At 55.4% G+C, this 43649-nt stretch carries 38 protein-coding genes (1 of these 38 running past the window's edge); 20 read left to right on the plus strand and 18 right to left on the minus strand.

Going from position 1 to position 43649, the window contains the following annotated elements; genetic code table 11:
• Together NP603_RS05780 and NP603_RS05785 are read left to right on the plus strand one after the other, a co-directional pair.
• Window positions 1-3111, plus strand: the 3' portion of a protein-coding gene (locus NP603_RS05780) for a hybrid sensor histidine kinase/response regulator (RefSeq protein ID WP_256609968.1). The gene continues 267 nt to the left of window position 1, outside the view; only the last 3111 of its 3378 coding nucleotides appear in the window; its start codon lies off the left edge, out of view; it ends in the stop codon at window positions 3109-3111.
• On the plus strand, window positions 3108-4037 hold the full coding sequence (locus NP603_RS05785; RefSeq protein ID WP_256609969.1) for a response regulator transcription factor: 930 nt from the start codon (window positions 3108-3110) through the stop codon (window positions 4035-4037). The genes NP603_RS05780 and NP603_RS05785 overlap by 4 nt, the downstream gene beginning before the upstream one ends.
• An 81-nt stretch (window positions 4038-4118) precedes the next feature.
• Here NP603_RS05785 and fabG read toward each other — a convergent pair whose 3' ends face one another.
• The 6 genes from fabG to NP603_RS05815 all read right to left on the minus strand — a co-directional run bounded on the left by fabG (window position 4119) and on the right by NP603_RS05815 (window position 8695).
• Window positions 4119-4847 carry a 3-oxoacyl-ACP reductase FabG gene (fabG, locus tag NP603_RS05790; RefSeq protein WP_443192642.1) on the minus strand — a complete coding sequence of 243 codons (729 nt, stop codon included), beginning with the start codon at window positions 4845-4847 and terminating at the stop codon, window positions 4119-4121.
• Window positions 4840-5790 carry an ACP S-malonyltransferase gene (gene fabD, locus NP603_RS05795; protein WP_371928774.1) on the minus strand — a complete coding sequence of 317 codons (951 nt, stop codon included), beginning with the start codon at window positions 5788-5790 and terminating at the stop codon, window positions 4840-4842. The genes fabG and fabD overlap by 8 nt, the downstream gene beginning before the upstream one ends.
• Before the next feature lie 8 nt (window positions 5791-5798).
• Window positions 5799-6767 (minus strand): beta-ketoacyl-ACP synthase III, encoded by a 969-nt coding sequence (locus tag NP603_RS05800; protein ID WP_256609972.1) that lies wholly within the window; start codon window positions 6765-6767, stop codon window positions 5799-5801.
• Window positions 6764-7792 carry a phosphate acyltransferase PlsX gene (gene plsX / locus NP603_RS05805; protein ID WP_256609973.1) on the minus strand — a complete coding sequence of 343 codons (1029 nt, stop codon included), beginning with the start codon at window positions 7790-7792 and terminating at the stop codon, window positions 6764-6766. Before plsX ends, NP603_RS05800 begins: the two co-directional genes overlap by 4 nt.
• Before the next feature lie 200 nt (window positions 7793-7992).
• On the minus strand, window positions 7993-8175 hold the full coding sequence (rpmF, locus tag NP603_RS05810; protein ID WP_054763470.1) for a 50S ribosomal protein L32: 183 nt from the start codon (window positions 8173-8175) through the stop codon (window positions 7993-7995).
• 1 nt (window position 8176) lies between these two features.
• Window positions 8177-8695, minus strand: a complete 519-nt coding sequence (locus tag NP603_RS05815) for a YceD family protein (protein WP_256609974.1) — start codon at window positions 8693-8695, stop codon at window positions 8177-8179.
• A 56-nt stretch (window positions 8696-8751) separates the two neighbouring features.
• Here NP603_RS05815 and NP603_RS05820 point away from each other — a divergent pair, with 56 nt between their 5' ends.
• Entirely contained in the window at window positions 8752-9354 is a 603-nt protein-coding gene (locus NP603_RS05820) for a Maf family protein (protein WP_256609975.1), read from the plus strand.
• Here NP603_RS05820 and NP603_RS05825 read toward each other — a convergent pair.
• The 7 genes from NP603_RS05825 to dusA are packed head-to-tail and all read right to left on the minus strand — an operon-like array spanning window position 9351 to window position 16178.
• A complete protein-coding gene (locus NP603_RS05825; protein ID WP_256609977.1) occupies window positions 9351-10199 on the minus strand; it encodes an HDOD domain-containing protein in 849 nt (282 codons plus the stop codon). The two genes, NP603_RS05820 and NP603_RS05825, sit on opposite strands and share 4 nt — an antisense overlap.
• On the minus strand, window positions 10200-10775 hold the full coding sequence (locus NP603_RS05830) for a lytic transglycosylase domain-containing protein (RefSeq protein WP_256609978.1): 576 nt from the start codon (window positions 10773-10775) through the stop codon (window positions 10200-10202). It abuts the gene before it with no gap.
• Window positions 10776-10800: 25 nt separating this feature from the next.
• Window positions 10801-11997, minus strand: a complete 1197-nt coding sequence (gene purT / locus NP603_RS05835; protein ID WP_256609979.1) for a formate-dependent phosphoribosylglycinamide formyltransferase — start codon at window positions 11995-11997, stop codon at window positions 10801-10803.
• Complete coding sequence (locus NP603_RS05840) at window positions 11994-13586, minus strand: MutS-related protein (protein WP_256609980.1); 1593 nt, start codon at window positions 13584-13586, stop codon at window positions 11994-11996. Before NP603_RS05840 ends, purT begins: the two co-directional genes overlap by 4 nt.
• A 32-nt stretch (window positions 13587-13618) precedes the next feature.
• A complete protein-coding gene (gene hemH, locus NP603_RS05845) occupies window positions 13619-14596 on the minus strand; it encodes a ferrochelatase (protein WP_256609981.1) in 978 nt (325 codons plus the stop codon).
• A 4-nt stretch (window positions 14597-14600) separates the two neighbouring features.
• Window positions 14601-15146 carry a GTP cyclohydrolase I FolE gene (gene folE, locus NP603_RS05850; RefSeq protein ID WP_140912158.1) on the minus strand — a complete coding sequence of 182 codons (546 nt, stop codon included), beginning with the start codon at window positions 15144-15146 and terminating at the stop codon, window positions 14601-14603.
• 39 nt (window positions 15147-15185) lie between these two features.
• Window positions 15186-16178 (minus strand): tRNA dihydrouridine(20/20a) synthase DusA, encoded by a 993-nt coding sequence (gene dusA, locus NP603_RS05855; RefSeq protein WP_256609982.1) that lies wholly within the window; start codon window positions 16176-16178, stop codon window positions 15186-15188.
• A gap of 458 nt (window positions 16179-16636) precedes the next feature.
• Between dusA and NP603_RS05860 the strand changes: the two genes are divergently transcribed.
• The gene (locus NP603_RS05860) at window positions 16637-20485 is read left to right on the plus strand and encodes a DUF1631 family protein (RefSeq protein WP_256609983.1); all 3849 of its coding nucleotides are present in this window, start codon (window positions 16637-16639) and stop codon (window positions 20483-20485) included.
• A gap of 62 nt (window positions 20486-20547) precedes the next feature.
• On the opposite strand, the gene NP603_RS05865 is transcribed toward NP603_RS05860, so the two are convergent.
• The 3 genes from NP603_RS05865 to ylqF all read right to left on the minus strand — a co-directional run bounded on the left by NP603_RS05865 (window position 20548) and on the right by ylqF (window position 24489).
• Entirely contained in the window at window positions 20548-22539 is a 1992-nt protein-coding gene (locus tag NP603_RS05865; protein ID WP_256609984.1) for a HAMP domain-containing methyl-accepting chemotaxis protein, read from the minus strand.
• A gap of 239 nt (window positions 22540-22778) precedes the next feature.
• Window positions 22779-23429: a DUF2076 domain-containing protein gene (locus NP603_RS05870; RefSeq protein ID WP_256609985.1), complete on the minus strand. Its 651-nt coding sequence runs from the start codon at window positions 23427-23429 to the stop codon at window positions 22779-22781.
• Between the two features lie 151 nt (window positions 23430-23580).
• A complete protein-coding gene (gene ylqF, locus NP603_RS05875; RefSeq protein WP_256609986.1) occupies window positions 23581-24489 on the minus strand; it encodes a ribosome biogenesis GTPase YlqF in 909 nt (302 codons plus the stop codon).
• Between the two features lie 190 nt (window positions 24490-24679).
• On the opposite strand from ylqF, the gene gap reads away from it, so the two are divergent.
• Both gap and pyk read left to right on the plus strand, forming a co-directional pair.
• Window positions 24680-25693, plus strand: a complete 1014-nt coding sequence (gene gap / locus NP603_RS05880) for a type I glyceraldehyde-3-phosphate dehydrogenase (protein WP_256609987.1) — start codon at window positions 24680-24682, stop codon at window positions 25691-25693.
• A 9-nt stretch (window positions 25694-25702) separates the two neighbouring features.
• Window positions 25703-27136, plus strand: coding sequence for a pyruvate kinase (gene pyk, locus NP603_RS05885; protein WP_256609988.1), 1434 nt, complete (start codon window positions 25703-25705; stop codon window positions 27134-27136).
• A gap of 413 nt (window positions 27137-27549) precedes the next feature.
• Here the strand turns inward: pyk and uvrD are convergent, their stop codons facing one another.
• Window positions 27550-29712, minus strand: coding sequence for a DNA helicase II (uvrD, locus tag NP603_RS05890; protein ID WP_256609989.1), 2163 nt, complete (start codon window positions 29710-29712; stop codon window positions 27550-27552).
• A 103-nt stretch (window positions 29713-29815) separates the two neighbouring features.
• Between uvrD and NP603_RS05895 the strand changes: the two genes are divergently transcribed.
• Window positions 29816-30070, plus strand: coding sequence for a YgaP family membrane protein (locus tag NP603_RS05895; protein WP_256609990.1), 255 nt, complete (start codon window positions 29816-29818; stop codon window positions 30068-30070).
• 52 nt (window positions 30071-30122) lie between these two features.
• On the opposite strand, the gene NP603_RS05900 is transcribed toward NP603_RS05895, so the two are convergent.
• Window positions 30123-30560: an FxsA family protein gene (locus NP603_RS05900; RefSeq protein ID WP_256609991.1), complete on the minus strand. Its 438-nt coding sequence runs from the start codon at window positions 30558-30560 to the stop codon at window positions 30123-30125.
• A 67-nt stretch (window positions 30561-30627) separates the two neighbouring features.
• Here NP603_RS05900 and cutA point away from each other — a divergent pair, with 67 nt between their 5' ends.
• From cutA to fcl, 13 genes are all read left to right on the plus strand, one after another.
• Entirely contained in the window at window positions 30628-30945 is a 318-nt protein-coding gene (gene cutA, locus NP603_RS05905; RefSeq protein ID WP_256609992.1) for a divalent-cation tolerance protein CutA, read from the plus strand.
• On the plus strand, window positions 30927-33152 hold the full coding sequence (locus NP603_RS05910; protein ID WP_256609993.1) for a protein-disulfide reductase DsbD: 2226 nt from the start codon (window positions 30927-30929) through the stop codon (window positions 33150-33152). The genes cutA and NP603_RS05910 overlap by 19 nt, the downstream gene beginning before the upstream one ends.
• Complete coding sequence (locus NP603_RS05915) at window positions 33149-33679, plus strand: TlpA family protein disulfide reductase (protein ID WP_256609994.1); 531 nt, start codon at window positions 33149-33151, stop codon at window positions 33677-33679. Before NP603_RS05910 ends, NP603_RS05915 begins: the two co-directional genes overlap by 4 nt.
• A gap of 114 nt (window positions 33680-33793) precedes the next feature.
• Window positions 33794-34255: a type II 3-dehydroquinate dehydratase gene (aroQ, locus tag NP603_RS05920; RefSeq protein WP_256609995.1), complete on the plus strand. Its 462-nt coding sequence runs from the start codon at window positions 33794-33796 to the stop codon at window positions 34253-34255.
• A complete protein-coding gene (gene accB / locus NP603_RS05925; protein WP_256609996.1) occupies window positions 34245-34688 on the plus strand; it encodes an acetyl-CoA carboxylase biotin carboxyl carrier protein in 444 nt (147 codons plus the stop codon). Before aroQ ends, accB begins: the two co-directional genes overlap by 11 nt.
• 20 nt (window positions 34689-34708) lie before the next feature.
• Complete coding sequence (accC, locus tag NP603_RS05930) at window positions 34709-36052, plus strand: acetyl-CoA carboxylase biotin carboxylase subunit (protein WP_256609997.1); 1344 nt, start codon at window positions 34709-34711, stop codon at window positions 36050-36052.
• Window positions 36053-36108: 56 nt separating this feature from the next.
• Window positions 36109-36993 carry a 50S ribosomal protein L11 methyltransferase gene (gene prmA, locus NP603_RS05935; RefSeq protein ID WP_256609998.1) on the plus strand — a complete coding sequence of 295 codons (885 nt, stop codon included), beginning with the start codon at window positions 36109-36111 and terminating at the stop codon, window positions 36991-36993.
• 3 nt (window positions 36994-36996) lie between these two features.
• Window positions 36997-37635, plus strand: coding sequence for a zinc-ribbon and DUF3426 domain-containing protein (locus NP603_RS05940; protein ID WP_256609999.1), 639 nt, complete (start codon window positions 36997-36999; stop codon window positions 37633-37635).
• Window positions 37636-37641: 6 nt separating this feature from the next.
• Entirely contained in the window at window positions 37642-38838 is a 1197-nt protein-coding gene (locus NP603_RS05945; RefSeq protein WP_256610000.1) for a class I SAM-dependent rRNA methyltransferase, read from the plus strand.
• Window positions 38839-39015: 177 nt separating this feature from the next.
• Window positions 39016-39561, plus strand: coding sequence for a hypothetical protein (locus NP603_RS05950; RefSeq protein ID WP_256610001.1), 546 nt, complete (start codon window positions 39016-39018; stop codon window positions 39559-39561).
• 269 nt (window positions 39562-39830) lie between these two features.
• The gene (gene xrtD / locus NP603_RS05955; RefSeq protein WP_504137698.1) at window positions 39831-41342 is read left to right on the plus strand and encodes a VPLPA-CTERM-specific exosortase XrtD; all 1512 of its coding nucleotides are present in this window, start codon (window positions 39831-39833) and stop codon (window positions 41340-41342) included.
• 86 nt (window positions 41343-41428) lie between these two features.
• Window positions 41429-42550 carry a GDP-mannose 4,6-dehydratase gene (gene gmd, locus NP603_RS05960; protein ID WP_256610003.1) on the plus strand — a complete coding sequence of 374 codons (1122 nt, stop codon included), beginning with the start codon at window positions 41429-41431 and terminating at the stop codon, window positions 42548-42550.
• 4 nt (window positions 42551-42554) lie between these two features.
• The gene (fcl, locus tag NP603_RS05965; protein WP_256610004.1) at window positions 42555-43529 is read left to right on the plus strand and encodes a GDP-L-fucose synthase; all 975 of its coding nucleotides are present in this window, start codon (window positions 42555-42557) and stop codon (window positions 43527-43529) included.
• The last annotated feature ends 120 nt before the right edge of the window (window positions 43530-43649 follow it).

Genomic DNA, 43649 nt, shown 5'->3' on the forward strand with positions numbered 1-43649 from the left:
CCGATCAGCTATTACGCCGCCCGCTTTCATATCGACATCGATCTGCTGACCCGCGCCGCCGGCTTCGGCTACATCGGCTCGACCGTTACCTCGCTGATTTACGCTTCGTTCACCTTCACGCTGTTTGCGTTGGAAGCTTCGATCATGTCGCTGGCGCTGGAATTGTATTTTCAGATTCCGTTGGCGTACGCCCATGTGGTCAGCGCGGTCATCGTGGTGCCGCTGGTGACCTTCGGCATCACCACCATCAGCCGGATGCAGCTTTGGACCCAGCCGGTCTGGCTGTTGTTGTTGATCGCGCCGTATATCGCGGTGGCGCGGGCCGAGCCGGAAGCGTTGATGACGTTGGAAACCTATTTCTGGATTGCCGGCAGCGGCCAGGGTTTCGATTGGCTGCTGTTCGGCAGCGCGGCGACGGTGGCCTGTTCGATGGTGGCGCAGATCGGCGAGCAGGTCGACTTTCTGCGCTTCTTGCCGGATAAAACCGAGCAAAACAAATGGCGCTGGTGGGGGGCGATGTTGGCGGCCGGACCGGGTTGGGTGGTATTCGGCGTGGTGCGGCAGTTGTTGGGGGCGTTGTTGGCGCACTTGGCGATCCGCCACGGCATTCCCGCCGAGCATGCCCACGAGCCGACCCAGATGTATCTGGTGGCGTACAACGAATTATTCGACAATCCGCAATGGGCGTTGGCTGCCACCACCTTGTTTGTGGTGTTGAGCCAGCTCAAGATCAATGTCACCAACGCCTATGCCGGCTCGCTGGCCTGGTCCAATTTCTTCTCGCGTCTGACCCACAGTCATCCGGGGCGGGTAGTGTGGTTATTGTTCAACGTGCTGATCGCGCTGCTGTTGATGGAATTCGGCGTGTTCGGCGCGCTGGAGAAGGTGCTGGGCTTGTTTTCGAATATGTCGATCGCCTGGATCAGCACCGTCGCCGCCGAATTGATGATCAACAAGCCCTTGGGCTTGAGCCCGAAGGAAGTCGAGTTCAAGCGGGCTTATCTGTCCGATTTGAATCCGGTCGGTATGGTCTCGACTTTCGTCGCATCGCTGGTGTCGATTCTGGCTTACGTCGGTTTGTTCGGCGAGTGGCCCAAAGCCTTCTCGGCCTTGATCGCGTTGGGCTTGGCCTTTGCGCTGGTGCCGGCGCTGGCCTGGTTCAGCCAGGGCAAACATTATCTGGCACGCGACCGCGACGAGCGCAACCGCTACGCCCGCAACACCTGTTCGATTTGCGAAAACGAGTTCGAACACGACGACGTGGCTTATTGCCCGGCTTACGGCGGCAGTATCTGTTCGCTGTGCTGTACGCTGGATGCCCGCTGCCTGGATAGCTGCAAGGTCGGATTTCGCTTCGACGACTATTTGGAGCGGATGGCCAAATACGGCCTGCCCGAATTTCTGAGTCTGCATGCGCGGATGCGTTTATTGCGCTTCGGTTTGCTGTTCGGCTTTCTGGCGGTGCTTACCGGTATTTTCATCAGCATCATCTATTACCAGGATTTGCTCAGCATTCGCCGCGATACTGCGGCCTTCCAGTTGTTGTTGAATAATTTTTTGAAAATCTATGCCTCGTTGCTGGTCTTCATCGGCCTATGCACCTGGTGGTTGATTCTGAACGCGGAAAGCCGCCGCGTCGCCCATGAGGAGACTGCCAAGCAGACCCAACTGCTGCTGCAGGAAATCGATGAGCACAAGAAGACCGACAGCAAACTGCAACAAGCGATGAAACTGGCCGACAGCGCGAATCAGGCCAAAAGCCGCTTCCTGAGCAGCATGAGTCACGAGATTCGCTCGCCGTTGAACAGCATCATCGGCTACGCCCATATCCTGCATCAGGACCCGGAGATTCCGCCGCATCGCAAGCAGGCCGTGGAAACCTTGAAGCGTAGCGGCGAACATTTGTGCGCGCTGGTCGAGGATATTCTGGACATCGCCCGGATCGAGGCGCGCAAATTCGAATTGAAATATCAAACCTTCAATTTCCCGGAGTTTATCGAGCATTTGGTGCATACCTACCGGGTCCAGGCCGAGGATAAGGGCTTGAGTTTCAACTGCCAGATCGGCAACCAGTTGCCGCAACGGGTGCGCGGTGACGAGAAGCGGGTAGGGCAGATTCTGATCAATCTGCTGGGCAATGCGGTCAAGTTTACCGAGCAAGGCGAGATCGTGTTTCGCATCGGTTACAGCGGCGGTGTCGCCAGTTTTCAGGTTATCGATAGCGGTGCCGGGATCGACGAGGAACATTTGCAGAATATTTTTCAACCGTTCACCCGCGTCAATCAACCGACCGGCAATGCGGTGGCTGGCGCCGGGCTGGGTTTGACCATCAGTAAAATTCTGACCGAGGTGATGGGCGGGGAGTTGACTGTGAAAAGCCAGGTAGGGCAGGGCTCGACCTTTACCGTGCGCTTGCTGTTGCCCAGCCAGGGAGCCGATGCCGAGCCGGATCAAGCCGCCGCGATCGCCGGCTACCGCGGCGCCAGACGCAGAATTATGGTGGTCGACGACCAGCGCGAGCACCGCGAGCTGTTGCTGGACATGCTGGAGCCGTTGGGTTTTTATCTGAGCGAAGCCGATTCCGGCGAGCAATGTCTGGAAAAAGTGGCCGAGGAGCGGCCGGATTTGATCTTGCTGGATATTTCGATGCGCGGCATGAACGGCATCGAAACCGCGATGCTGTTGCGCGAGCGCGGCTGCAGCGTACCGATCGTGATCCTGAGCGCGAATGCCTATGCTAGCGACCGAATGGCGGCGCTGAATGCCGGCTGCAACGACTTCCTGGCCAAGCCGATCCAGGTGCGGGAGTTGATGCACAAACTGAAACTGTATCTGGCACTGGATTGGTTGTATTGCGACGACCCCGTTGCGGCTGCCGCTGCCGCCGCTGCACAAGAGATGCTGATTCCTCCGGCGGAATTGCTGGCCGACTGCGTCGACTACGTGCGGATCGGCGATTTGATGGGCTTGAAGAAGGTCTTGCAACGCCTGTCGGTGCAACAGCCGCAGTATGCGCTGTTTTTTGCCAAGTTGCAGACGTTGGCCAACGAATTCAAGTTGGGCCAAATCCGGCAATTATTGAATATGACCAAACAGGAGGCAGGACGATGACGGAAGCGGCTTTCAGCAACGGCACGGTATTGATCGTCGACGATACCCCGGGCAATTTGGCTTTGCTGTCCGATACGCTGTCGGAAGCCAATTACCGCGTATTGGTAGCCACCGACGGCAGTTCGGCGCTGGAACAAATCCAATACATCAAGCCCGACATCATTTTGCTGGACGTGATGATGCCGGGGATCGACGGTTTCGAAACCTGTAGCCGGTTGAAGGCGGATCCGGCCACGGCGGCGATTCCGGTATTGTTCATGACCGGCCTCAGCGAATTGGAAAACTTGCTGCGCGGCTTCGGCGAAGGCGCGCTGGATTACATCGTCAAGCCGATCCGGCCGGCCGAAGTGTTGGCGCGGATCGAAGTGCACCTGACTCAGACCCGCAATCTGCTCCGAGCCGAGCAGTTACTGAACCATGGCGAGTTTGCCGCGCTGGCGGTCGACGCCGGCGGCCAAATCCATTGGCGGACGCCGGCCGGGGCGCGATGGCTGGCTGATTTCAAGGCATTCCAGGGGGTGGACGTAGCGCTTGATAGCGACAGTGTGTTACCGGAGGGCATGCTGGGCTGGTTTCAACGCTGGTTGCGCCAATCCGGCCGAACCGAGGCCGATTCGGAACCGCACCGGCTGGTGCCGGGATTCGCGGTCACGGTTAACGCCTGCGAGCAACCCGGCGAGTACCTGCTGCTGTTGCAGCGCGACGATGCCCAGTGGAGTCCGCAGACGCTTCGCGAAAGGCTGAAACTGACTTTTCGCGAAGCCGAAATTCTGATGTGGATCGCCCGCGGCAAGACCAACAAGGAGATCGGCATTATCCTCAGTACCAGCCCCAGAACCGTGAACAAACACCTGGAACATATATTCGAAAAACTTGGTGTTTCGACCCGGGCGGCGGCGGTAGCGCTGGCGATGCAGCGCGGTTGAGATGTTCGCTCTACGGGCAATAAAAAGGCCCGTAGCTTTTTCGGCTACAGGCCTTTTTTGTCCAGCTTGTCCGGATGCCGGTTAGGGCATGTACATGCCGCCGTTGACGTGCAGGGTTTCGCCGGTGATATAGGAAGCTTGTTCGGAGGCGAGGAAAGATACCGCGTGGGCGATTTCTTCCGGTTGGCCGAGGCGGCCCAGCGCAATAGAACCGAGCAGGGCGGTCTTGATCTCTTCGGACAATTCTTTGGTCATGTCGGTATCGATGAAACCTGGCGCGACGGTGTTGACGGTGATGCCGCGCGAACCGACTTCTTTGGCCATCGACTTGGCGAAACCGACCATGCCGGCCTTGGCTGCGGCATAGTTGGTCTGGCCGGCGTTACCGGTCGAACCGACCACCGACGAGATATTGATGATCCGGCCGTAGCGGGCTTTCATCATGCTGCGCAACACGGCTTTGCTCATCCGGAAGATCGAGGTCAGGTTGGTGTTGATGATATCGTCCCATTCCTCGTCCTTCATCCGCATCAACAGGTTGTCGCGGGTGATGCCGGCGTTGTTGATCAGAACCGCTGGCGTGCCGTATTCGTCGCCGGCGGTTTTGATGAAGTTTTCGATGTCGGCGGCGTCGGCCACGTTCAATTTGTAGCCTTTGCCGTTGTCGCCCAGGTAGGCGGAAATAGCCTCGGCGCCGCTATCGGATGTGGCGGTGCCCAGTACGTAAAAGCCGTCTGCGGCCAGTCTTTCGGCGATGGCCCGGCCGATGCCGCGGCTGGCGCCGGTAACGATGGCGGTTTTCTTATCCACGGAGTTGCTCCACAACGTTGTTGATGGTTTCGATGTCGTACAAGGTGAAGTGGGCGGCATCGGGGGCGATGCGCTTGTTCAAGCCCATCAGCACTTTGCCGGGGCCGCATTCGACGAAGGCGGTGACGCCTTGCTCGTGCATGAATTTGATACTTTCCACCCAGCGTACCGGCTTGAACAATTGCTCTTTCAGCGCGTAGCGGATCACTTCCGGCGAGCCGTGCGATTTGACGTCGGCATTATGGATCAAGGTGGTATTTGGCATGTCGACATTCAGGCTTTGCAGAATCTCGTTCAGCCGGTCGGAGGCTGCTTCCATCAGGGCGCAATGCGACGGCACGCTGACCGGCAGCTTCAAGGCGCGTTTGGCGCCCAGCGCCTTCAACGCGTCGATGGCGCGGTCGACCGCGGCGGTCTGGCCGGCGATGACGACTTGGCCCGGCGCGTTGAAATTGGCGGCGGCGACGATTTCGCCGTTGGCGACTTCGGCACAGGTATTGACGACCTGGTGGTCTTCCAAGCCCAAAATGGCGGCCATCGCGCCTTCGCCGGCCGGTACCGCTTCCTGCATCAGTCGGCCGCGGGCTGCGACCAGCTTCACCGCGTCTTCGAAGCCCATCGCTCCGGAACAGACCAAGGCGGTATATTCGCCCAAACTATGGCCCGCCATCCAGGCAGGGCGGATGGGAGTTATTTCACACCAGGCCCGCCATACCGCCACACCGGCGGCCAGCATGGCCGGCTGGGTGTTGTGGGTTTGGTTCAGATCGGCTTCCGGGCCGTTGGCGACCAGATTCCACAGATCGAAGCCCAGCGCGTCGGAGGCTTGGGCGAAGGTCTGTTTGACTATGGGACTAGCTTCCGCCAGCGAGCCGAGCATTCCTACCGCTTGCGAGCCTTGGCCGGGAAACACGAAGGCCAGATTGTAACTTTGTTCGTTAATTGTCATTGTTAATACCTCAGTAATACGGAACCCCAGGTGAACCCGGCGCCGAACGCTTCCATCAGCACGGTCTGGCCGCCTTGAATGCGGCCGTCGCGCACGCCTTCGTTAAAGGCGAGTAGTACCGATGCCGACGAGGTATTGCCTTGGTTCTCCAAGGTCAGAATCACTTGATCCATCGACATGCCGAGTTTTTTTGCGGTGGCGGCAATGATGCGGGTGTTGGCTTGGTGAGGTACCAGCCAGTCGATATCGCTTTGCTGCAAGCCGTTGGCGGCCAGGGTTTCGTCGACGATCCGGCCCAGCGTGTTGACCGCGACTTTGAATACTTCGTTGCCGCGCATGCTGATGAAGGCCAACTCGTGCTGTTTGGCCTCGGCTGCGACTTGCGGATTCGGGCAATACAACAGGTCTTCGTAGCCGCCGTCGGAATGGATATGGGTGGACAAAATGCCCGGCTCCGTGCCGGCAGTCAGCAGGATTGCGCCGGCACCGTCGCCGAACAGAATGCAGGTGCTACGGTCGCTCCAGTCGACGATCCGCGAGCAGATTTCGCTGCCGACCACCAGCACGTTGTTGGCGAACCCGGTTTTGATGTATTGGTCGGCAATGCTGAGACCGTAAACCGAACCGGAACAAGCCGCCTGAATATCGAAGCCGACGGCGTGTTTGATGCCCAGCCGCTCTTGCAACAGGCAGGCGGTGCTCGGGTAGACTCGCTCAGGCGTGCCGGTGGCGACGATGATCATGTCGATGTCGGTCGCGGCGATGCCAGCCATGTCGATGGCCTGCCGAGCGGCGATTTCGGCCATACTTGAGGCGGTTTCCTCCGGGCCGGCGATGCGTCGGCTTTTGATCCCGGTGCGTTCGTAAATCCAGCTGTCGGAGGTGTCGACCATGCTGGAAATATCGTCGTTGGTACGGATTATCGGCGGCAAATAGCCGCCGGTGCCGATTACCTTGGTCCAGCGGTTCATGGTGCGGCCTTCTGTGCCAGTGCGACTTCCAGTTTTTCGCTGATTTTACGGATAACGCCTTGCTCGACTTCCAGTTCGGCCAGATGTATGGCGGTTTCGAAGGCCAGAGCGTCGGCGCCGCCGTGGCTTTTGATCACCAGGCCGCGCAGGCCGATGAAGCTGGCGCCGTTGTAGAGGCGCGGATCGATGCTGTCTTTGAATTGTTTCAGCACCGGATAGGCTGCCAGACCGGCCACTTTGGTCAGCCAGTTTTTGGAGAAGCTGTCCTTCAATTTGGAGCCGATCATTTTTGCGGCACCTTCGATCGATTTCAGGGCAACGTTGCCGACGAAGCCGTCGGTGACGATCAGATCGACTTTGACGTTGCCGGCGTTGATGGAGTTGCCTTCGACATACCCGATGTAGTTCAGCGAGGAGTTTTCCAGCAATTTGGCGGCAGCTTTGACTTGCTCGTTGCCTTTCATATCTTCCTCGCCGATATTCAGCAAGCCGATACGCGGCCTTTCGATGTTTTCCACCGCTTTGACCACTTCCTCACCCATCACGGCAAATTGGTATAGATGCTCGGCGCTGGAATCGACGTTACCGCCCAAGTCCAGCATGTGGGTATGGCCGAAGGTCGACGGTAAGGTGGAAATGATGGCGGGGCGGTCGATGCCGGGGATCATTTTCAACACGAAGCGGGCGGTTGCCATCAGCGCGCCGGTATTGCCGGCGCTGACGCACGCGTCGGCCTTACCCTCTTGAACCAGGTTGATTGCCACCCGCATCGAAGAATCTTTTTTGTTCTTAAGGGCTTTTTGCGGGGTTTCATCCATTTCCACCACTTGCGAGGCGTGCTGAATACTGATCCGGCCGTTGAACTCGGCAAGCGCCGGCTCCAGCAGTTTGTTCAGAACCGCTTCGTCGCCAACCATGATGAGTTTCAGATCCGGATTTTTTCTTAAACAGGCCAGAGAGGCGGGAACCGTTACTTGCGGACCGAAATCCCCGCCCATGGCGTCGATTGAGAGAGTTGAGCTCACGCTTATGACTAACCCCAGAAGTTGAAAGAAGCCAACTGCTGTCGAACAACAAGTTGGCTTTACCCAGAGACTACCGTTTGACCGAAATCGCCGTCCGCCACCTGGCTACCGTTTCCGAAAGCGCCGGACCCGGCGATACTGCCGCAGCGGCTGGCTCGGGTGCCTAAGGCGCCGACAACAGCGCGGCCGGTTTAAGGCGATTAATCTTCTTCGTGCGCGCCGACGATTTGGCGGCCTTTGAAATAACCGTCCGGCGTCATGTGGTGGCGCAGATGGGTTTCCCCGGTCAACGGATCCTGGGCCAGGGTTTTGCCGACCAATGCATCGTGTGAACGACGTTGACCGCGTCTGGAACGCGATACTTTGCTCTTTTGTACTGCCATTTCAATCTCCAGTTTTTTTAAGTTTTGCTAAAACAGAAAAAGGGTTGTTAGCCTTGATCTGACTATCGGTTGCGCCGTAATCGGCGTCTTCGGAACGGTTGCGTTCGATGCATTCGAACGGGTGTCGCGGATAATCCGGCAACGCCAGCAAAATTTCGTCCTCGATCAAGGCGGTTAACGAAATCGTGTCGCCGTCCAGCATTAACGGCTCGGAATCGTCCAGTTGTTTGGCCTCCTGTAGCGAAGACACAACAGACAATTTAAAGCTGATATCTACAGGCCATGCCAGCGCCTGCAGGCAGGATTGGCATTCCAGTTGAATGTCCCCCCCGATATGGCCGGACACGCTAACCCGCTTACCCTCTTTGCCGAATTCGATTCGGACTTGTAAGGTGCCGCTACGGTCAACCACGCTGTCGGCTAAGCGTTCCAGGGTGGCGATGTTCAATTCCCCGGCCAATACGCTACGTCTTTCAGCGAACAGCAGAGGATCGATATGGTCGGGAAACTTGTCTGACATAACTGTACAATGATACAGATATCAGACTGTTGCGTCAAACTGACAACATACTAACCGTGACCGATATACATCCTATTGTACTGGCATCGAGTTCCGCCTACCGCCGCGAGCTGCTGAAGAAACTGGCGATCGATTTTAGCTGTTGCCCGGCGAACGTCGATGAAACGCCCCGACCGCATGAGTCGCCCGCCGACCTGGCGTTGCGCTTGTCCATCGAAAAAGCGTTGGCGGTCGGTAGTGCTTATCCCGCGCATTTGGTGATCGGCTCCGACCAAGTAGCGGCATTGGCCGGCAAAGTCCTGGGAAAGCCGGGGAGCCGCGAACGGGCCGTCGCTCAGTTGCAGCGCCAATCGGGCAGAGCCGTATCGTTTTACACCGGGCTTTGCGTATTGGATAGCGCCAGCGGACAGTACTTTACCGCTCTGGATCGGTGCGAGGTGCATTTCAAGCCCTTGAGCCTGCAGCAGATCGAGTATTATCTGGACGTAGACCGCCCCTACGATTGCGCCGGCAGTTTCAAATCGGAAGCGTTGGGTATCGCCTTGTTCGATAAAATTTGCGGTGAAGATCCGAACGCCTTGGTCGGCTTGCCGTTGATCAAACTCGTAGGTTTGCTGCAACAATTCGGCGTCGACGTGCTGCGACCGGTCGCGGGTTAGGGTGGGCTGAGCAAATCCAGCATTTGTGGCAGTTCCCGGTCGACTTGGTCGGCAATTTCCAGAATTTGCTCGCGGCCGATACGTGCCAGGGTCAGGGTTTGCTTGGAAAAGCCCGCCGCGGTGTTGGCCCGCTCCTCTGGTGTTTTGCTGTCGACCAGACGGCAGGCCACATACAGTAGATGCGCGTCCAGTTTGTGAAGTAGCGCTTGTTCAGGTGTTAGATAGCAGCCCACAGTCTCGTAAAGGCTTTCGGGGAGGTCCCAACTCTTCAATAACTCGCGACCCACCTCGGCATGAGTGAAGCCCATCAGGTTTTGCTCGAGGCCGGGAATCAATCGCCGGTCGCCGTTGGCGGCCAGCAGCGCCTGGCGGCTGGGCTCCGGCAGGCGGTGGTAGAGCAGCAGCGAGCCGATATCGTGCAGCAGGCCGGCGATAAACAGCCGTTCGGCGTGCAAAACCGCGCAACGCTTGGCCAAGGCCCGCACCAGAACCGCACAATGGATGCTGCGCCGCCAGAATCCGGCCATATCCACCAATTCGCAGGGTATTTGCCGGAACCGGTCGGCGATGCAGGTTGCCACGACCAGGCCGTACAAGTCGTCGACGCCGATTACGGTAATGGCCCGCGATAACGTGTCTATTGGGGCCTGGAAGCCGTAGAAAGGGCTATTGACGATGCGTAACAGGCGCGCCGACAACGCCGGATCGCGGGCGATTACGGTGCCTATTTCGGCAGGGGAGTGTCGCGTATCGCGGATCATCTCGTTGAGTTGGTAATAGATATCTGGCAACGAGAACAGTTCGGTCGAGCCGGCAATCAATTGTTTTATCGCGGCGGCCTTCACTCAGCTTTTCCGGTATAGCGACAGTACGTGTTGCACGTAATTGCGGGTTTCCGGGTAAGGCGGAACGCTATTGCCGTACTTCATCACCGCACCTTCGCCGGCGTTGTATCCGGCTACGGCCAAGGTTAAATTCGAGTTGAACATGGCTAGCAGGTCTTTCAAGTAGCGGGTACCGCCGTCTACGTTCTGTTCGGCGTCGCGGCGGTCGGTTACGCCATAGCGGCGGGCCGTATCGGGCATCAATTGCATCAAACCCACTGCGCCGGCTGAGGATACGGCATTCGGATTATAGGCCGACTCGGCCTGTATTACCGCATGCAGCAGTTTCGGGTCCATTTGGTGTTTGGCGGCGGCCTTGGCGATCAAATCGTTGAATTTGAGCTTGTTGCCGGACATGAATTTCAAATCGTGGTGGTACGTGCGCGGCCGGGTGCGAATGATCAGTCGATAGTCGAAACCTTTTTTCGGTTCGTCTGTGTAATACACCCGGCCGTCCGGAGCGACATATTTGTAGATGTCTGCGCCGGAATCTGCGATTGGCGCAAAGGATAAGATGGCGATCAGCAGATGTTTCATCGCTTTGCCCTCACGTTGCTTCAGATCATTGCTGGATGTTGACCGCAGCAGCGGCTTGCAGGGCCTTGGTTCGTGCCGACTCGACCGTATCCCCGGTCGCCAGGGCGACGCCCATGCGCCTGGCGCTGAAGGCTTCCGGTTTGCCGAACAGGCGCACGTCGGTATCCGGTATTGCCAAGGCCTGCTCCAATCCTTGGTAAGTGACGGCTTTGGCGTCGATGCCGCCCAGTATTACCGCGCTGGCGGCGGTTTTATCCAAGCCGGGGTTGACCGGCAAACCCAAAATCGCGCGGGCATGCAGGTCGAATTCGCTCTGGCGCTGGCTGGCCATCGTCACCATGCCGGTATCGTGAGGCCTCGGACTGACTTCGCTGAACCAGACTTGATCGCCGGAGACGAACAGTTCCACGCCGAACAGGCCCAGTCCGCCCAACGCATCGGTGACCTTGCCGGCGATTTGTTGTGCCAGAGCGATAGCGTTTTCGCTCATGGCCTGCGGTTGCCAGCTTTCCCGGTAGTCGCCGTGTTCCTGACGGTGGCCGATCGGTTCGCAAAAATAGGTCCGCACCCGGCCTTCCGCATCCAGGGCGCGCACGGTCAATAACGTGATTTCGAAGTCGAAATCGATTTTGGCTTCGACGATGACTTTACCGGTATCGGCACGGCCGCCGGCTTTGGCGTAATCCCAAGCCGCCTGCAATTGGTCTGCGCTTTTCACCATAGACTGACCCTTGCCCGACGACGACATGGTCGGTTTGACGAAGCATGGGTAACCGATGCCGCCCTCAACTGCGGCCCGCAATTGTTCGAAGCTGTCGGCAAAGGCGTAATCCGAAGTGGGCAGGCCTAATTCTTCAGCCGCCAATTGGCGGATACCTTCCCGGTTCATCGTCAATTGGATGGCGCGAGCATTCGGCACCACCGTGGTTGATCCGTCGCGTTCGATTTCTGCAAGCGCGTCGGTGGCGATCGCTTCCAGTTCGGGGACGATAAAGTGCGGCTGTTCCCGAGCGACCAAGGCTTTGACCGCCGCGGCGTCGGTCATGTCGATCACGTGGCGGCGGTGGGCCACCTGCATCGCCGGAGCGCCGGGGTAGCGGTCGACCGCTATCACTTCCACGCCGTAACGCTGCAGCGAGATGGCGATTTCCTTGCCCAACTCGCCGCTACCGAGCAGCAGGGCTTTAGTGGCGGAAGCGGTGTCGGGTGTACCTATTTTCATGAATTGGCTAAGTAGTTATCGATATCTTGTTTGGAAAAGCCGATTTTCTTTGCTACCCGATCGGCATGGCTGACGCGGGAAATGCCGTCGATCAGCTTGAAGGTCGGCATGTCGTCGGCGAATTCCACTTGTTTCGGCGTCGCCACCCGGCGATTGACGAACACGTCGACCAATTGGTGGTTGTGGGTGATCAGGATCGTGCTGTTACCCTTGCGGTAAAAGCCGTCCAACACGTCGATCGAAGATTGCATTTTCTCTTCAAAAGTAGTGCCTTCCGCCATTTCGTCAAGCACCACCAGGCTGTTGCTACTCGCCGCCAGGAAAATGTCGCGGGTGCGTTTCAACTCGGTGCCGAAGCGGCCTTCGCCGTCGTCGAGGTGGCTGATTTCCGGTGCCTGGTAGAAAATCCGATCCGCTACGATCAGTTTGGCGGCCCGGGCTGGAACGTAGCAGCCGATTTGGGCCAGTAATTGAATTTGAGTAACGGTTTTGCAAAACGCAGTCTTACCGCCGCTATTGGGCCCGGTGACGCAGACCAGGCGTTCCTCGCCCATGCTGAAATCGTTGCCGACGTAGTTCGGGTTTTTGTGGCCGAGTACCGGATTTTTCGCGTCCTGCAATTCAATCGAGTGGTGGTCGCGGTCGAGCAACTCCGGCAATACGGTTTCGCTGCCGTAGTTCTCGGCATATTTGATAAAGGCCAACAATTCGTCGAGTTGGCCCAGGCCATCCAGCAGTTCGCCGAGTGCCGCAGAATTTTTGTAGATGTCGCGCAACGGTATGATGCAGTTGTCGCGGTCGTAGCCGCCGACCACCGGGATATAGGCCAAGGCCAGGGGCAGGAAAAACACCGAGGCCACCGACAGGCCGTCGCGGGTGACCTGGAACATGTCGCTCGGGAAAATCCGGGTCAATCCCCAGATTGCGGTAACCAACACTGCGATCAATAGCGGTTTGAACAGTGTTGGCCGGAAAATCGTGGCCGGGGCAAACGAGTTTTTACGTTGTTCCTTGCTTTGCAGGCCTTTTTCGCTGTTGTAGACCGGGCCGACCATCAGCGAGTATTCGTTGCTTTGGGCGAAATTACCGATTTTGTCGAATACGCTTTGCAGATAAGGGCTTTGCGGCCGGCCGGAATTGTAAATGGCGCCGACCAGATTCAGCACCACGCGAATCCCGCGCACGTATTGTTTGTAGCCGTAGCCCTCGATCTGATTGTCTTCGCGGGCGGTGCCGAAACCGCCCAGGAATTCGCCGAACAGCAGCAGATACAAGCGGTTTTCGCCGGCGGCGGCATTGGCGACGATATTCTCTATGTTTTCCCGGACGGCAGGGTTGTCGCGAATTTCGCGCACGGCGTCTTGTTTGGCGGCAATCGCTTCGCGGTCGTTCATGGGCTGGGCCAGCGAACGGTACAGTACGGCTTGGCCGGCCAGGGTGCTGGCGTAATTGACGTTGTCGAACAGTTCGTCGACCTCGATCGTATTGAAAGCGCCCTGGTCGATCACTCCCGCACCGGTTGCCAGTGGTTCGGTAGAGCGGGCCTGAGGCCATTCGCCGTTCCAGCTTTGTAGAATATTCTGTTGCATGCTGCCTCCCCCCGTTTTTATCTGCCGCGACGTCAGCGCGCGGTTCGTATTAACTCTAGCATCAGCTCGACGTGGGCGTCGCTGTCGTTCAGGCACGGAATGTAGCGGTAGCTTTCGCCGCCAGCTTCCAAAAACAGTTCGCGATTGGCGATTGCGATTTCTTCCAGCGTTTCCAGGCAGTCTACCGAAAATCCGGGACAGATCATGTCGATTTGGCGGATGCCTTGCTTGGGTAGTTCCTCAAGCACTTCCACGCAATAGGGTTTCAACCATTCCGCACGGCCGAAGCGCGACTGAAACACCAGTTTCCATTGCGTTTCGGCCAGGCCCAATTGCTCGGCAATCAAGCGGGCGCTGGCCTGGCATTGGTAATAGTAAGGGTCGCCCCATTCGGTCAATTTGGCCGGCAAGTCGTGAAAGGACATCACCAGCAATTGCGCTTGGCCGTTTTGTTGCCAATGTTGCTGCACCGAGGCGGCGACAGCGGCGATGTAAGCCGGGTGCTGGTGAAAATCGCTGATAAAACGCAGGCCGGGCATATGCCGCCAGTCGACGAATTCGTCGGCGACGATGTCGAAAATCGAGGCCGTGGTGGTCGACGAATATTGGGGGTAGAGCGGCAGTATCACGATTTCGTCGACGCCTTGTTTTTTCAGATCGCGTAATTTGTCGCGCAAGGCCGGTTTGCCGTAGCGCATCGCGCAGTCGATAGTCAGCGACGGTCCGCCGTGACGCGCTTTCAATTTTTCGGTCAATTGTTGGCTGAATACGATCAGCGGCGAACCTTGTTCGGTCCAGATCGACTGGTAGGCATGGGCGGATTTGCGTGGCCGAAACGGCAGCACGAACAGATTCAATATCAGCCACCACAGCGGTCGCGGCAGGTTGACGACCCGCGGGTCGCCCAGGAACTCGCGCAGGAAACGCCTGACGTCTCCGGTTTTCGGCGAAGCCGGCGAACCGAGATTGACCAGCAATACGCCGGTTTTTCCGGCAGGAGTTTCGCTCATCGGCTTATTTTCGGTTGATCAGATTGAGGAACTCGGAACGGGTGCTGATTTCCTGGCGGAAAATGCCGCTCATCACCGAAGTGGTCATCACCGAGTTTTGCTTTTCGACGCCGCGCATCATCATGCACAAATGTTTGGCTTCGATCACGACCGCGACGCCGCGGGCGTCGATGGCGGTTTCCACCGCGTCGGCGATTTGCCGGGTCAACTGTTCCTGAATTTGCAACCGCCGGGCGTACATGTCGACGATCCGAGCCAGTTTCGACAAGCCCAGTACCTTGCCTTGCGGCAGGTAACCGATGTGGCATTTACCGATGAAGGGTAGTAGATGGTGTTCGCACAGCGAATAGAGTTCGATATCCTTGACGATGACCATATCTTCGGTATCGGCTTGGAAAATGGCGCCGTTCAAGACGTCGTCCAGGTTCTTTTCGTAACCGTTGTTCAGGAACTTAAAGGCTTTCGCGGCCCGTTTCGGCGTATCGCGCAAACCTTCCCGGTTCACGTCTTCGCCTATCGCCTGAATGATTTTGGAGAAATATTCTTCCATCGCCGCCCCTGGGTAAAAAAATGCCGTGAGTATACAGGATCAAAAAGTAAATGCCAGAGCGTCCAAAACCACCTGAAAACCGGCGCCTGGTTTGCCGGCATTCTCGCTCAGATGCCGGCGCCAGGCCCGGGCTCCGTCCGCACCGTGGAACAGGCCGAGCATGTGGCGGGTGATATTATGCAGGCGTTGGCCACTTTCCAATTGCTGTTCGATATAAGCTTGCATGGCCATCGCGATCTGCTGCCGGCTGCGCAGCGGCCGTTCATCCCGGAAAATCCGTGCGTCAACCTGCGCCAGCAGGAAAGGGTTATGGTAAACCTCGCGGCCCAGCATGACGCCGTCGACCTGGTTCAGCAAAGCTTCCGCGGCATCCAGGGTATTAATGCCACCGTTTATCACAATCTCAAGTTCCGGAAAATCTTGCTTCAACTGAAACACCACATCGTAACGCAATGGCGGAATCTCGCGGTTTTCTTTCGGCGACAATCCTGATAGCCAAGCCTTGCGGGCGTGGACGATGAAAGTTTTACATCCGGCACGGGCGACTGTAGCGATGAAATCGACCAACTCGGCGTAGGAGTCGCGGTCGTCGATGCCGATGCGAGATTTGACTGTCACCGGAATCGAAACCGCATCGCGCATGGCTGCGACGCAATCGGCGACCAATTGCGGTTCTGCCATCAGGCAAGCGCCGAAGCGGCCGTTTTGTACCCGATCGCTGGGGCAGCCTACATTAAGGTTGATTTCATCGTAACCATAGGCGGCGCCAATACTCGCGCATTGCGCCAATTCGGCCGGATCGCTGCCGCCCAGTTGCAAGGCCACGGGATGCTCTGCCGCGTCGAATTGCAAATGCCGTTCGGCATTGCCGCGCAAAATTGCGCCGGTGGTTACCATTTCGCTATATAACAAAGTATGCCGGCTCAAGAGCCGGTGGAAGTAACGGCAATGGCGGTCGGTCCAGTCCAACATCGGCGCGACGCTGAAACGGGACGCCGCAACAGACGGCGGGGCGAATGAGGGGGTGATCATGCTGTATTTGTGGAATTTCGGGCAATGCGGGGCTTATGCTGACAGCCGGCCGCGAACAGGGCGCCGCCGGCCGAGCTCCGTTTGCCGGAGATGTATTTCGGCGGCCATTGCTATCATTGTACACGGACCTGCACCGGGATGTTTCGGCCAAGAGCCTCCCGGCCGGCCCAATCGGTGTCTCTTTCGTTAGTAACAGGTGATTAAGTCTACGGCTTTAGACCCCCAATCAACGCGAATTTGCGGCGATCGGCGGCTATTTGTGCGTTCCGTGGAGCTGGTGTAGTATTGGATTCGAGAGTTAACGCCGTTGTTAGAGGCTTTGCCGCAGAAGCCAATTTTCGCGTATGCCGGATACCTGATTCGCGTTTTCCAGCCCGATACGGGCTGCACCGCTCGGTCGTTTTTTGGAGGCCCCATTTTGGATTTGCCGATCGATACAATTTCAATTTTCGTTTTACATGCCTACCAATATTAACAAACCGAAGCAGCGCAGGTACATCCGCTATCCGATCGAGCTGGCAGCCGTGTTGGTGGTCGACAACCGGTTGAGTTTCGACGGAGTGATTTTGGATTTCTGTCAGGGCGGCTTTTTTGTGGCGCTTAAAACGCCCGAACAAATTCCGTTGGATAAAACGGTTAAAGTCCGATTTTCGATCCCATCGGCGACGGGCGGCGAGAAATACGACATCGATGCCAGAGCGTTGCATGTTGCCGGCAGCGGTATCGGAATTGCAGTCGACAACATGCCGCGCAATGCGTTCGAGGCCTTGAAAAACCTGGCCAAAGCGCCGCTCAATGCGTTGTTGGCTGAGGCAAACGATGCCAAACCCAATAAGTTGGATCAGGAAAAACTGAGAAACCTGTTCAAAGTGTTTCTGATCGAAAACCTGCCGCCGCTATTGAACCACTATTACGAAATGGTGGGCGGTTATATTGCCGATTCCAACCAGTACAGCGAGTGCTTCACCAACCAGTCGATGTGCGACGATTTGGTCACGGTACTGAAAACCGGGAGGGAGAAGTTTATCAGCGAATTTTGCACCTCTGTGCTGTCCCAAGTCGACGACATTGCTAGGGATGGCTCCGACAAGGAGCGGTTGATTCCAGACTACAACGCGCTTTCACTGGTCGAGAAAGAGGATTTCGAAGACTGGCTGAATATGTCGCTGATTATCCGGAAGCTGGCCAACCATTACGACGAACAAATCAACCTAGTTGCCAGCGAAATCGGACGGATATTCGGTTTCAACGAAAGCGGCGTCGCCAATCCCGTTGCTCCTGCGGTGTTGTGCGATAGTTTTCGAGAGTTGGTGATCCAACTGGATCTGACCCGGAAAATCAACAGCTTGGTTTATAGCGCGTTCGGCAAGGTATTGTTCAACGATCTGAATGGACTTTACCAGAAGACTTATTCTTTCCTGTCGCGTAATCAATCCGCAGATAGAAAGCCGGTACGCCAGGAGCATTGGACCGACATCGGCAAATCCCGCGCCGCAAGTGGCGACACCCTTGCCGAGAAACGGCGACCGGGCCAAGCTGCGCAAGGGTTTGGCGGCGGCACAATGCCGGTGACCGCCGAGGTTCGCGAGCGGCGGCCGATCGGCCAAGTCGCGGCGACGTTGCTGGATTTATTGACCGAAACCGGTATCGATTATCCGGAACTCGCCGTATCGGCCGCCGCAGCGCGGCCGTCGGCGGCGGCACTATTCGATCGCGACGAAATCGCCGCGGCAATCGCCAAATTGCAGGAAAATCTGGCCGGCGAGCCCAAGCTGCATTGGGATGCCTCGGCGCTGAAACAGCGTTTGCAGGAGACCTTGAGCGGATTGGGGCTGGGCGCCAAATCGTTTTCCGCGGCCGATTTGCAACATCTGGAACTCTACGGCCGGTTTTTTGAAACGTTGTTCAACGACGTCGCCCAAACTTCGGAAATCAAGCCGGTATTGGAACGCATCCATTTGCCGCTGCTGTCTTTGGCCTTGCGCGGCGACGATTTTTTGAATGCCGATTTGCATCCGGTGAAAAATATTCTGAACCAATTGTCGACCTTGGAGCCGGCGGTCAAAGCCAATAGAGTCGTCAAAAACATTAACATCAAAACTGCGGTTGACAATATCGTTGCCCGGATTAACAACGAATCCAAAACCAACCCGGAGGTGTTCAAACAGGCCGAGCGGGAGTTGGAGGAACTTACCCGCCAGGTGACGCGGTCGGTCGACACCAATGTCAAACGCATCGTAGAAACCTACGAAGGTCAACAGAAGCTGGAGAAGGCGCGGCTTTCGGTACAGGCTGAAATCGACAAGCGCATCGCCGGGCGGGTGGTGCCGAAAGTGATTCCGGAGTTATTGCAATACGGCTGGCAACACCTGTTGCTGATCGCCGAATTGAACAGCGAGCGCAAACCCGAGGAGAAACGCACCTATTTGAAGGTGTTCGACGATCTGTTGTTCTGGTTGTTCGAACAGGATTCGATGCTGAAGATCCAGGCGGCCAGCATCCAGACCACGCTTGACTACGTTAAGGAGCAATTGACTTCGGTATGCACCAACGTGTTTTTTCTCGATAGCGTGGTCGACGAGCTGACCGCGTTGTTGCTGGGTAGCGGCGAACCGAAAGTGCGCAAACCGATGGCGACGGTCAGAATTCCGCCGGCCGATAGCGGCAGCCACAAAGATCTGCCGGTCAAGGAAGACGCTTGGCTGGCCCAGGTCGAGCAACTCAGCGTCGGCGATTGGTTTACCATGCTCCGCGACGGCCAGGGCTTCGAGGCGATGAAGCTGGTCTGGATCGGCGACTTGTTGGAGTTGTACGTGTTCGTCAACCGCGATGGACTCAACAAACTGGAATTGAGTAAGGAAGAATTGGCCGAAGCTATGCGTAGCGGCGACGCGATCAAAATGGAAAGCCTGGATTCGCCGCTGGTGGACAGGACCACCAACCTAATGTTGCAGAAGATGCATGAAAAATTGCTGTTCAATGCCACGCACGACCCGGTGACCGAGCTGTTTACCCGTGACGAGTTCTGCAAACAGCTCAAAAACGAGACAGGGCGGATCGGCGAAGCCCACCATATGCTGTGTCATATGGAAGTGCTTAACCTGCGGGTCATTGCCAATATCTGCGGTACTGCCGGCGTCGATCAATTGCTGAAAAGTTTGGCGGCAACTCTGGCGCAACATGTCGATAGCCAGGATTTGCTGGCGCGGCTCGGTGACGAATCGTTCGCGATTCTATTCAAGAACCGTTCCGCCGCGGAAGGTTTGGCTTCGGCGCGAAAGCTGGTGAAAGTGGTTAACGAAGCGCATTTCCAGTGGCAGGAAAGCAGTTTCTCGATCAGTGTCAGCCTGGGCTTGGCGCCGTTCGCGGCCGAATGTTATGACGTGCAGGAATTGCTGCGCCGGGCGGATTCCGCCAGCATGTCGGCCGAGCGCTCCGGGCCGAATAACGTGTTGGTGTTTTCCAGTGAAGACGAGAACTTGCGTTACCAGGAAAAGCTGCACGAATGGATCGGTCGGATCGACAAGGTGTTGGCAGAAAACCGCCTGTTCGCTCGCTGCCAGATGATTGCCGCCACCGATCCGTTTGCGGGCAGCCATCTGCATTATGAGATATTGCTTGGCGTCACCGGCGAGGACGGCAATGTAATCCCGCCAGACCATTTCATTCCGGCGGTGGAGCGTTGCCAGCGCATGCCGGAGATCGACCAATGGGTGGTTAATAATGTGTTCGACTGGATCGCCGGCAACCGGGGGGTGTTCGATAAAATGGACGGGTTCTCGATCAACCTGTCAGGCCAATCGATCAACAGCGAGGAGTTTCTGGAATTTCTGAAATCGGTGTTGGCGGCGGGCAATGTGCCTAGCGAAAAGATCACGTTCGAAATCACCGAAACCGTCGCGGCCGAAAACTTGGGTTTCACCAAAAAATTTATCGGTGCGATCAAAAAATTCGGCTGCAAATTTTCCCTCGACGACTTCGGTTCCGGATATTCGTCTTATTCCTACCTGAAAAATCTCAATGTCGATTATTTGAAGATCGACGGCGCCTTAGTCAAAGAAATACATAACAACAAGGCCGACGTCGCTATCGTCAAATCGATGAATGAAATCGCCCATTCGATGGGGCTGCAAACCATCGCCGAATATGTCGAGAACAACGAAATCCGCAGCGTGCTGAAGGAGATCGGCGTCGATTTTTGCCAGGGCTACGGCATAGAAAAGCCGATACGCTTGGCTGAGTTGAGCGAGAAACTGCCGCCCAGCGAGTTGTTTTCGTTCGAAAACGTCGAATTCTGGGGGTTTTGACCGCGGTCAAACTCGCGGGTCGGCGCGCCCCGTCATTGCAGCGGCGTCGGCCGTTCCCAACCTCAAACCTTGAATTGCGATACCGCCTGTTCCAGTTCTTTGGCCAGATCGGTCAATTCTATGCCGGCTTTCAGCGACGCCCGCGCGGTGTTGACGCCGGTCTCGGCGATTTCGGTAATCTTGATCACAGTACGGCCGACTTCCTCGGTCACCGCGTTTTGTTGCTCGGCCGAGGTGGCGATTTGGGTATTCATCGTGTTGATGGTCGCCACAGACTGGGTAATTGCGCCTAGCGCCTGGCCCGAAGCCTGGGCTTTTTCCACGCTCTGTTCGGCTAGCGTCCGGCTGGCATTCATCGCCACGACGGCTTGTTTGGAGCCCGATTGCAGCTTTTCGATCATGTTCTGGATTTCGCTGGTCGAAGACTGGGTGCGGCTCGCCAGCGTGCGCACCTCGTCGGCGACCACGGCGAATCCGCGGCCGTGTTCGCCGGCTCGGGCCGCTTCGATCGCCGCGTTCAGCGCCAGCAAATTGGTCTGTTCCGAAACGCTGCGGATCACGTCCAGAATACTGCTGATGTCGTTGACGTGGCCTTCCAGATTGCTGACAGTGCCGGCGGCATCGCCGATTTCCCGCGCCAGCGAATTGATCGAGCCCACCGCTTGTTGCACCACGGTTTGGCCGGCGCGGGCTTGGCGGTCGGTTTCCGCCGCGGCTGCGGCTGCTTGCGACGCATTGCGAGCTACCGCCTGCACCGCTGCCGCCATTTGCGTCATCGCCGACGCGACCTGTTCTATGTATTCCTTCTGCGACTGGGCGCCGGCCGAGTTGTTCTCCACGGCCCGCAGCAGCACTTCGGCATTGCGCTGCAAGGTTTGGGAGTAGCCGCTGACCTTGCCGACGATTTTGTGGATGCTTTCCGCGGCATGGTCGAAGTCCTGCGCCATGACACCGATTTCGTCGCTGGGCGCGAAGCGGGTGCGGGCGGTCAGATTGCCGGTGCCGAAGGCCTTGGCGAATTTGCTCAGCGCATTGATCGAATTGACGATGCTCGGCGGCACGGTAACCGCCATACCAACGCCGATCGCGATGCCCAGGATCAGGCAAACCACAATAATGGTATTGGCCTGGCCGACCAGCGCCACGGTTTTGCCGGCAATTTCCTGAGCTTTGCTCCAGCCGTCTTGTTCTGCGGCGGCGGCCGATTGCCGGGCGCTGGCAGCGATTTGGTCCATTTTGGCGACGATCTGCTTCAGTCGGCTGTCGTTATCGATCCATTGCGCCGCGGCGTTTTGGTATTTTGCGGTTTCCGCCCGGGCCTTGTCGATCCGTTCGTGCTCGGTCGGTTCTTGGGTCATGGCGGAGAGTTTGTCGTATAAGGCCATCAAGACCGGCAATTCCTGCTGCATTTGGCCGTAGTACTGGCGATCCTTGTACAGCCGCTCTTCCTTCTCATGTTGAATGATGGTTTGCGCCAAGGATTTGATCCGGTTGACCAGAATGTACTTCTGCACTTTGCCGTTCAATTCGTTTTGGCTGGCGCCGATTTCCAGCAGCTTGGCGTATTCCGTTTCCTGCTTTTCTGCAAACGCATCGGCTTCCGCCAGCACCGCTTTGCCGCTGTTGGCCATCGTGTCGACCGCCTGCCGGTTGTTTTTCAATGCCGCGACGCCGCTGTCGTAAAGCTCGCGGAACTCCCTGACGTTGTTGCGTACCGAGGCCGATTGTTGCAGCAGGGCGGTGTCGGCGAATTTGTTACCGATGCTGTCGACCTGGTTCAGATTTTCGTCCATCGCGTTCAATACCTGCTTGGCGCGGCTGTAGGTTTCCTCGCGCTCGTAGAGCAGATAATTGAGTTGTTCTATCGTCGCGTCGTAGGCGCCGGCGTGCACGTCCACGGCCAGCTTGACCGCCGGTACCTTCCATTCGGCGATTTCGTCGATACTGGAACCCAGTCTGCCGATGTAGATCCAGGCCAGCAGGCCGAATACGACCAAAATAAGGACCAGCGCCGAGAAGCTGGCGATCAACTTGTTCCGAATGGTGAGTTGCATTTCAGGTTTCCTTGAGTAAAAAGCGCGGCCAATGGCGACCGGACGAAGCAATGCGTCTGCGCGCGGTTGTGTTCCGAGTTTAGACCAAGTACCTAGTTTTGGAGAGTGTCGGCAGCGATCGGCCGCAATTAAAAAGGCGGGCCGGCCGGTGCCGGCCCGTTTGCCGGGCGGGATTTTCGGAACAGCGGAAGACGCGGTGGAGTGCGGGCTCCTCGGTGGGGCGAACCAAGCGCGGTCGCTTAAATCCAGCTGGAATCGTCGTCTGAACCGGTGCTGTCGAAATCGTTCGAATCGTCTATGGAATAATCGTTCTGTTCGTCTGCGGAGGCCGCAGCGATGGCGTCATCACCGTAGTAGTTGTTGATCACGGTCGGCTCCGCCGCGTTGTCTTGCGCCGCCTGGTTCCACAGCGATGGTCCGCTAGCGCCATGGTGGCCTCCCAGCAGGCTTTCTATGCCGTGGTACAGAAACGATCCGGCGACGACACCTGCTGCGGTGGTGGCAATGTTGCCCAGAAAGCTCGGGCTGCTGCCGAAAGCGCTGGCTTGCGGCGGTATTGGCGTGTTGCGCGGTACTTGGTAATTGCCGGCACCGGGTACGCCGCCGGCAGCCGGTGTTTGCGCCCATGGATCGTTGCTCAAAAATCCGCCGCGCGGGGCCGCTGCCGTGCTATTTTGCAGTTGCTGTTGTAGGTCGGCGATCTGGCTTTTGGCACTGTTCAGCGCTTGTTCCAGCAGCATGGCCCGTTGCACCAAAAGATAGGCGGCATCGGGTTGTTTGGCGACGCTATCGGCAATCAACTGCGCGGCTTCCGCGTCTTTGGCGCTGATTCTGGCCTCGGTCAATTGCTTTAAAAACAGGTTGAGTTGATCGCGTTCTTGAGGATTCATTCGAATGGCTCCGTTTTTGAGAATACTTCCCGTTTGGCGGGTGCGCAGCAGACCGCCGCTACGGCTTAAAGGTTCCAGGGAATGTTGGGTCGGAATTACTCGATTTCAACACCGAAGTCAGCGGCGACGATGCGAAACCGTGCTGAGAGCTTCAAGATTTCTGTCGGCGCGCCTCGCGCTCGGCGGCTTTTTCGGCGCGAATAACGACCAGCTCGTTCATTTCGGTTTCGATCATATCCGGGGTTTCCAGCGTGATCCGGCCGATAGTGCCGGCGCGCAACTCGGTCAACAACAATTTTGCCGCCTTGTCGAGTTCGACGATACCGCCGGCGCGCAGGCAGCCGCGTTTGGCGCCTATTGCTTCCAGCAAGGCCTGCGATTCCGCCGGTAAGGTTTCCAACCGGTAGCGTTGACACAGTTGTTCCGGATAAGTCCGGCGCAGGTAATCCAAAACATAGAGCGCGATGTCGGCATGTTCGAACGCGGTGTCCTTGACGGCGCCGGTGGCGGCCAGCCGGTAACCGCTGTGCCGGTTTTCGACGTTGGGCCACAGCACGCCCGGCGTGTCGGACAGCACGATATTCCTGCCCAGGTTGATGCGTTGCTGCTGCTTGGTCACGGCCGGTTCGTTGCCGGTCTTGGCGATGGTCCTGCCGGCGAGCGCGTTAATGATGGTCGATTTGCCGACATTGGGAATGCCTATGATCATGGTCCTGGCTATTTTGCCGGCGGCGGTTTTATCCGGCAGCATTTTGCTGCATAGCTCGATGATCTGTCTGATTTTGTCGGGCTGTTGCGTAGTCACTGCCAGAGTTTTGACCGCCTGTTCCCGCTCGAGGTGAGTCTGCCAGAGCTTGGTCAATTCCGGGTCCGCCAAGTCGGTTTTGTTCAATACCCTTATGCAGGGCTTGCTGCCGCGAAGCCTGGCCAGCATCGGATTTTGGCTACTGTATGGGATGCGAGCATCCAGGATTTCGATCAGCAGATCGATGTCGGGCAATGCGTGTTTGATTTCTTTGCTGGCCTTGTGCATATGGCCCGGGTACCACTGGATTTGCATGAACGCTATTTGGCTGTCGAAAACGGAGCGCAATTGTAACGTACTCGCCGCGGTGCGACAGCGGTCAGCGGCGCTAATCCGGTCGCGGCGGTAGACGTTGTTTGTCCGGGTTTGCTACAATCTGCGGAATTTTTGGTGCTTTCGGCACATCTGAACCCCAGTCCTTCACAACCATCCCGGAGAAAATTCTATGGCAATTAAAGTTGCAATTAACGGTTACGGCCGTATCGGTCGCAATGTTCTGCGCGCACTGTACGAAGCCGGTCGCACCAACGAAATTCAAGTGGTTGCGATCAACGATTTGGGCGATTCCAAAACCAATGCGCATTTGACCAAATACGATACCGTTCATGGCAAATTCCCGTTTGATGTGACAGTGGATGGCGATTACATTGTGGTTAATGGCGACCGCATCCGGGTTTTCGCCGAGCGCGATCCGGCTAAATTGCCTTGGGGTGAACTGGGCATCGACGTCGTGCACGAGTGCACCGGTTTCTTTACCAGCAAAGCCAAAGCTTCCGCGCACATCTCTGCCGGCGCCAAAAAAGTCATCATTTCCGCTCCAGGCGGTAACGACGTCGACGCCACCGTGGTTTACGGCGTCAACCACCAAACCCTGAAAGCGTCCGATACCGTCATCTCCAATGCGTCTTGCACCACCAACTGCTTGGCACCGCTGGTTAAACCGTTGATGGACACCATCGGCGTCGACCACGGTTTGATGACCACGATCCACTCGTACACCAACGACCAAGTGCTGACCGACGTTTATCACAGCGATTTGCACCGCGCCCGCTCCGCCACCCAATCCATGATCCCGACCAAAACCGGCGCCGCTGCCGCAGTGGGTTTGGTATTACCGGAAATGAAAGGAAAACTGGACGGTTTCGCCATGCGGGTTCCGACCATCAACGTCTCCGTGGTCGATTTGTGCTTCCAGGCCTCGCGCAACACCAGCAAAGAAGAAATCGACAGCATTCTGCGGGAAGCGGCTAACGGTTCTTTGAAAGGCATTTTGGCGATCAACGACGAGCCGTTGGTGTCTTCCGATTTCAACCACAATCCGCACTCATCGATTTACGAAGCGGGTTTGACCAAAGTGACCGGCGGTAACTTCGTTAAAGTCTTGTCCTGGTACGACAACGAGTGGGGTTTCTCCAACCGTATGTTGGACACCACCATTGCGCTGCATAACGCCAAATAAAGGGATTACATGCTGTTACGAAGAACCAAAATCCTGGCGACGCTGGGACCCTCCACGGACAAGCCGGGTGTACTCGAGGAATTGTTCGACGCGGGTATCGATGTCGTCCGTTTGAATTTCTCGCACGGTTCCGCTCAGGATCATATCGACCGTGCCAACCGCGTGCGGGAACTGAGCAAGAAAACCGGCCGCAGGGTCGGTATTCTGGCCGACCTGCAAGGCCCGAAAATCCGGATCGAGCGTTTCAAGGAAAACAAAGTCTGGCTGGACGAAGGCCAAGACTTTGCCTTGGACATCAATCTTGGTAAATACGACGGCGACCATACTCAGGTCGGTATCAGCTACGAGCCGCTGGCGCGCGAAGTCAAGCCGGGCACCCGCTTGTTGCTGGACGACGGTCGGGTGGTGCTGGACGTGGTCAACGTCGAGAACGGTACCCGCGTCAACACCAAAGTGGTGGTCGGCGGCGACTTGTCCAACAACAAGGGCATCAACCTGCTGGGCGGTGGTTTGTCGGCGGCGGCGTTGACCGACAAGGACAAGGAAGATATCAAAACCATCGCGGTGATTCAGGCCGACTACGTGGCGATTTCGTTCCCGCGCACCGCCGACGACATGCACGAAGCCCGTGCCTTGTTGGAAGCGGCCGGCTCCTATGCCGGTTTGGTGGCGAAAATCGAGCGGGCCGAAGCGATGGACGTGATCGATGACATCATCATGGCTTCCGACGCGATCATGGTCGCGCGCGGCGACTTGGGTGTGGAAATCGGCGATGCCAACTTGCCGGCGGCGCAAAAGCACTTGATCAAACGTTCGCGCGAATTGAATCGTGCCGTGATTACCGCGACGCAAATGATGGAGTCGATGATCGAAAACCCGATCCCGACCCGTGCCGAGGTATTCGACGTCGCCAACGCGATCGTCGACGGTACCGATGCGATCATGTTGTCGGCGGAAACAGCTTCCGGCAAGCATCCGGTGAAAACGGTGCAAGCTATGGTGCGTATCTGCTGGGAAACCGAAAAGCAACCGAGCGTGACCCATTCCCACCACCGCATGACCGACAGCTTCTCGGCCATCGACGAAGCCATCGCGATGTCGGCGATGTACATGGCCAACCACACCAAAATCAGCGGCGTGGCCTCGTTGACCGAGTCCGGCTCGACGCCGTTGTGGATGTCGCGTATCAACTCCAACATCCCCATTTACGCGTTCAGCAGCCATGAAAAAACGCTGGGTCGGGTGACTTTGTACCGCGGCGTATTCCCGATTCCGTTCAGCCGCGAATCGATGGAAAAAGCCGAAGTCAACAAAGCCATCATCGACAAACTGCGTACCCGCGGTGTGGTCAACAAAGGCGATACCTACATCATCACCAAAGGCGACGCGACCGGCCACCAAGGCGGCACCAACTCGCTGAAAGTTGTCACCGTAGAAGACTGATCGGTTTTACCCGAAACCAAAGCGCGGCGTTCCGGTTTGAGCCAGACGCCGCGTTTTTTGTTTATGGGGTTAGATTTTGCTTAGGTTGGGTGGCTAGCTGCCGAACATTCGGACATCGCTAGTCCGTCTCCGATCGGCAGGGTAGCTGTAATTTGTTGCGGAAAATTGAACTAGCTGCATACTCGTCTCTCATTGAGCAAGTTTATATGCTGTGCAACAGAGTATCCTGCGCGCGTGATAGGGGCAGTACTTGAAATATCCGGCCCGCATTTCATTGATTTTTCATGGTTGTTTTAAATTATTAATCTGGAATTACAGCCATTTACACGAATTTCCGCAACGGGTTTCCTTGCCACCAAAACTCGCCAAACATAACGCGCGGTATCACCATCATCTAAATCGGGATAAATCGCTTAAACCTTTTCCAGCTTGGCATAAGCCAACATCAGCCACTTCAAGCCGGCGTTGCGGAAATTGATTTGTACCCGCTCCTGATCGCCTTCGCCTTCGGTTTGCAGCACGACGCCTTCGCCGAATTTCTCGTGGCGGACGGTTTGGCCGAGTTTGAAGGTGCTGCCGCCCAGAGTAGCGGACGCCGACGGTGCAGCGGCTGAAGGGCGGGTAACGTTGGCGCGCAAGCGGATTTCCTGTATCGATTCCTGCGGCAATTCGCGCAAAAAGCGCGAGGCCCGCGGGTAACTGTCTTTGCCGTACAGGCGGCGCGATTCGGCGTGGGTCAAATACAATTGTTGCATGGCGCGGGTGATGCCGACGTAACATAGCCGGCGTTCTTCCTGTAGCCGCCCGGGATCGTCCAGCGCCTGTTGCGACGGAAACAGGCCTTCTTCCATGCCGACCAGAAACACCAGCTTGAACTCCAAGCCCTTGGCGGAATGCAACGTCATCAACTGCACGCAATCCTCATCGGCTTCGCCTTGCATTTCGCCGGCTTCCAGCGCGGCGTGGGCCAGAAACATGTCCAGTTCCGACAGGTTTTCCGCATTCTCGCGGTCGTAGTCGAACAGTCGGGCGGCGTTGACCAACTCTTCCAGGTTTTCCACTCGGGCTTCGCCTTTGTCTTGCTTTTCCTTTTTATAAAGTTCGATTAGGCCGCTGGCTTCGACGACGTGCTTGACGGTTTCGTGCAGACTCGAGTTTTGCGTAGCCCGGCCCAACTCAAGCACCAGATTCATGAAGCCGCGCAGCGCGTTGGCGGCGCGGGCCGGCAATTGGTTTTGTTCCAGCATGGCCTGCGCCGCCTGCCACAAGGACAGTTGTTGCTGGCGGGCCAGGATGCGCATGTCGTCCAGGGTTTTGGCGCCGATGCCGCGGGTCGGCGTGTTGACGACCCGTTCGAACGAGGCGTCGTCGTGCGGGTTGCTCGATAGGCGCAGATAGGCGAGAGCGTTCTTGATTTCCATCCGTTCGAAAAAGCGCAAGCCGCCGTAAACCCGGTATGGGGTGGCGGTCGCCATCAGGCGCTCTTCGAACTGGCGGGATTGGGCGTTGGAGCGGTACAAAATCGCCGTTTCGCTGCGCAAGCCGCCGTCGCGCACCCATTGCCGGATTTTTTCGACGACGAAATAGGCTTCGTCCTGTTCGTTGAACGCCGAATACAAGGCCAGAGCGTGGCCGTCGCCGGCGTCGGTCCACAGTTCCTTGCCCATCCGGTTGTCGTTGTTGGCGATCAGCGTGTTGGCCGCTTTCAGAATGTGGCCGCTGGAGCGGTAGTTCTGTTCCAGGCGAATCACGCCGTGTTGCGGATAGTGTTTTTGGAAGGCGTAGATATTCTCGATCTTGGCGCCGCGCCAGCCGTAAATCGATTGGTCGTCGTCGCCGACCACGAACAAGTTGTTGTTGCCTTCCGTCAACAGCCGTAGCCACGCGTATTGGATGGTGTTGGTGTCCTGAAACTCATCGACGTGAACCTGTTGGAACCGTTCGCGGTAAAAACTCAATAAATCGGCATTGTCGCGCAGCAGTTCGTGGGCGCGCAGTAACAGTTCGGCGAAATCGACCAGGCCGGAGCGATCGCACAGTTCTTCATATGCCAGATAGATCTGGCGCATCTGTCGCAGATAAAAATCGCCGCTGTCCTGCATGTGGCGGGCGCGGACGCCTTCGTCCTTTTGTGCGTTGATGAACCATTGCGCTTGTTTCGGCGGCCATTTGCTGTCGTCCAGGTTCAGATTCTTGATCAGGCGTTTGACGATACGTAATTGGTCGTCGCTGTCCATTACCTGAAACGTTTCCGGCAGTTTGGCTTGCTTGGCGTGTTGTCTGAGCAAGCGGTGGGCCAGACCGTGAAAGGTGCCGATCCACATCGAGCGGGCGGAGGTGTTCAGCAAATCTTCGATCCGGCCGCGCATCTCGTTGGCGGCCTTATTGGTAAAGGTCACCGCCAATATGTGGTAGGGCGAGATATGGTTGATTTTGATATGCCAGGCGATGCGGTGCACCAGCACCCGGGTTTTGCCGCTACCGGCGCCGGCCAGCACCAGCATGGCCTGGGAGGGGGCCGAAACGGCCAGGCGTTGCTGGTCGTTTAAAGGGGCAATAATTGAAGAGACTTCCATTTTTTATAGCTTGCAGATTTCGGGGAGCTGTGTATATTTGCTTGCCTTTTAAGGGAAAGCCTTGCGTCAGGACTAAATAAATACAACACAGAGAGGATTGGAAATGAGCTTCGATTATAAACGTTTGGTCAAGTTTGAGCACAATATCGGCGATAAAGACAAAAAAGTGCGCATGGTTTCGGGAGTGGTATTGCTGAGCGTGTCGTTGTTTACTGCCAGCGTTCTAATGCTGCTGGTCGGATTGGTGTTGGTCGCGACCAGCTATTCCGGCTGGTGTCCGGCGTATTCGGGATTTGGAAAAAATACGCTGAGCGGCGGTTTTGCGGCCACCGATGCCAATACCGGCGACGGCCAATAAGCGCGGGACAGTCTGAATCCGCGATAGCGCGGATTCAGACTGTTGTCATTTATTAGTGTTTTTCGTATTCGCCCTCAATGACCGACCGGTCGCGGCGGGCTTGTCGGAATATCGAACCGGCCTGGGTGCCGGACAAATGCTGTTCGATCAGATAGTCGGCTATTTTGCGGCGGACCGCCGGGATCAGGCAGGCGAAGCCGCATAAATCGGTAAAAAATCCGGGCGTCAGTAGTAAGGCGCCGCCCACCAACAAGATCGGTCCCTCGACCATCTCGTAGGCCGGAATTTCTCCTTGCCTCAAGCCGTTCTGCAACCGGTTCCAGGTGGCAAAGCCCTGTTGTCTTAACAGCCAGGCGCCCAAGGTTGCGGTCAATACCACCAAAAACACAGTCGGAATCGCGCCTATGACGCTGCCGACCTGCAACAGCAGGTAAATCTCCACAAACGGTACGATCAGAAAGGTCAGAAACAGGGCTTGCATGGTTTTCATGGCGGGCTTACCGGCAAAGCGGCTAATACTAAGAGCATCCCAGAAGAAATTCCAGGATAATATCGAGATGTACCAATTGATAGTCTGTACCTGTCCCGATGCGAATTGTGCCGAAAATTTGGCCACCGCACTGATCACCGAAAAATTGGCGGCTTGCGTCAATATCTTGCCCGGCATTCGTTCGGTTTACGAATGGCAGGGCCAAATAGAAACCGCTCAGGAACATTTGCTGTTGATCAAGAGTCGGCAGGACCGTTATCCGGCAATTGAATCTGCCGTAAAGAAACTACACCCCTACGAAGTTCCGGAAATTATCGCGCTCGATATCGAACGCGGGTCTCAGGATTATTTGCAATGGATCGATTCATGTTTGATTGGCGCTTGATTTTTTTCTGCATCTTAGTTGCGTTGTCACCTGTGGTCGCGGCTGGCGACGGCCAGGATTTTCTGCCGGCAGACCAGGCGTTCAAGTTAAGCGCAAGCGCTCAGTCCGCCAATAGCGTCGAACTTAACTGGGAGATCGCCGAAGGTTATCACCTGTATCGAGACAAAACCAAGTTTCAGTCGCAGACCGAGGCCATCGTGCTGGATCAGGCGCAAATGCCAGAAGGTGCCAGCGAACACGATCCGAGTCTGGGCGATGTCGTGGTCTATCGCAACGCGTTGCGGGTAGGGTTGCCGCTGCGAAACGACAAAGGCTTGCCCCAACTTAAACTGCTGGTCAAATACCAAGGCTGTGCCGACGCCGGCATTTGCTACCCCCCGCAAAAAGTGGTGCTTGATATCGATTTGCCCGCGGCCTCAACGATTCCGGTCGCCGGTGGCGAAACGTTGCAACAATTCGTCAAGGGCCTGAAAGGCTTGACGGCGAATGTATTTTCCGCGGACTTGTTGCCTCCCGAGCAAGCCTTCCGGTTTACGGCCAGTGTCAAGGATGCCGCAACCCTGCAGGCCTCCTGGCAGATCGCGGACGGTTATTATCTGTATAGGGATAAGTTGTCGTTGGCTTTACAGGCACCGGCGAACGCCCAATTGGGTAAAATTCCGCTACCTGAGGGCGATGCCTATCACGATGCCGAATTCGGCCAGGTGCAGATCTACCGTAACCAGGTGAATGTCGATGTACCGCTAATACGCGGCCAGTCGGCGGCCGAAACCGTCCAATTGCTGGCAAAATTTCAGGGCTGCGCCGATCGCGGTGTCTGTTATCCGCCGATGCAGCAGTTGGTCAGTTTGGATCTACCCGAGGCCGGTACGTTAACGACAAGAGCGTCGACGATCAATCCGCCCGGGTCCGAGCAAGATCGCATCGTCGACGCTCTGCGCCACGACAGCTTGGCGCTCACCTTGCTCAGTTTTTTCGGCTTCGGCTTGCTACTGGCGTTTACCCCGTGCGTGTTTCCGATGATTCCGATTTTGTCCGGAATTATCGTCGGCCACGGCCACCAGGTCAGTGTCCGCAAAGGATTTCTGTTGTCGTTGAGTTACGTCCTCGCCTCGGCGTTGATGTACACCGCATTCGGCATCCTGGCGGCGCTGTTTGGCAGCAATTTGCAGGCGACGTTTCAAGAGCCTTGGGTGATCGCGGTGTTCTCCGGCTTGTTTGTGTTGCTGGCGTTGTCGATGTTCGGTTTTTACAATTTGGAAGTGCCCAAATCGATTCAAGCCATTCTGCACCGGTCCAGTGATCGGCACCGCGACGGCTCTTATTGGGGGGCGGCAGTCATGGGGGCTTTGTCTTCGCTGATTGTCGGGCCGTGTGTGGCGGCACCGTTGGCGGCGGCACTGATTTACATCGGCCAGACCGGCGATGCCGTGCTGGGCGGGGCGGCCCTGTTCGCGATGGGCTTGGGCATGGGGGCGCCGTTATTGTTGCTCGGCGCGTCGGCGGGCAAGTTGTTACCTAAATCCGGCAGTTGGCTGAATTCGACCAAGGCCGTGTTCGGCGTCGTGATGTTGGCGGTAGCGGTATGGATGTTGTCGCGTATCTTGCCGGCTTCGTTGATTATGTTGTTGTGGGCTTTGTTGTTGGTGGTTCCGGCGGTCTATCTGGGGGCTATCGAGCCATTGCCCGAAGCCGCCGGCGGCTGGCGCAAGTTATGGAAAGGGTTGGGACTGGTCATGCTGGTGTTCGGTGTCTTGCAATTGATCGGCCTCAGTGCCGGCAATTCCAATCCATTGCAGCCGTTGCAACGCCTGGCTGGTGGGGGCGGCGCGAAACCTGAACCAGAGGGGCTGCACTTCGAACGGGTGGTGAGCCTGCAGGAACTGGAGCAGCGGATTCGGCAGGCGTCCGCCAGTGGCCGGAGCGTGATGTTGGATTTTTATGCGGATTGGTGCGTTTCCTGTAAGGAGATGGAGGCTTATACCTTTACCGACCCGCGCGTAAAACAACGCTTGGCGAATACCGTGTTGTTGCAGGCCGATGTCACAGCCAACAACGAAGCTGATCAGGCCTTGTTGAAACGCTTCGATCTGATCGGGCCGCCCGGCATTATCTTCTTCGGTGCAGATGGCCATGAGCGCAACGGCATGCGCGTGATCGGCTATCAGGATGCCAACACTTTTTTGAATACATTGCAACAACTATGAATCGGAAAATACTGGTTTTTTGTGTGGTCGCGTTAATAGCCGTCGTCGCGGGTATCGCCTTTTACGGGTACCGGGATCAAGCCTCGTCTGCAACAACCGAGCCCGGACCGGAGTTGAATTTCAGTCTGCCGGATTTGCAGGACGTGCCGCAGCCGATGTCGCAATGGCGCGGCAAGATTTTGCTGGTCAATTTTTGGGCGACCTGGTGTCCGCCTTGTTTGAAGGAGATTCCCGAGTTCGTCAAATTGCAGACCGAATATCAAGACCGCGGCGTGCAATTTGTCGGTATTGCCCTGGAAGATAAACAACCGGTTCTGGATTACCAGAGTCGGATGAAGGTCAATTATCCGCTGCTGATCGGCGGCGAGGACGCGGCAATGTTGGCGCAGCGCTTGGGTAATGTGATCAATACCGTGCCGTTTACCGTCATTGTCGATCCGCAGGGCAAAATCGTGCACCGACAATTGGGTGAATTGTCCAGGGAAAAAATCCTGGAAGTCATTCAGCCACTACTGAAACCGAATTAGCCCCAAATGCTGAAAAAGCGATGCTTTATTGGCTAGAAATCGGTTTATCTGGACAAAAACCTTCGAATTAGGCAGAATTTCGCTTTATTTGATACTTTCTCGTTCGATATTTTCATGGCGATCCTCACCGTTCTGAACGGACCCAATTTGAATATGTTAGGCGTTCGGGAGCCGGGGTTATACGGTAGCAAGACTTTGCAGGATATCCAGCAAAGCGTGGAGCGTCTGGCGCAGTCCTTGGGTCATCAGCTGAATTTTTGCCAGAGCAATGCCGAGCACGAGATCGTCGAACAGATTCACCAAGCTTATCGGCAAGGCGTCGATTTCATCATCATCAATCCTGCCGCGTTTACCCATACCAGTGTGGCGATTCGCGATGCCCTGCTGGCTACCAAGATTGCATTCATTGAAGTTCATTTATCGAACGTACATGCCCGCGAGCCTTTCAGAAGACATTCTTATTTTTCGGATATCGCCGTCGGCGTTATCTGCGGATTAGGGGCGACCGGTTACGAATTGGCTGTGCAAGCCGCTCATCAGTTATTACAAGAGAGAACTCAGAACGATGGATATTAGAAAAATAAAAAAATTGATCGATCTTATCGAAGAATCCGATATTGCTGAGATAGAAATTAGCGAAGGTGAAGAGTCGGTACGCATCAGCCGCTATTCGGCTGCTGCGCCGATGCAATATGCCGCTCCGGCACCCGTCGCGGCGGCGCCTGCTCCAGCCGCCTCGGCACCTGCTGCGGTTCCGGCCGAAGAGAAAATCAGCGGCCATATCGTGAAATCGCCGATGGTCGGCACATTCTACCGTTCAGCTTCGCCCGGATCGGCGGCGTTTGTCGAACTCGGTCAAAGCGTCAGCGTTGGCCAAACCCTGTGCATCATTGAAGCGATGAAAATTCTGAACCAGATCGAAGCCGACAAAAGCGGCAAAATTAAACAGATTCTGGTTGAGAACGGTCATCCGGTCGAATATGGCCAGCCTCTGTTCATTATCGAATAACCTGTTTCGAGGCTTGGCTTATGTTTGAAAAAATTGTTATCGCCAATCGCGGTGAGATTGCTTTGCGCATCTTGCGGGCTTGCCGTGAGTTGGGTATCAAAACCGTGGCGGTCTATTCCGAAGCGGATCGCGACCTGAAGCATGTGCGTCTCGCCGACGAAGCGGTGTGCATCGGCCCGGCGGCCTCTTCCGGCAGCTATTTGAATATCCCGGCCATTATCAGCGCCGCTGAAGTTACCGACGCCGAAGCGATCCATCCCGGCTACGGATTCCTGTCGGAAAACGCCGACTTTTCGGAAAAGGTCAGCCAGAGCGGTTTCGTGTTCATCGGCCCGAAACCGGATACGATCCGCATGATGGGCGACAAGATTTCGGCAAAAAAGGCGATGCAAGCCGCCGGCATTCCGTGCGTTCCCGGTAACGGCGACCCATTAGGCGACGACGACGAGACCAACTTAAAAATGGCGCGGGAAATCGGCTATCCGGTGATCATCAAGGCTGCGGGCGGCGGCGGCGGTCGTGGTATGCGCACAGTGCATAGCGAGAGTGCTTTGTTGAACGCGATTGCGATGACCAAGGCCGAGGCCGGCACCGCGTTCGGCAACAGCACGGTTTACATGGAAAAGTTTTTAGAAGATCCTCGCCACATCGAGTTTCAAGTCCTGGCCGATTCGCACGGCAATGCCATCCATTTGGGCGAGCGCGATTGCTCGATGCAGCGCCGCCACCAGAAGGTGGTCGAAGAAGCGCCGGCGCCGGGCATCACCGAGGAGCAACGTAAGCAGATGGGCGAACGTTGCGCCAACGCTTGCCGGGAAATCGGTTATTTGGGGGCCGGAACTTTCGAGTTTCTGTACGAAAAAGGCCAATTCTATTTCATCGAGATGAATACCCGGGTGCAGGTCGAACATCCGGTCACCGAGATGATTACCGGCTTCGACATCGTCAAGGAACAATTGCGAATTGCCGCCGGCGAGCCTTTATCGATTACCCAGGACCAGGTTACCTTCACTGGCCATGCCATTGAGTGTCGCCTGAACGCCGAAGATCCGAAAACCTTCATGCCGAGTCCGGGCCTGATCGAGCAGTTCCACATGCCGGGCGGCCCCGGCATTCGCTGCGAAACTCACATTTACAACGGTTATCGGGTGCCGCCGTATTACGATTCGATGATCGGTAAATTGATCGCGCACGGCGATGATCGGGCCAGCGCAATTGCCCGAATGAAGACGGCGCTGAGTGAAATGGTGATAGACGGGATCAAAACCAATATACCGCTGCAGCAAAGCATCATGGCCGATGCGGCGTTCGCCCAGGGCGGGCAAAACATTCATTACCTGGAAAAGAAACTGGGCATCCATTAGGCGGCAATTGTATAAGGCCGGCGTAGCTTCTTTTCATCCAGTCAAGGCTTGTATTTATGGCGTGGCATCAGCTTTCCGTGGTCACCGACGAAACTACCGCTCCGGAAATATCGGACTTCTTTTCCGAGCTGGGAGCGGTTTCGGTAACGTATAGCGATGCCGAAGACGAGCCGGTCTACGAGCCGGCTATCGACCAAACTAAAGTTTGGAGCCGTACCCGCGTTACCGCGCTGTTCGAATTGGATTCGGACCCGGATATCGTGCAGGCATTGTTGTTCAATCAATTCATCGGCCATCCGCTGCAAGAGTGGTCGGCCGAAGTATTGCAGGATCAGGCTTGGGAAAGGGCCTGGATGGAGTACTTTCAGCCGATGAAGTTCGGCGGCAAGCTTTGGATTTGTCCTACCGGACAGGAACGGGCGGAACCGGATACGGTATGCATGACCTTGGATCCGGGTTTGGCCTTCGGGACCGGAACCCATCCGACCACCGCGTTGTGTCTGGAATGGTTGGCCGGTCAAGATAGCTCTGGGAAGGTTTTAATCGACTTCGGCTGCGGTTCCGGCATATTGGCTGTTGCGGGGCTGTTAATGGGCGCCGAATATGCTCACGCCATCGATATCGATCCACAGGCTTTGACTGCCAGCCGTTACAATGCCGAGAAGAACGGAGTTCAAGATCGGATCAGCTACTATCTGCCCGAGCAGTTCTCGGCGTTTGCCGCGGATGTGGTGCTTGCCAACATCCTGGCCAAGCCGCTGATTGAACTCGCGCCCGTGATCGCCGAATTGGTTAAGCCTGGTGGGCAATTGGTTTTATCGGGGATTTTGAGCGAACAGGCTGCGATGGTGGCCGACGCATATCGCGCGCTCGGCTTATCGGTCGCCGAACCGGTGAGCCGTGAAGATTGGTGTCGGCTAGATCTCTGTAAACCCGGTTGACGAATGTTTACCCGCTGTCCGAATTGCGATGCAACACAAGCCGTAACCGTCGGACAATTGCGTCAGCAGCGCGGGTTGTTAACTTGTGATATTTGTGGGCAGCGTTTCGACGGCCTAGCCGATTTGAGCGACGACGCCAGTCAGGCGCGAGTTCGGGCTAACAATCTGACGAAAACTGTTGCGAAACCAGAATGGCCCGGTTTTAGCGTTTGGAAGTCGGCCAGTGTAGTGGCATTCGTCACATTGCTTGGGCAAGTCTTTTATTTCGAAAGCGAAAATCTTTATCGATCCTCTGCGGTTGCCGCGGCTTGGCAGCGACTGTGCGGGATGGTTGCTTGTCAGCCGCCGATTTATAAAAGCGACCGGGAGTTATCGGTCTCCCATACCGATTTACAGCGACAGTCCGATAATAGTTATCTTTTTAGCGCGGCAATCACCAATCATGCTGATTTTTCGCAGGAAGGTACCGTGTTAAGACTGACGTTGCTGGGATTTAACGGCCAAGCGATTGCGGAGCGGGCTTTTTCATTGCCGCAATTGGCGGGTGTCGCTGTGCTAAAGCCGGACCAGACATTGCCGATTCGATTGCATATCGCCGCACCTGGGGCTCAGGTGGGCGGTTATGTTTTTAAGTTATCGTAAATACGCATGAGTTATCCCGAACTGTTTCTGAAAAAGAACGAAGACAAGCGTTTGCGCCAAGGCCATTTATGGGTGTTCAGCAATGAGGTCGATTGCCGGCGTTCACCGCTGGAGCAATTTAGTCCGGGCGATTTGGCCACGGTATGCGATGCCGACGCTAAGCCGATCGGATTAGCTTACGTCAACCCTAATGCTCTGATTTGTACGAGGTTGTTGACTCGTAAAAGCAATCTGAAAATCGGCGAGAGTTTTTTCAAATCCCGGCTGAGCCAGGCGCTGAATCTGCGCCAGCGTCTGTTCGACAAGCCGTTTTACCGGTGGGTGTTCGGCGAAAGCGATGGCCTGCCTGGTTTGGTGGTGGATCGCTTCGGTTCGGTATTGTCGGTGCAAATCACCACGGCCGGCATGGAGCGACACAAGGACTTATTGGTCAAGGTGTTATGCGACTTGGTTGAACCGACCGCGGTATTGTTGAAAAACGATACCGGTCAACGCCAACTCGAGAATTTGTCTTTGCTGCCGGAATTGGTATTTGGCGAATTGCCGGAGCGCTTATTGGTCGAAGAAAACGATACCCGATTTTTGGTGAATGTTGCCGACGGGCAAAAGACGGGCTGGTTCTACGATCACCGGGAGAACCGTGCCCGGCTGGCAAAGTTGGTGGGCGGCATGCGGGTGCTGGATTTGTTCAGTTACGCCGGAGCTTGGGGTATTCCGGCAGCAATGGGCGGGGCGGCCGAAGTCTGTTGCGTCGATAGCTCTGAAAGCGCGTTGAAACTGGCCGAAGCCAGCGCCGAGTTAAACGGTGTCGCCGGCAATATGCGTTTTGTGCGTAGCGATGTGTTTGAGTTTCTAAAGCAGGCTCGAGAGCAACGCGAACCGTTCGACGTCATCATATTGGATCCGCCGGCCCTGATAAAACGCAAGAAAGATTTCAAATCCGGTTATGAAGCTTATCGACGCTTGAACCATTTGGCGTTACAGGTACTGTCCGGCAACGGTATTTTGGTTTCGGCGTCTTGTTCGCACCATTTGAGCCAGGAAAATCTGCAAGAAATTTTGCGATCGTCGGCACGGCATATCGATCGCCACTTGGTGTTTTTTGCCGCCGGCGGCCAAGGTCCGGACCATCCGATACATCCGGCGATGGCCGAAACCGAATATTTGAAAGCGTTCTTTTGCGCGGTTAGCGCACGTATCTGACCTGATGCCGGCGCAGAAATCGGGCTGCGATCTGTGCGGGCAGCCGGTGTTGATTGGCGGGTTCAAGTTGAATACCGTGCAAGGCCCGAAAAAATTCTGCTGCGAGGGCTGTCGCAGCATTTTTCAATTGCTCAATGCCGAGCAAATAATAATAACGACAACAGAGGAGAAACAAACATGAATATCCAAGGGGGCACAAAAGCCTGCGAATCGTGCACGGACCGGGTCAATATCGGTTGCCATCATAAACAGATGCCGGTGTGGTCCAGGGCCGTCGGTTTGTTGTTTATTTACTTGCCGATTCTGACTTTGCCTTTTGTCATTACCAGCGCTTACCTCACTTACTTCAGCCTGAAATTGGTCGGCGCACAAAACGTCAAAACCTGGGGCGATTTCCTGCCGGCAAGATCGAGCCATCGTTACGACCTGAAAAGCCAGATTACGATGGACGGCTCGTTCAAGTTGAGTATGTCGCAATCCAAATTGTTTTGGATTTTAAATTGCACGTGGTATTGCCCTTACAGCGTCGGTTTGTTTGAATGGCATGCCTACATGGTGAAAGTGGTGGAAAATTGGTGGTGCCCGTTTACCCATGACCGCAAAAACAGCTATACCCAAGGCGCCATCGATCAGTCTTTTTGGCATATTTATCCTGAAGAGAAAGCCAAATTGCACGAAGACGATAAAAATAATCCGATTTTTACGGCCGATCCGGATGCCTAATCGTTGGACGATTGTCATAGTGCCTTAATCCGGTCCAGGGATAATGGCGGGTCGGCGCGGTCAAGATTTTCCCTGCTCGGTCGTAATGGTGAGTAGCGGTCTGGTAAATATTATTCGCCAGGGATGCTCATAACCTACTGAATCTAAAAACCAATTCTTATTGTCGACACGGAATGAATACTGAGAATACTAAAGCTGGCGTCATTTGGTCGTTTTGGGGAGCTGCTTTTCTGCTGCTATGTGTTGTCTTTCGCGACAGCTTGGCTGAAATGGTTAACACCTGGACTAATGTCGAGGAATATAGCCATGGTTTCTTTATTCCGTGTATCACCGTTTATCTGATTTGGATGCGGCGAAGCGAGCTGCGCTTAGCTCAGGATTTCAGAGAATCGGCGCCCGGATTGGCTGTCATTGTTTTGGGCATGCTGGTTTTTATCTTGGGAGGTCTGGCGACAATCAAAACGATGGAGCAATACTCGTTTTTGGTGGTGTTGACCGGAATGTTCGCCTGCGCATTTGGGCTAAGAGGCTTGAAGACGGCTGCGATACCCTTATTGTTTTTGGTTTTCATGGTGCCTTTCCCGGCATTCATTCTGAATAACTTGTCATCGAAATTGCAGTTGATTTCCTCCTGGCTCGGGGTCGAATTTATCCGGGCTTGCGACATCATGGTGTACCTGGAAGGTAATGTCATCGATTTGGGTAATTACAAGTTGCAGGTAGTCGATGCTTGCAGCGGCTTGCGTTATCTGTTCCCGCTGGCCAGTCTGGCGTTTTTATGCGCTTATCTGTTCAAAGGTCCGTTCTGGCAGAAGTTGCTGATCTTTTTGTCTGCCATGCCATTGACCATTTTTATGAACAGTTTCCGTATCGGTGTGATCGGTGTGTTGGTCGATAACTGGGGTACCGAGATGGCGGAAGGCTTTCTGCACGACTTCGAAGGCTGGGCGGTATTTTTGTTATGTATGGTGCTCCTATTCATCGAGATGTGGATTTTCAGCCGGATCAGCGGCAGTAAATTGGCATTCAGTGAATTGGTACAAATCCCAGCGGAGTGGGGGCGGGCACCGGTTTCCGGCTTTTTCGTCGGGCAATTGAATCGGTCGGTATTTGTGGTCTTAATCTTGCTGATTGCTGGCGCGGGTGTTTCGGAAATGTCCAAGGGCCGTGAAGACGTAATTCCACAACGCAAAGCCTTTTTAAATTTTCCGACCAAATTGGGCAATTGGCAGGGACGTAACGACTATTTAAGCCAATTCTATTTGAACGAGTTGAAGTTGACTGATTACGTGATCGTTAACTTCAATGAGCCTGGTACCCAAAACGGCGTCAATTTTTACAGTGCCTATTACCAGTCTCAGCGCAAAGGCGCCGCCGTGCATTCGCCGCGCAGTTGCATTCCTGGCGACGGTTGGCAGATTATCAGCTACGGTCAGCAGGAGTTTCCTGAGTTTATGTTGGACGGCCAAACGCTGGAGTTGAACCGCGCTATCATTCAAAAGGGTGAGAGTCGCCAATTGGTCTACTTCTGGTTTCAACAACGCGGTAGAACGATAACTAACGAATACATGGTCAAATGGTACTTATTCTACGATGCTATCATGATGAACCGAACAGATGGTGCGTTGGTGAGATTAGTCACGCCGGTCGATTCAGCCGAAGATATCACGCAGGCTGATAAGCGTCTGCACGCTTTTCTGCATGATTTGTTGCCGGAATTGGGGAGCTATTTGCCCGGTAAAACGATAATTCCAGTTGCCAGTATTCCTGCTTCAGGTTGATTGAGGGAGAGCTTCCCCATCAGTTTGAAAGTCGCTGAAATTAAATCGGATTTTTCGAATTTTGTCCTACACAAAAGGAGCTTAAAGTGAGCACTAAAAAGGCGTTGATCACTGGGATAACCGGCCAAGACGGATCGTATCTTGCTGAGTTTTTATTGGAAAAAGGTTATGAGGTGCACGGCATCAAGCGGCGCTCGTCGCTTTTTAATACCGAGCGTGTCGATCATATCTATCAAGATCCGCATATCAAAGATCCGCGGTTTTTTTTGCATTATGGGGACTTGACCGATAGCTCGAATTTGACTCGGATTCTCAGCGAGATTCGCCCGGACGAGGTTTATAACTTGGGAGCTATGAGCCATGTGGCGGTATCGTTCGAGTCGCCCGAGTACACCGCCGACGTCGATGCGATTGGTACGTTACGTTTGTTGGAAGCTATCCGCTTTTTGGGGCTGGAGAAAACTACCCGTTTTTACCAGGCATCGACTTCCGAGTTATATGGCTTGGTTCAAGAAATCCCTCAAAAAGAGACCACACCGTTTTATCCGCGTTCTCCTTATGCGGTTGCCAAACTCTACGCCTACTGGATTACCGTAAATTACCGCGAAGCCTATGGCATGTACGCTTGCAACGGTATTCTGTTTAATCATGAATCGCCTCGTCGTGGCGAAACGTTTGTGACCCGGAAAATTACCCGCGGCCTCAGTAACATTGCGATTGGTCTTGACCAGTGTCTTTACATGGGCAATATGGATTCGCTACGCGACTGGGGGCACGCCAAAGATTATGTGCGGATGCAATGGATGATGCTGCAACAGGAGCGGCCGGAAGATTTCGTAATCGCTACCGGTGTTCAATATTCGGTGCGTCAATTCATTGAAATGTCGGCCAAAGAATTAGGTGTGTCAATTCGTTGGGAAGGGCAGGGTGTTGAGGAAAAAGGTTTTGTCGACTCGATTATTGGCGACAAAGCTCCAGCGATGACAGTGGGGCAGAATATCGTTGCGATTGATCCAAGATATTTTCGGCCAGCAGAAGTTGAAACCTTGCTTGGCGATCCGACCAATGCCAAAAATAAGCTCGGTTGGGTGCCCCAAATTACGTTGCAGGAAATGGTTGCGGAGATGGTGGCATATGATTTGGAACAGGCGCAGAAGCATGCACTGCTTAAGAAGCAAGGGTACAGCGTAGCCGTCAGCAGGGAGTAAATTCATGATAGATAAAAAGTCTAAAATTTATCTGGCCGGCCATCGCGGCATGGTCGGAGCGGCCATCTATCGTCAGTTATCGGATTCAGGTTATCAGAATATAGTAGTTCGAACCCATGCGGAATTGGATTTGACTGATCAGACGGCGGTGCGCCGGTTTTTCGAATCCGAAAAGCCGGATTGGGTGGTACTGGCCGCCGCCAAGGTCGGTGGTATACATGCTAATAATGAGTATCCTGCTGAATTTATTTACCAAAATCTAATGATTGAGGCCAATGTCGTTCATGCTGCTTGGTTGGCGAATTGTCGGCAGTTGTTGTTTCTGGGTAGTTCATGTATCTATCCAAAATTTGCCGAACAGCCGATGCGAGAAGACGCCTTGCTGACTGGTGTGTTGGAATCGACCAATGAGCCATATGCAATCGCCAAAATTGCCGGAATCAAACTTTGCGAATCATATAATCGCCAATACGGTATGGACTACCGATCGGTAATGCCGACTAACCTTTACGGAGAAAACGATAATTTTCATTTGGAAAACAGCCATGTCATCCCGGCCCTGATCAGGAAATTTCACGACGCAAAGATAAGTAATTCTCCAATGGTGGAAGTTTGGGGAACGGGCAAGGCCATGCGTGAATTTCTGCACGTTGATGACATGGCGGCGGCATGCATTCACGTGATGGGCTTATCCGACGCCGAATACAAGGCATGTACTGAGCCAATGTTGTCTCATTTGAATGTTGGTACCGGAACGGATGTAACCATTCGAGAACTGGCAGAGACTATCGGTCGAGTCGTCGGTTTTCAGGGTGAAATTAGTTGGAACACAAGTAAGCCCGACGGTACGCCGCGTAAGTTGATGGATGTATCCAAGCTCAAGTCCTTGGGATGGGAGCCGAAGATTGGTTTGGAAGAAGGTCTAAGCAACACCTATCAATGGTTTTTGGCGCATCAGGGGCAGTTTAAGAGCCATTAGCAGGTCTCTTACCGCCGCCTCTTAACTGTTCAAAATTAAATAAAGTGTTGACAGAGTGGAGGGGTGTGGCTAGAATGAGCGGCTCTTCACTGCTGACGGTTTCGGGATTTGAAGGTTGAA

Source organism: Methylomonas aurea, assembly GCF_024505045.1.
GTDB classification, from domain to species: Bacteria; Pseudomonadota; Gammaproteobacteria; order Methylococcales; family Methylomonadaceae; genus Methylomonas; species Methylomonas aurea.

Excerpts from the sequence above, each read along its gene's own strand:
- NP603_RS05785 (WP_256609969.1), top strand. The coding sequence starts at position 3,108 with ATGACGGAAGCGGCTTTCAGCAACGGCACGGTATTGATCGTCGACGAT.
- NP603_RS05800 (WP_256609972.1), bottom strand. The coding sequence starts at position 6,767 with ATGAACCGCTGGACCAAGGTAATCGGCACCGGCGGCTATTTGCCGCCG.
- rpmF (WP_054763470.1), bottom strand. The coding sequence starts at position 8,175 with ATGGCAGTACAAAAGAGCAAAGTATCGCGTTCCAGACGCGGTCAACGT.
- NP603_RS05815 (WP_256609974.1), bottom strand. The coding sequence starts at position 8,695 with ATGTCAGACAAGTTTCCCGACCATATCGATCCTCTGCTGTTCGCTGAA.
- NP603_RS05830 (WP_256609978.1), bottom strand. The coding sequence starts at position 10,775 with ATGAAACATCTGCTGATCGCCATCTTATCCTTTGCGCCAATCGCAGAT.
- purT (WP_256609979.1), bottom strand. The coding sequence starts at position 11,997 with ATGAAAATAGGTACACCCGACACCGCTTCCGCCACTAAAGCCCTGCTG.
- NP603_RS05840 (WP_256609980.1), bottom strand. The coding sequence starts at position 13,586 with ATGCAACAGAATATTCTACAAAGCTGGAACGGCGAATGGCCTCAGGCC.
- hemH (WP_256609981.1), bottom strand. The coding sequence starts at position 14,596 with ATGAGCGAAACTCCTGCCGGAAAAACCGGCGTATTGCTGGTCAATCTC.
- folE (WP_140912158.1), bottom strand. The coding sequence starts at position 15,146 with ATGGAAGAATATTTCTCCAAAATCATTCAGGCGATAGGCGAAGACGTG.
- dusA (WP_256609982.1), bottom strand. The coding sequence starts at position 16,178 with ATGATCACCCCCTCATTCGCCCCGCCGTCTGTTGCGGCGTCCCGTTTC.
- NP603_RS05860 (WP_256609983.1), top strand. The coding sequence starts at position 16,637 with ATGCCTACCAATATTAACAAACCGAAGCAGCGCAGGTACATCCGCTAT.
- NP603_RS05865 (WP_256609984.1), bottom strand. The coding sequence starts at position 22,539 with ATGCAACTCACCATTCGGAACAAGTTGATCGCCAGCTTCTCGGCGCTG.
- NP603_RS05870 (WP_256609985.1), bottom strand. The coding sequence starts at position 23,429 with ATGAATCCTCAAGAACGCGATCAACTCAACCTGTTTTTAAAGCAATTG.
- ylqF (WP_256609986.1), bottom strand. The coding sequence starts at position 24,489 with ATGCAAATCCAGTGGTACCCGGGCCATATGCACAAGGCCAGCAAAGAA.
- gap (WP_256609987.1), top strand. The coding sequence starts at position 24,680 with ATGGCAATTAAAGTTGCAATTAACGGTTACGGCCGTATCGGTCGCAAT.
- pyk (WP_256609988.1), top strand. The coding sequence starts at position 25,703 with ATGCTGTTACGAAGAACCAAAATCCTGGCGACGCTGGGACCCTCCACG.
- uvrD (WP_256609989.1), bottom strand. The coding sequence starts at position 29,712 with ATGGAAGTCTCTTCAATTATTGCCCCTTTAAACGACCAGCAACGCCTG.
- NP603_RS05895 (WP_256609990.1), top strand. The coding sequence starts at position 29,816 with ATGAGCTTCGATTATAAACGTTTGGTCAAGTTTGAGCACAATATCGGC.
- NP603_RS05900 (WP_256609991.1), bottom strand. The coding sequence starts at position 30,560 with ATGAAAACCATGCAAGCCCTGTTTCTGACCTTTCTGATCGTACCGTTT.
- cutA (WP_256609992.1), top strand. The coding sequence starts at position 30,628 with ATGTACCAATTGATAGTCTGTACCTGTCCCGATGCGAATTGTGCCGAA.
- NP603_RS05910 (WP_256609993.1), top strand. The coding sequence starts at position 30,927 with ATGTTTGATTGGCGCTTGATTTTTTTCTGCATCTTAGTTGCGTTGTCA.
- NP603_RS05915 (WP_256609994.1), top strand. The coding sequence starts at position 33,149 with ATGAATCGGAAAATACTGGTTTTTTGTGTGGTCGCGTTAATAGCCGTC.
- aroQ (WP_256609995.1), top strand. The coding sequence starts at position 33,794 with ATGGCGATCCTCACCGTTCTGAACGGACCCAATTTGAATATGTTAGGC.
- accB (WP_256609996.1), top strand. The coding sequence starts at position 34,245 with ATGGATATTAGAAAAATAAAAAAATTGATCGATCTTATCGAAGAATCC.
- accC (WP_256609997.1), top strand. The coding sequence starts at position 34,709 with ATGTTTGAAAAAATTGTTATCGCCAATCGCGGTGAGATTGCTTTGCGC.
- prmA (WP_256609998.1), top strand. The coding sequence starts at position 36,109 with ATGGCGTGGCATCAGCTTTCCGTGGTCACCGACGAAACTACCGCTCCG.
- NP603_RS05940 (WP_256609999.1), top strand. The coding sequence starts at position 36,997 with ATGTTTACCCGCTGTCCGAATTGCGATGCAACACAAGCCGTAACCGTC.
- NP603_RS05945 (WP_256610000.1), top strand. The coding sequence starts at position 37,642 with ATGAGTTATCCCGAACTGTTTCTGAAAAAGAACGAAGACAAGCGTTTG.
- NP603_RS05950 (WP_256610001.1), top strand. The coding sequence starts at position 39,016 with ATGAATATCCAAGGGGGCACAAAAGCCTGCGAATCGTGCACGGACCGG.
- xrtD (WP_504137698.1), top strand. The coding sequence starts at position 39,831 with ATGGTTAACACCTGGACTAATGTCGAGGAATATAGCCATGGTTTCTTT.
- fcl (WP_256610004.1), top strand. The coding sequence starts at position 42,555 with ATGATAGATAAAAAGTCTAAAATTTATCTGGCCGGCCATCGCGGCATG.